Genomic DNA, 57671 nt, shown 5'->3' with positions numbered 1-57671 from the left:
AACGGCGTACCAAAGGATGCATTTCAGGAGTTAAAAAAATTAACATATAGCGAATTATTTCAAAATAACGAGCTTCTCGAACTCGCTCTCCCCAGTCCGTGCCTGCAGGCCAGCGCCTAGTGCCCGTACCTTCACCTTGTACAGGTAGACGCCCCGGGCAAGTTGGTCGCCGAAGTCGTCCCGGCCGTCCCACTCAATGCAATCGTCCTGCCGCAGGGCCCCATCGGTGACCATCGTTTGTTGCAGGGTTTTTACCAGGCGGCCCGATACGGTATAAATCTGTATGAGCACATCCACTTCCTGATTGGCCAGGTTGTAGTCAAACTGAAAGCAGGTCCGGTCGGTGAAGGGGTTGGGATAGTTGAGTACGTGCTGCAGGGCCACTTCTCCGGATCCGGCGACTACAAATTCGGTATAGCCGGTTGCTGAGTTGTTGGCAACATCCCAGGCTTTTACTTCTATCCGGTGGCGGCCTTCGGGCAGTTCATTTAGGGGGTAGCGTACCGTCCCTTTGGTGTAGTCGTCCAGCTCTGACTCGTAGAAGTCGTTGAGCAACAGGGCGTTTTGGGTGTCCTCGTTGAGCACGCCTTCCAGATCGTGGCCGATGCTGTTGCCTACCACGTTGATCCCGTTGTCATCGCTGAGCTTCACCAGGAGGGTGGGCTTGGGGTCGACCACACTGCCAAAAACGAAGTCTTCGGTATTCATAAAGACCTCCACCTGCGGCCCCTGATCATCAGCGATAGCATTGGGGTCAGTGCCGCCGATCTGAATGGCTTCGTAAGACCCAGCGGCATCGAGCATCCGGCTTTCGTCGGCTGCGTAGTAGCTGATTTTGCCACTGCCCAGCTCGTAATTGATGTCTTTAGGCACCACAAAGGTGAATTCAAATTGCCCGTTAGTGACCGATGCCCGGCCCCGGAAAATCACATTATTCTGAATGCGGTAATTGAATACGTTGTTCTCGCCTTGCCCCAGCGTACTGACCATCTGTGCTTTGTCGAACAAGGTAGGATAGACGATGCCGTTGAACTCCGTATCGATGTTGCCGCTGTTGTCGAGCACCACCCCTTCGATGGTTACTTTTTGCAACGCCCGGAGGGTATCACTACGCAGTGAATCCAGCGATGCAATAGCTGCGCCGTTGATGGCGGTGGTAGCGACGTTGTACTGTGGCAGCGCCAGTGGCATAGCCGGGTCACCGATGAGGGTGAATTTCCGGGTATTGTCGGTATCGTCAGTCTGGTTTTTCCCAAGCAGATAGGCTTCTCCAACGGTAAGCGGCCGCCCATCAGCTGACTTGGACAGGATGTACTCCAGAGCATTAGCGGTCAGCCGTTTGTTGCCTCCGGTAAATACAGGGCGTACCGTAGTCATCAGTGCCGGGGCACCGCCTTGTGAGTTCAGGATAACCTCTTCCCCTGCCGAAACAAAACTAGGGTCATCAAAACCGGTAAAAGTACAGGTGGCAGTGATGAAAATAGGCATGTTGTTCTTGTTGTCCCAGCTCAGGATATCCGAAATATTTAGGACCCGCTCCTGCGCCCAGCCTTTCGGGCCACCGTGGCCCAGATAAGCGACGGCAAAGGCACCTTTGAATACCGAGCGGTTGAGTTGCTCCGTAGCCAGCGGGTAGCGCTCCCCCCCGGGGGTGGATTCCTCCGGGAAGGCATCGAGGTAGATTTTCTCCAGGTTCATAAAGGGTACCTGGTTTTGGACCGTTTCGGCTACATCATCCGCATCTCTTTGGTGGGTGTTGCTGTCGCCATCATCAGCCACAAAAACCAGTTGGTTGCGCCAGTCGCCCAGGGTGCTGGCATTTTCGTTATAGTTGACGATTTTGGCGGTTATGTTTTCGAGCTCTTCATTGCTTTTTACGGGCAGGCGGCCGATGGAGATGTTCAGGTCTCCCCGCAGAGGGTCATTGGGGCTGCTGCCATAAAGGACACCGTAGAGGTCATCGGTAGGGTAAGCGAAGACCGGGTGCAGGCTGTCATCCTGATAAGAAGGGATAAAGTTGCCACCCAGCCCATAGATATCACGGTTGTCGAAAGAGGCATCCCCGATCAGGAGCAGGTAGTTGAACTTGTCAGAGCGGTCATAAAGCATGCGGCAGAAATCGCGGATAGCGGTTGGTTCTGCCCGGCCTCCGCCAAATTCATTAAAAATCTGTTCCGGAGTCACTAGCTCTACAGAAATATTATTGAACCCCGCCCGGTGTTCTGCCAGCCGCAGTGCTCCCGTTTCAAAGTCGGGATGATAGATGATGACCATATCAGCATCCGTAATGCCGTGCACGTTTTGGTTGGGAACAGCACCAACGGCTTCAGGCGTTAGCAGGTTGCCGTTGGGGTCGAATGCTACGAACTCACGCAGGCTGTTGGTCTCGGCACCAAACCGCAGGGTGTTGCCCGAAAGGCTGTACTGTTGGGCGCGGGGCTGAAGGGGCGCGGTGACGTCCCAAATTTGCAGGTTTTCATTGGCATTTTGAAGCTCAAAGGTGGCGCTGCCATAATTCAGGGTTTCGATATCCCGGAACGCTGTTTGAGCACCGGTAAAACTATAGATGAGATTGCAGCGCACATTAAACTGCACCCAGTCTACCCAGCCTTCACTGTCATCTCCGCTGCCTTGTGGGAACGGGTAGCGGAGCCTGACATTACTGCTGTTGGTGCTGACAAAAACAGAGTCTGAGACCTTGGCATATCGTGCATACTGGGCCGTATTATCCGAAGCGGTATTGATCGCGGGTGTGGAATCTGCATCATTGCTTTCGAGGGTTTGCCCGGCTACATCCATAAAAAAGGAGGAGCGGATGCGGGCACGCAAGGCCAGGCGGGCTTCCACATACACAGGCTCAGACTGGATAAGGTTGTCAAATTGGAAAAGATCAGTATAGGTGTACTCCCGGGCCACCTTGAAATGATCACCAAACCATTGTTTGCCGGCCCCCTGCGTCTTGGACCACTCGTGCAGGATATTGATTTCTTCCGGCTCGAAGCGGCTGTAGTTGTTGTAGGAGGTAGTGGTATATTCGGTGCTGCTGAGTGAGGATTGCGCTGTAATGCGCTGCCCGTTGTTGCCGCTCACCTTTATAAAGTAGTAATTGGCCACGTCGTAAGGGTTTTGCTGCCAGAAGAACTGCCGTTCGGTTTCGTCATAAGCCCAGATGCTTGCCCCCTGCCCGTAGAACAGCAGGTAGTCCCCGTTGTCGAAGCTGCCATCATTGCCGCCTTCTATCCGGATCGGGAGCTCCGCCAGGTCATCGGTGCGGGGGTCTTCTGAGTAATAAGGCAGTTTACCGCCAGGGATGCCCAGTAGTTGAATCCGTGCGGGGTCGATATTATCGATATCCATGCCCAGCTCGTCTTTAAGAAAGCTATAGGTCAGTTTGTGCATGCCCGTTTCCGAAACGGCAATTTTGTAGATAGCCCCATCGCTGAGCTTGGAAGTTTCGGTATTGTTGGGCCCTCTGAAGGCAATGCTGTTGCCCGCATCCGGCCGCAAGGTGATGCGTATTTTAAAACTTTTCAGGCGCTCGTACCGATTGCCTTGCCTGATGATCGGCACAAAGGCCACCCGGCCGTAGTAGCCCTCCCGGTGGCGGGTCATAGTGGTTTCGAATCGCAACTGTTCTTCGAGCTGCTCGGCAGCGTCGGGCGTTTTCTCCCAGCCGAAAGCTTCGTATTCGGCTTCCAGTACTTCCACCCGGAGCTGACCGGCCCCTTCCACTTCAAACCGCCGGGAAAACAAGGGGAGTACCTTATCGCTCTGGGTGGCTCCTTCAAAAGCCCAGTAGTGGTTTACCCGGCCATCGGCCAAGACTTCTTGTGGCGCTGCCGCCCAGTCGAGCGATTGAGTGAACTCCAAAGGGAGTTGTGCCAGCAAAGGCGTGGTCAGGGCAAGCAATAAACAAAGGGTGTTAAAACTTTTCATAGTATACTTCTTTGAGGAGTTGGGCAGTTCTTTGAACAGATCTGAAAATGACAATTCCGGTCATTGCAACTTATTTTTAGCCCTGTTCTTTTGTCAACCAATTGGCTAAGGTTCAAAATTAACAGTCCCGGACCGAACCAGTTTCGAAAAAATTGGTATGTTGCTCAAGTCTTTTAGACAAGTTATGGATAAAAGTATAACGTTTGAAGACAAAACGGCGGACCCTAAGGCGTATTGCTTGTTAAGAAAGGCCGAAATGTCGCCTCCACATGATTTCTCCTGTCTGGGAGCCCATTGATCCAATTGCAGCCTAATGAGAATACTACTCACAATACTTTTTTGTTCAATGCTGATGGCCCAATCCCTGCAAGCGCAAGACCCGGTGTTCAGCCAGTTTTTTGCTGCGCCTATGCAGATCAACCCGGCTTTTGCTGGTACTACTTTTGCGCCGAGGGTGACGGTCAACTACCGCAATCAGTGGGCGGATTACGAGGGCGGTTACGAAACCTACTCTGTGGCTTACGAGCAATCGCTGGAGGAATTGAACAGTGGCTTTGGCGTGGTGGTCCTCGGAGATGATGCCGGCAACGGCATTTACAATACGACCCGCTTCCATGGCGTGTACAGTTACCGGGTGAAAATCAACCGTACCTCTGCCGTGCGTATCGGGGTGGAGGCAGGGATGATCCAAACGAGCCTGGACTGGGATCAGTTGATCTTCCTGGATCAGATTGACCCCGTCACCGGCCCCATCGGCGGGGGCGGTGTGGCCAACCCGACGGAAGAGCAGCGCCCGGTCAACCTAAACAATACTGCGGTCGATATAGGGGCGGGCATCCTGTTTAACAGCGAGAACGCCTACGCCGGGTTATCGCTCAAGCACCTGAACAGCCCCGACGAAAGCCTTTTGGATATCAACGAAAACCTTGGTGCGGGGCTGCCCCTTCGCATCACCCTGCACGGCGGTTGGCAAATCCCTTTGATTGCAGGCAATAATCGGGAAAACAGTGCGTTTGTATCTCCGAACTTTCTTATGGTAAAGCAAGGAGAGTTTGCACAAATCAACGGAGGTGCGTATTTTGGGGTCGGAAGTTTTTTTGGAGGTGCCTGGTACAGGCATACCATTAATAATGCTGATGCTGCGATTGCCCTTTTTGGCGTCCGTTACGGCGTCTTCCGCTTCGGTTATAGCTTTGATCTCACGCTGAACAGCCTGACGCTTGGCAATACCGGAGGCACCCACGAGCTTTCCCTCACTATTAATTTTGAGGACAGTAAGGAAGCTCAGCGGCGGCGCAAAACGTCCCGCTACAACAATTGTTTTAAGATGTTCAACTAGCCTCAGGCAGTTGGATAAGAAGGAAAACAGTGGCTCGCCACTATTTAAAAATTTTCGACATCCGGCAGCGCCAAATTTGGCGTAGCGGCATACAAATGGCGTTAATTTGTAGCGTGCATTTCCCTATGCCATCATAAATTGCTAATTTCCCGCCTTCAAAGGAAAATGTGGTGGTCGGATTTTAGTAATGAACTACGCTCCAATGCCTGAGTGCCCGCCGCCTTATGCTTAAAAGAGTAGCTTGAGAGAGCTATCTTAATGTTTAATGTATTTGTTGGTCGATTCTCAAAAACAAATTTTCTACTAATGAAAAATCTGCTGAAGTTTAGCGCTTTTCTTTTTGGTGCAGCGCTCGTGCTCAGCTCCTGCGGCGGTGGGGAACGCTCTGCCACAACAGGCTGGAAGTACAACGACACTAAATGGGGAGGCTATGAAAAACTCGATTACGAAGGGCAGGCCGCCGGGCCCAACCTCGTACTGATCGAAGGGGGCACCTTTACTATGGGGCTCACCGAACAGGATGTGACATACGACTGGAACAATATTCCACGACGGGTTACGGTCTCTTCTTTCTATATGGACGAAACGGAGGTATCTAACACCGACTACCGGGAGTACCTCTATTGGATCAACCGCGTATTCGGGGAGTCTTACCCTGAAGTTTACCGGAATGCTCTGCCTGACACCCTGGTTTGGCGCGAAGAACTGGCGTTCAACGAGCCTTTCGTGGAAACCTACTTCCGCCACCCTTCTTACGATTCGTACCCGGTAGTGGGCGTTAGCTGGGAACAGGCTACAGAATACTGTAAGTGGCGTACGGACCGTGTGAACGAGATGATCCTCGTTGAAAAAGGCGTGCTCAATTTGAACACGGAGCAAAAAGATGAAGACAACTTTGTAACGGAGTCTTATCTGGTTGGACAGTATCAGGGAGAGGTTCGCAAGAACCTCAAAGACCTGCGTACCGGCGGTGAGCGCGCGGTCCGATTCGAAGATGGCCTTATGCTGCCAGACTACCGCCTGCCTACAGAAGCAGAGTGGGAATATGCAGCTTTGGCTCTGCAGGGCAACCAAACCTCCGAAAAGGACGAGCGGATTTCTGACCGCCGTTTCTACCCCTGGGATGGTAACACTATACGTTATCAGAAGCGTGATAAGTATCAGGGTGAAATGCTGGCTAACTTCAAGCGTGGTAAAGGTGACTATATGGGTATGGCTGGCAACCTGAACGATGATGCGCACATCACCGCGCCGGTTCGTTCCTTTATACCAAATGATTTTGGCTTGTACAACATGGCAGGCAATGTGAACGAGTGGGTCCTTGATCTGTACCGCCCGCTGACAAGTGCCACCCTTTCTGATACGGAAAACCATGACTTGAACTCTTACCGTGGTGGCGAATTCCAGCAAATGGAGCTGGACGAAGATGGCCGCCCGGTTGAAAAAGATAGCCTCGGGCGTCTGCGTTACCGCTACGTGACGGACGAGGAAGCCGCTACCCGCGATAACTACAAAACGGGTAAGGTGTACAACTACCTGGACGGCGATAAGCAGTCGCAGGCTTACTATGCAACCGGCGAGCATACCCTGGTCAGTGATGAGACCCGCGTATACAAAGGTGGTTCCTGGGCTGACCGGGCATTCTGGCTCTCTCCGGGCGCACGTCGCTATCTGGACCAGAAAAAATCCTCGCGTACCATCGGTTTCCGTTGTGCGATGACCCGTACCGGTTCACCTAGTGGCAATGAAGATGTTGGAGGGCACCAATTCAACACTAAGCGCAAACGCGGCAGCAGAAGATATTAAACAGGCTACTAGTGCTTGTGTCAATACACGATTAGCTAAGGTATAATAAAAGCCTTCATCCCGGTCAGTTAACCGGGGTGGAGGCTTTTCAATAGACTTGATGCGTCGGGTCAGTGCAGTGGGAAAAATGAGCTATTTTAACCCTGTAATGATCCCCGACGTATCAAGTCTAATACGTCTGGATTAACATGAATTCAATCGAGCAACTTTATCAGGTTTTTAGTGCGTGCAGTGGAGTGACGACAGACTCCCGGAAAATCAAAAGGGGCGAGCTCTTTATCGCGCTGAAAGGAGACCGTTTTGACGGCAACCGGTACGCGGCGCAGGCCCTGGAGCAGGGTGCCTCCTACGCTGTGGTAGACGACCCGGCTGTAGCAGACGGACCACAGTACCTTTTGGTTGAGGATACGCTCAAGGCTCTGCAGGGCCTCGGGCGGCATCACCGGCGGCAGTTTGATATCCCCGTCCTGGGTGTTACCGGCAGCAATGGCAAGACCACAACCAAGGAGTTGGTGGCTGCCGTGCTGGCCCAAAAATACAAGCTCCACTTCACGCAGGGCAACTTCAACAACCATATCGGGGTACCCCTGACCTTACTGGCGATGCCCGCCGATACTCAATTCGCGGTCATAGAGATGGGCGCTAATCATCAGGGCGAAATTGATGAACTGAGCCGCATCGCCGAGCCTTCGTGTGGTCTGATCACCAATATTGGCAAAGCTCACCTGGAGGGCTTTGGAGGTATAGAGGGCGTGAAAAAAGGCAAGTCAGAGTTGTACCGTTTTCTGGCGGAGGTCAACGGCCTGGTGTTTATCAATCAGGACGAGCGCTTTTTGGAAGACCTGGCAGCCCCCTGCGAGTGGCAGACTGGCTACGGGAGCGGGGCGTGGGACGCTACAGGGTACATTCCGGTCGAACTGACCGCCGAACAACCCTTTCTGACTTTTGCATTCCGGGACCCGGTCTCCGGTAAAAGGGTGGAATCGGGCAGTAAGCTGATCGGGCGCTACAACTTCAACAATATCATGACAGCGGTAGCAATGGGTGTCCACTTTGAGGTGCCGGGCCGTAAAATCAAAACGGCGGTAGAAGCCTACCTCCCTGAGAATATGCGTACTCAGATTTTGGAGCGGGGTGGCAATACCTACTTTATGGATGCCTACAACGCTAATCCCACTAGTATGCAAAACGCAATGCTGGCTTTCGCACAAATGGACGCTAACCGTCGCATTGCTATTCTGGGAGAAATGCTGGAATTGGGCGCCGATAGCGAAATGGAGCACGAAGCGATTATTCAGCTAGCCCTGGAGCAGCCCTTTGAGGCTACCTTGCTGGTTGGAAAGGCTTTTGAAGCGCCCGCTAAAGCAGCTGGTCTTCCACATTTCTCCAACGTGGAAGCACTGCGCGCCTGGTTCGACGATCAGCAACTGCAGGGGGTGCACATCATGATCAAAGGCTCCCGGAGCAATAAACTGGAAGGGCTGCTTAATTAAAACGCTCCAAAGCCTTTAGAAGGCGCTCGGGCAGCTTACCCTGGCAAGCCTCCAGGTAGTCGTTGTAGGAGCAAGGCACGAGCCGGTGCCGCTGAAGTTGGTGATGGGTTTTGACCGGCACCTGCATCCACCACCGGTTGCTCCGTTCGCTGCGCCAAAAGGTGATCTGGTAGTCGTGGTCTTTGAAGTCGACGATATATTCAGCCAGGCCTTCCATCGTTGCCGGAAAATCGCCCTTGCGGTGGCAGTACCCATCAATAAAGTACCAGATCATTTGCGCAACGAGCTGTGCAGTCTGCTCCATAAAGTCCATTTTCGGCTCGAATCCATAGATCCCGAAAGACTTCAGCTTGTCGCTCATGCCGGCATAGCGGGCAATCTGGCAAGCTTCGTCACTACTGAACCCATTGGGCGAAGGGCGGGCCTGCCCCAGGGCTTCTATTCCCTTAATCGCAGAAAGGTTAAAGCTGAGCAGATCGCCGTCCCGGATGATCGGTTCGAGGTCAGGCAAGTCTGCGCGGGCTTTTCCCAGGCGCACATAGTCGAAGTGCCGTTTTTGCAAGGCCTGCAGGGTGGCGGGGGAGAGGTAGTGTGCCTGCCCGCCGATGAAACTCAGGTGGAAAAGGCTGGACCGCGGGCTATCGATGATTTCCTGAAGGTAGTAAGCGGCTTTGTTGCGCACTTCCGTATCGTAGGGCACCTGCTCATCCACTACAACCAGGTTTACAAGATACTGCAGCTCCTGATAAGCTTTGTACTGCGCCAGGGCTTGTGCCGGCTGACTACCAATGAGGATGGGCATGACCTCGCTTTCCAGCAGTTCTTTGATCAGGGGGATGAGGAAAATGCTTTCCTGCTTGCGGGCATTGCCAAGATCCGTAATGGTCACCCCTTCAAACGGGGATTTAAGGGCGTACAGCGTTTGCCGTATGACATCCGCCTGTTCGCCACCAAGGCCGAGAATGGCAATTGTGCCTTTGCTCAGTGCTGGGAAAGTACCTTCGTACCTTCGGATCGTGCTGCCCAGGCAATCGTCAGGGTAGGCTTCTGTCAGCGGGCTAAGGGGTTGCAACCAATTGTGGAGCATAAGAAAAAATAGGTTTTAGTCGTACGTTGGGCAAAGATAGGGCGTGGTTTCTATATTTGCGCATGCTAACGGAAAAGGAGCCACTTTACACTACACAATTTTGGTTGTTGTGCCTGAGCCACGCTTTGTTTGCCGGGAGTTTCAATATGATTATTCCGGAGCTGCCGGCCTACCTGGAAAGCATGGGTGGCGAAGACTACAAAGGGCTGATCATTGCTTTATTTACGCTCATGGCGGGGCTGTCCCGCCCTTTTAGTGGCCGGCTCACGGATACCGTAGGGCGTGTGCCGGTCATGGTATTCGGTTCCCTGGTCTGTGTAATCTGCAGCCTGCTTTATCCGCTGGTTACGGGAGTTGCAGGTTTTCTTTGGCTGCGCTTTTTTCATGGTTTTTCCACCGGCTTTAAGCCTACCGCTTCCTCTGCCTTTGTTGCCGATATCGCGCCCCATTACCGGCGCGGAGAAGCCATGGGCATTCTGGGGGTCAGTATGAACCTGGGCTCTTCCATCTTTCCTCCGGTTGGTAGCTGGCTGGTGATGGCGTACTCCATTGATATCATGTTTTATGTATCCTCGGGCCTTGCGCTGCTTTCGATTGTCATCTTAATGGGGATGAAGGAAACCTTACCCGACCGGCAGGCCTTCCGCCCTGGTCTGCTGAAGGTAGGGTGGAAGGACTTTTTGGAGCCCACAGCGGTGCCGCCGGCCATCATTATCGGGCTTTCCTACGCCTGCTTTGGTGTGCTTCTGACTATCGTGCCGGATCAGGCCGATTACCTCGGTATGGCCAACAAGGGGTTGTTCTTTACCAGCTTTACCGCTATGGGCCTGTTGTCCCGCCTGATTGCCGGGCGCTCTTCCGACCGGTTTGGGCGGGAGCCTGTGCTGGAGGTTTCGCTCGTGCTGACGGCCGGGGCTTTGATCCTGCTGGGCTATGCCAATAGCCCGTTGATGCTGATGGTAGGTGCTGGTGCACTCGGCTTTTGTACCGGCGTGCTGGGGCCAACGGCTTTTGCCTGGGTGGTAGACCGCAGCGACAGCCGCTACCGGGGGCGGGCTATGGCTACTGCCTATATCGCACTGGAAATTGGGATTGGAGGAGGCGCGTTATACGCTGCATGGGTCTATGACAACACACCTGCCAACTTCGCAGAAGTCTTCATAGCTTCAGCCTTGTTATGCCTGCTGGCACTGGGGTATCTGGAATGGAGAAGAAGGGTGAAACCAGATAGTTAGTATACGAACTATTTTGTAGTTTTGCACCGCCACGTTAACCGAGAAAACCAAAGTTCATGCAAAATCTACTCGAACAGTATAAAGGGAAGCAACCGGAAATTGTCTTTGAATGGAAAGACGCGGAAACAGAAGCAGAAGGCTGGATTGTCATTAACTCATTGCGCAATGGCGCTGCCGGCGGGGGCACCCGCATGCGCAAAGGGCTGACGAAGGAAGAGGTGGTTTCGCTCGCCAAAGTCATGGAAGTCAAGTTTTCCGTTTGCGGCCCGGCGATTGGCGGTGCAAAATCCGGCATCAATTTTGACCCGGCTGACCCACGGCGGGACGAAGTCCTGCAACGCTGGTACGCTGCTGCCCTGCCTATACTTAAGGCTTACTATGGTACCGGTGGCGACCTCAACGTAGATGAACTCAAGGATGTCATTCCCATTACCGAGCGTTTGGGGCTGTGGCACCCGCAGGAAGGCATCGTTAACGGGCACCTCAACTCCACCCGTGGCGATAAGGTGAAAATTATTGGGCAGCTGCGGTACGGCTGTGCAAAGATTGTGGAGGACCCGCGCTTCGTGCCCGATGGGCATCAATACGCTGTTGCTGACCTGATTACCGGCTTTGGGGTAGCCGAATCTGTGCGTCATTTTTACGAGGTTTATCACGGTACCTCTTTAGAGGGCAAAACCGCAATTATTCAAGGCTGGGGCAATGTGGCTTCCGCCGCTGCAAGTTACCTTTCGCTCTCAGGGGTACGTATTCTGGGCGTTATTGACCGGGACGGTGGCGTGATCAGTTCAGAGGGTATGGGAATGGAAGAAGTCAAAGAACTCTTTGTCCGCAAACAGGGCAATAGGCTGGTAGCGGACGATTTGCTGCCCTTTGAAGAAGTAAACAAACGGATTTGGTCGCTGGGAGCGGATATCTTTATTCCCGGAGCAGCCTCCAAACTGGTTACCCGCGCCCAAGTCGAGCAATTGGTTGCCGAAGGGGCGGAAGTGATCTCCTGCGGTGCAAATGTCCCCTTTGTAGATGATGGGGTTTTCTTCGGCCCAACGGCGGTTTGGGCAGACGAGCAGCTGAGCCTGATCCCTGACTTCATTGCGAATTGTGGTATGGCACGGGTATTTGCCTACTTCATGAAAGCAGAAGCAGAAATGACAGACGAAGCGATCTTTAGTGACGTATCGGCTACCATCCGTGGTGCGCTGGAAAACTTACGGGCGGAAAACCCATCCAAAAACTTTATTGCTTCCAATGCTTTAAACGATGCACTGAAGCGGTTGATAGAAAGTAAGGAAGCGGTAGCAGTTTGACGGATAAGGCAGGGCAGCCTCTGAACGGGACAGGACGCTGTGGATTTTACAAGTCTGTAACCCTTGCTGATACAGAGTTTGCAAGGGGCAGGCACCTATAGGCCGCACGGAATAGAGTGGCGTATGTCCGGCTTTTATGCTCCGGATTTGCTGGGCTTTTACGTTCATGTATTTCCTGGATAACTCAGTAGGTGCAGCAAAAAGTGCAGGAAACCAGAATTATTACTATTTTTAAGGTGATTTTAAGCAAAGAGATGCAACCCCAAGGTTTGGACTGCGTAGAAAAATGCAGTAAGTTTGCATTTCGATCTTTCAAGGCGGCAGGTATGCGCATGCACTTCGGTCATCACACCCTGGCGGCAGTTATTGATCACTTGCTACCGATTTAAGTAATAAAACGAAAAGAAAAAGATGTACAATTGCCCCCCAAATGGCGGCAACGTTAAAGGTTTGACAGGTTTTGCCTATCAGGCCTTTTCTGTTATCTCATCTGAAATTAAACATTAATCCCTATGACTATGACAAAGAGAAGTACCCTTCTACTAGCTCTTTCCCTCTTTATTGGAGTTGCCGCCCTCCATGCTCAGGAAGAAGAAGACAGCAGTACCGATTATGGCACACCAAGAGACATGATTGAGTTCGGTGTACACGGTGGCTATTTTTTCGTTGGCGGAGACGTGCCCCAGCAGCCAGGATACGGCGTGGGCCTGCACGTTAGAAAATCGCTGGACTATGTGTTTTCGCTGCGGCTTGATGGCTTTTATGGCTCAGCCCGTGGCGAAGAAGGTGATCCTGTTGATGATGATTTCTTCAAGCACGAAACGACTTATATCTCCGGGACCGCTTTCGGCATCATTTCTGCCAATAACCTGCGATGGAACCGGTCAACCCGCAAAACTAACCTCTATGCCCTTGTGGGGGTAGGTGCTGCAGCTTTCCAGCCCCGCGTCAATGTTGACCAGCGGAGTGGTGATTTGACCGACCCTGCTTTTTCTGTCGCGCCTCACGTGGCAACGGGTGCTGGTATCGCTTTCCGTTTGGGAGACCGTATGAACATTGGCCTGGAGCATCAGATCTTCTTCCCGATGGGGTCACTGGGTGACAACATTGATGGGCAAACGATTCAGGGTGGTGGGAGCCGTACCCTTTCCCGGGATATGCTCAACTACACTAGCGTGCGCCTAAACTTCAATATTGGCAATAAAACCAAAGCTTCCATGCCGCTCTATTGGGTCAATCCAATGGAAAACGTGATGAACGAGCTGGATAACATCAAGCAGAACCAGGGCAAAGCATTGCAAGACTCCGATAATGATGGTGTCATTGATGCCATTGATCAGGAGCCTAATACACCACCTGATGTACCGGTGGATACCAAAGGGCGCACACTGGATAGCGACCGCGATGGCGTAGCGGATTACAAGGACCGCGAGCCTTACTTCCCACCACGCCCGGGCGAGCGTGTCAATGAGGAAGGCGTAGTTGTCAACCCTACATCTGTTCCAGGTGGTGGGGTAAGTGAAGACCGGGTTCGGGAGCTGATTTCAGAAGAGCTGCAAAATTATCAGCTGCGTCAGGGCGAAGGCGGCGGTGGCGGTGGTGCTACTCAAATGACCGAGTGGTTCCTGCCCATGATCCACTTCGGTACAGATAGCGACCGCATCAAGTACGCTGACTACGGCACACTGGCTTCTATCGCACGTATGATGAAAGGCAACCCTCAGTTGAGAATCGTTGTGACTGGCTTTGCTGATGCTTCTGCTCCTGAGTCTTATAATGACGAATTGTCTTACCTGCGGACTAAAGCCGTGGTAGACCACCTGGTGAATAATCACGGTATCGGCCGTGGTCGCTTTGTCATTCAGTGGAAAGGAGAGAGCGAGCTATTGGTACCCAGTGGCAACAGCTACATGAACCGCCGCGTCGAGTTCCGCGTCGCACAGCCTGATGATGTGGAAATGGATCCGCCAGCCGGTATCAAAAAAGATGGTGAGGATGGTGGGTTTTAAATAACCTGTTTTCTAGTACCAAAGCACGCTTTAAAGTGCTTTTTCAAAAGAAGAGCCCTTTCGCAAAACAGATGCGAAAGGGCTTTTTACGTCAGAGAGGAAGGGGAGTGTGAGCCCTAAATAGCGAGGATTCTATGGAGAAATAAGGGGGAATCCTTTATGATCAAATAAGCTTCCTTCACTGCTTTGGTCAAACACTCCCCCGAATTCTACAGTGAACTTACTCTGAACAGGAGCAAATATAGAGGCGACCGGGCGATAACTTTGTAACACTTTTTCAAAAAAAAGACAGGTCAGATTTGAATAGAAAAAAGTATATTTTTTGCATAAATGTTTGATAATGAGTAAAAAGGATACGCTGAATTATAACTCATCAAGATCGTCGATAACGATCGTGCTCTCATAATATTCCTGCTCGTACTCCTGGATTAGCGAGGGGGTAGCTTCCTGAGCGTTTGAAATGATCCCGATGGCGATAAGAAAGGCAATAATTGCAGTCATAGTTTTGAATTTATTGATTTGGTATTCAAAACTATGGGTAGCCGCTTACAGTATTGGTAACACTTTTTCAAAAAAAAGACAGGGCAGATTTTATCGATTATTTGAATCTTTCAGGAATAACAATCTAAAAAACAGTAACTTGAAGGGTCTGAAATCTGTATGTGAATGAGGTTCGCTGAGTTAATAAGTTTGGCTAAAGTGGTCTCCAGGAATAAAATCAAGCAAGTTGATGTCTTGGGGAAGACCCCTGTCGAGCACTCAAACATCGAGCAACTGTACCGTGAACTGCAGCAGGATAAATACAAAACGGAAGAAGCAGCGTCCTCCGCATTCTTTGGCAAGTCGAGATACCGCAGGCACTATTTTAACCGTCTTAAGCGCAAGCTTAGGGAAAAGCTGGTCAACGCCCTTTTTTTGATCGACCTCAGCCAGCCCGGCTTTTCGGAATACCAGCGTGCTTACTACAGTTGTTACCGGTATGCGGCAGCCGTACAAATACTGATTACAGGGTATAGCCGCAAAGTAGCGATATCGCTGGCGAATATGACCTTGCGCAAAGCCGTCAAATATGAGTTTACCGATATCATATTGCAAATGGCTAAAATTCTGCGCTACCACTACGGTGCAATGGAAGGCGAAACCAAGCGGTTTGCTGAGTTCGATAACTTAATCACCGTACATCAGCCCATCTATCAGGCAGAGCTGGAGCTTGAAGGGAAATATACCGAGCTGGTCATGTACTTCAATGCCCCCAAGTCTGATAAGGTCGACTTTTATACCAAAGCCCGGGCATATGCCGAAATGGCTGAGCAGCGCTTAAGTACTCATGATTCCTACAAAATATTTCTCTATGGCTTCTCTATTATTACCATTCAGCACCAGATTATATACGACCACGAGCAACTGGTAAAAAGTTGTGACCGTGCAGTTGCTTATTTCAGGAAGAAGCAATCTCGGTCGGCATCAGTGGCGTTGTCTACTTTTTCATTCAAAAAGATCCCCAGCCTCATCGCCTTGAAAGCATTCGATGAAGCAGAGGCGGTCATCCAATACTGCCTGGGGCTGACCAAAAAAGGGCGCAACAATTACTTTAAGGTGTTGGAGTATGCCATCATGCTGTACTTTCATTCGCAGCAGTACGAACGGGCTCTGGCCACCCTGGAAACGGCTTATAATACAGAGCAGTTTGACTGGCTGCCCGAGCAAAGCCTGGAAGCCTGGCGTATTTATGATGCTTACCTGCATTTGTTCTATGAAATTGGCCTTGTGAGCAACCGGCCTTCTCTAAAGAAAAGTTTCAGGCTGAACCGGCTACTGAATAACGTGCCTAAGTACTCCAAAGACAAGCGTGGGGCCAATGTGACTATCCTGACCATTCACGTCCTTTTCTTACTGCAACAGGGCAAGCATGCCGAAATCATAGACCGGATGGAAGCCCTCAAAACCTACACCCACCGCTACCTGAGAAAGGACGCGCACTTCCGCAGCAACTGCTTCCTGAATATGCTGCATAAAATACCGGCTTGCAGCTTTAACCGGAAGGCGGTGCTCCGCCGGACTGCACACCTGCGCAAGCGGATGAATGAAGTGTCTTTTTCGGAAACCCGCCAAAACCTGGAATCGGAAATCGTCCCCTACGAACACCTCTGGGACATCGCCGTACGCCTGCTTCACTAAACTTGACAGGTGTGAGCATCCCTGTGCAGGTTCAAAAGGGCACTTTCCTTCCCCTCCCGAGAGCCTGTGGGGGGCTTTTTTGTCAGGCTAAACTCCTGCAAAAAGTCTAAGTGTGGTTGGAAATAGGTCATTTTCCCACCACACTGCCCCAACGCATCAAGTCTATCGGGTCTGTCTGGGCAGCTGAATGGTGAATGTCGTGCCTTTACCTTCTTCTGACCGCTTTACGAAGATTTTACCGTTGTGGTACTCTTCGATGATCCGCTTGGCCAAAGACAAGCCGAGGCCCCAGCCCCGCTTTTTGGTGGTGTAGCCCGGGCTGAATACGGTCTTGAATTTTCCGTCCGGAATACCTTTGCCTGTATCGGTGATATCCGCGTATACGAAATCCTGGTCCTCGTATATTTCAGCACTGATAGAGCCTTTGCCATCCATAGCATCGAGGGCATTGCGCAGCAGGTTTTCCACCACCCAGTCAAACAAGTGCGGATTGATGTGCACGGTTTTGGGAGCAGTATCAGGTGAGGGGAAGTGGAATTCGACTTTGCGCGAGGCCCGCCGTTGCATATACGCCCGGCATTGCTCCAGCTCTTCATAGATATTGATGGGCTCGAGCTTGGGGGCAGAGCCGATCTTTGAGAAACGGTCAGCAATGAGTTCGAGCCGGCTGACATCGTTGCGCAGTTCTCCTACAACTTCCTGTATTTCTTCATCCTCTTCCCGGATGAGCTTCAGGTGCTCAATCCAGGCCACGATTGCTGATATAGGCGTGCCCAGCTGATGCGCGGTCTCTTTGGCCATCCCTACCCACACCCGGTTTTGTTCGGCACGGCGGGCAGAACTGAAGCCCATATAACCAAAGGCTACAAAAGCAGCGATCAGGATAAACTGCACAAAGGGGAAGTACCGAAGTTGGCGCAGCAGCGTAGACTCCTTGTAGTAAATCTGGTGTGCTGTGCTCTGAATCGGCTCAAAGCCATCGGCCTGCATACGGGCGATTTCCTTTTGGAGATAGGCCTGGGAAGTGTCCCGGGTATTTACACTAAAGTCAACCCGTCCCCTGTCATTGATCGCAATTACCGGAATCGTATTATTGGCCTGCAGAATATTAAGGTGCAGGGTGAGATCGGGCTGCGGGCAGCTATCGTTGATCACCGCTGCGATCTCGTCCATGTTGTTGAGCCGCTCCTGTGCCATCACATAAAGAGCCGCTTTGTGGCGTTCTTCTTCCGCCAGCTTGTTGGAAAGATAGGAGGTGTAGGCCATGGAGATGGCCACAATAATGGCGCCGGCAGCGCCCAGGTATATTTTCCAGCGGGATTTTCGGTTGTAGATATCCATATGGGGTATCGGTCCTTTTTGACTTGTTTGCGGGGGCAAATTAGCAATAATCTGCCCGGTGACCGCTTTTTAGGAGATTAGCTTTGGACTTCGTTCTTTAACGATCGCACTTCTTGTTCTGGTTTGCAAGAGGTTAGAGCATGTTTGGAGCTCGTTGCTATTGCAAATCAACGCTTTATGAACCCCGCAGAAATGCGGGGCAGGCTCTGACTTCCTCACTAAATTTTCATTTAGAGCGTGTTGGGACTTTTGTCTTCTAGTCGAAAACTAACAATTTTTTGGTTATACGAGGCACGAAAACCGGAGTTTAGCCTTAGCTAAATGAGGATTTTCGGGACGAAGCGTAAGCAAAAAAGTGTAGTTTGCAGACCGATTACTAAAGTCCCAACACGCTCTTAGCCCGCTAAACTCAAATTTAGTGACTTTGCCATAACCACAACGCTTTGATTATCAACACTCGTTTGCTCTAAACATACACTAAGAAATCCAACGCAATAGGGTGCGGCTTTTTAGAAATCCCTACTTTCGAGCATCAAAATGACTGAAAATGAAATATTACGCCTTGTTTTTTCTGATGGCCCTCGTGCCCTTTTGGCTCACCGCCCAAAACAGCCAGGAATGGCAGGCTGTGCAGCAGCCCATTCAACAGCTCTTTGATGGCATGCGGGCGGGGGACAGCAGTGCGGTGCGCAACGCTTTTCTGCCCGATGCAGGCCTGTACACGGCGGTCAGGGGCAAAGATGGCCAGCCGGTCTTGAGCAAAGGCAGCCTCGACCGCTTCGTGGACTATGTGGGACAGGTCGAAGCCGGGGCGATGGATGAACAAATCTGGAGCTACGATATCCGGGTAGACGGGCTGCTGGCAACAGCCTGGACCACGTACACCTTTTTTCGAAACGGCACCCTTTCTCACTGCGGCACTAACGCCTTTGAGCTCTTTAAAACAGGGGCGGGCTGGAAAATCTCCCACATCACAGACACCCGCAATACTGATGGCTGCCTGACCGAAGCACCTAACGACCCGGCCCTGATTGATACCCTCCTGAATGCCTGGCACAAGGCCGCAGCAACGGCAGATGCAGAGGGCTTTTTCAGCAAAATGACGCCGGATGGTATTTACCTGGGCACCGACGCGGCTGAGCGCTGGCTGAGAGATGAACTCAGGGCATGGTCTGAAAAAGCTTTTGACCGGGAAGTGGCCTGGCTTTTCCGGCCCTACGACCGCGAGGTTTATTTTTCCAGGGATGGTCAAACAGCCTGGTTTGAAGAAATGCTGGATACCCCCCACATGGGTATTTGCCGGGGCTCCGGCGTGCTCAGTAAAACGGCTGAAGGCTGGCAAATCCGACACTACGACCTGGCGCTGATGGTGCCTAATGAGAAAATGGAGGCTGTTCAACAGGCGCTCGGGAAGTAAGCAGTGTGGAAAACTATTTGCCTCAAACTGGATTTCAATGAAATTTATCTTTACCTTGCCATTAGTGGTCCTTGTTTCCATTCACGGAAGTAAAGTCTAATGGATAAATACATTAACTACCTGCTCGCTGATATCGCAGCAGCTACTGTCAACCTTCCTGTTCATGTGCTTTCTTTTGACGATGAGGAAGATATTCCTTTTATCACAGCTGAAGAGGAAGCCAAAACGGCTTCCCGGAAAGCGCTTGCTAGTGTTGTCGGTCTTAAAACAGAGTGGTTTCCACCAGTTGAACGTCTTTCTGAGACCCAGATCCAGCAAGTAACGGAGGCGTTGACAGATTGCCTGGATGCTCATTCCTTTATCGTCAATTTTCCGGCAGGGCTTCCTGCGCCTATCCGGTACCGTGTACTGCTGGCGGAGCTGAAAAAGGAGGTCCCCGTGCTGCAGTACAATATCTGGCAACTAGACTTTTGTGACTATAAACCCAAGGGCTGCCCCTTTGGCGAGGCTTTCTGTCAGTGCCAGATTTACGAACGCTGGCTGGACCAGCTAAAGAGTGACGAGCCTGATGCAGAATCTGCAGCGAGCCTGCCCGCATTCCTGTTCGAGCCTCAGGAAGATGATTACTCCCTGGAGCGCTACCGTGCAGAGTGGGAAGAAATGGAAGAAGATACCTGGGAAATGGAAGAGGACAGTGAATCCGAAGATGATCTTTTTCGCCGGTTAGACGACTTCGATTTCTTTTTCGATGATGATGAAGATGAGGTCCGTTGGAATTAAGAGCGTGTTGGGACTTTAGTAATCGGTCTGTCCCGGTGCACCCGGGACACTTTCCTGCCTGCCTGGCAAACCCGTTTGGCAGGCAGGTCGTCTAACCAAAAAATGGTTAGTTTTCGACTAGAAGACAAAAGTCCCAACACGCTCTAAACCTTCCTCCCCGCCCAACATACTCTTACTCCAACCGCTCCTTTAACTCTTTCCAATCCTCTTTGAGGCCTTTGGCCGCATCGTCGAGCAAAGCATCAGGGTCTTCAAGAATAGCTGCTGCTTCCTCCTGAATTTTGCGAAGGGTGCTTTTGTCTTTTCCTTTGAGCTCCTTCACAAGCCCATCGCCATAGCGCTGATAATAGTACCGAAGCGACTGCCTCCAAAACCGCCGCTTTTCCCTTCCTGTCATTTCCGGCTCGTGCAGGTCATAGCATTCTTCAACATAGCTGCGGAAGGCCGCATCGTATTGGGACCACCCGGGGTCAGAAGCAGGCAAATCAGCCGACCTGGCCTCTTCCAGTAACTCGTAGTATCGGTCCAGAAAAGCGGCTTTATCTGCCCCGCACGTACTACGGGTGCAGGCGCTAAACAGGAGTGCCGTCAGCCCGGCAATACAAAGGTATCGGCATGTTTGTGCCAGCATAGGAACTTTTTTATTTGGTAATGTCGACTCGAAAATAACGGGCTGCCGATTTAAAAATTACGCTAAAAACAGTATTTTGAGGCTTCATTGTTATTTGAGGCGCTATTAAACCCCTGAAAGCCCGCTTTCTGTTCCGCATAAATAAAAAAGCTGTTACCAGATAAGCATGCCAGTAAGGTGACCGCGCTGCTCTTTGAAGTTGAATTATGAAAAACAAAGCTCTTTTTACCCTTAGCTTTTTGGGGCTCTTTGTCGCCATCCGTATTTCTGCACAGTCCGAAGTCCGATTTGGGCAAATATCACCGGAAGTATTAGCCATGAAGGCCTTTCCAGATGACTCATCGGCTGCGGCAGTGGTTTTGCACTCGAAAGCGAACTACGAGATATTCCGTTCCGCAATGTATGGGAGTGAACTCGAGATGCAGGTCTACGAGCGCACAAAAATCCTGAAAGAATCTGCTTTTGATGTGGCAGACTTAAGTGTTTATCGATACAGTCATAAGGAAAGGCCTGATCATCTTGTCTCTCTGAAAGGACGGATTACACTTCCAAACGGGCAATTCTTTGAAATCAGTAAAGCGGATTTCTTTGAAGAGGAATACAGTGAATATTACACGATTCATAAAGCCCCACTACCTAATGTAGAAGTTGGAGCAGTGGTCGAGTTAGAATACGAGATTTTGTCCCACCGTATGTTCCGGCTGCCCGCCTGGTATTTCCAGGGCGAATATCCGGTAGTCCACAGTGAATTGTCGATCGATAATCAGTCGACGTATTCCTATGCGACACTGCTGGAAACAGGTACGGAAATGAATAGGTACGAATTAGACGACGGCCGGAAGCTCTATAAGTTGGGCGATATGGAGCTGTTTGCCGGCAACGGCCACTTCGAAATGAAAAATGCACCCGCTATTCAGGAGGAAGAGTACCTGACCACCATTAATGATTACCGCGCTCGTATCCGGTTTCAGCTGAGCGAGCAGCGTGACGGCGTAATCGTAAGAGAAGTTTTTACAAGCTGGGGTGAAGCTGCCAGGGCTCTTGAGGACAGGGAGGAGTTTGGCAGAAGGTATCTCAAGAGGCGTCATTACAAGAAATTGTATGAAGCATTACAGCCGGAAATAGCTGGAATAAATGATCCGCTTGAAAAAGCAGAAGCTATTTACCGGTTTTTAGGCAGCAAGGTCGCCTGGGATGATGAGTTGAGATATTTCCCGGGACAATCGCCGGACGAACTGCTGGAAAAGGGTAGTGGAACAAGCGCTGATTTAGGTGTTGCTTTGACCGCATTGCTGAAAGCAGAAGGCTATGAGGCCTATCCGGTCCTGCTCTCTACCCGCGGTCATGGGAAAATGACACAACAGTATCCGATAATGGATCAGTTTAACCATATGTTGGTCTATCTGGAAGTTGCTGACCGCGTACTGTTACTGGAAACGCCTGTGGATTATCAGCCCTTTGGAAGCCTGAGGGGATACTCGCTTAATGGTTACGGATGGATTGTCAATGAGGAGCAGCCAGTATGGATCAATATCACACCTGGCAATGATGAGTTCAAGCTTTTCTGTAGTCTCGACCTGAGTGGTGAGGGAGCGCTGCAAGGGGATATGGTAGCTACCTATCACGGAATCAGTGCACCGGGAGAGCGTTCTTTGGCCCGGCAGTTTCCTGAAGGGAAGTACTGGAACAGCCGTCTGCCCGAAGGTGCGGAGTTTCAAAACCTTCGCCGAAAGGACCCCAATAATGCTTCCCTGTCCTACGCCGAGCAGATCGAAGTGCGCCACGAAACGGCTGGCAATGTGGTGAACGAATACCTCTATTTTCAGCCAGTGCTGTATTCCCGGTTTATTGAAAATCCATTTAAGCTGGCAAAACGGCACTATCCTATTGACTTTAGCCGCCCGATCAGGGAAGTCACGATGAACACCATCAATCTACCCGAGGGCTGGGAGGTGGACTTCATCCCCGAATCCCAGCATCAGGTGTTGGAAGGAGAGGGTGTGGTCTTTGAATATCATGCCGAGGTCAGTGGGCATCAACTTAAAGTAGAGTCACGAATAGAAATCAATCAACTCACTTTCCAGCCAGAGAGATATGCTGAAATGAAAGCCCTCTTTGATGCCTTTTCAGAAAAGCTAACTGCGCAGGTCGTTCTGCGCAAGCCATAATTTTTTCTTTTCATTAAACCCTGGATGATGAACCATCTACGTTTCGCGCTAGTGTTACTAGGTATAACCGTTTTAACCACCTTAAATGCTCAGAAGCCCCCAATGAAGTGGGGGCAAGTGGACCTGGAAGAGCTGAACATGACCACTTGCCCGGAAGACACCACTGCCGCTGCTGTAATTCTTGGGGATTATGCCACGCTGAAGTTTGACTTTGGGCAGGGCACCCGCTATATTTTTGAACACCACCGCCGCATCAAAATTCTGGACAAGTCGGCCTTTGACTATGGTGATGTGCAACTTTACCTCTATGGCGATGACCAGATCAGCGGGCTCAAAGCACAAACCATTTCACGGGGGTCCGGGCAGACTTTCCGGCTCAAAGGCCGGGATTTTTATGAAGAGGAGGTTGCGGATGAGGTGAAAGCCCTAAAGTTTACTTTTCCGAACCTGGAGGAAGGAGCGGTCATTGAGTACACCTACACCATCACCTCTGACCGGATCGTACAATTGCGCCCCTGGTACTATCAGCACGATATCCCGGTCCGCCGGAGTGAACTACATGTGGATATTCCGGTCTGGTTTGAATATTTGTTCCTGACCAATGGCCGCAGCCCGGATATTAACGAGCAGGAGCGGCTTACGCAAAACTTCCGTGTGGTACAGTATAAAACGAAACAGGCGGGTATGTCGGGCACTGTAAAGCAAGCTTCAGGTACGACTACGATGTCCGGAGAAGTGATCCGTTACCGCTTAGTTATGGAAAATATCCCTGCACTAAAGGAAGAAGCCTTTATTACAACAATAGATGACTATCGGGCCAGCCTGCGTTTTCAGTTGCAGGCTGTGCGATTTCCGGACCAGCCCGTGGATCAGATTCTTTCTTCCTGGCCGGATTTGGCTAAGCGTCTGCTTACCTCTACTTCTTTTGGGCTCCAATTCGACAAAAAGCGTAATCAAAAACAATTGCTGGAAGCGCTCGCTCCCTACCTCCCTGAACCGGGGACGACCTCAGAAAAAGCTCTTGCCGCCTATTATTACCTGCAGGATGCGTTGGAGTGGGACGGATCGTATTGGTACGATGCAGAGGAGAGTGTCCTCGAATGCTTTGACCGGAAACGAGGCTCCAGCGGAGAGCTGAACCTTATTTTGATAACCGTACTGAAAGCGCTGGATGTGGAGTGTTATCCAGTGCTGCTAAGCACCCGCAGTCATGGTAAAATGATACAGCTGTATCCCATCGTCCGGCAATTCAACCACATGGTCACGGTGGCGAGGATCAATGATCAGCTGCTTATTCTGGATCTCAGCAATGATGAGCGCCCGGCAGGTGTGCCCCGCAAAGCCTCCCTCAACAAAGTGGGCTGGCTGGTCAGCGAAACGAACCCACAGTGGATAAATATCGTTCCTCCCGGGGCAAGTACGGCTAGGATGTTCCAGATGAGCCTTTCTGAAAACGGTGACCTGTCGTATCAGCTACAGACGAAATCTGAGGGCTACCACGCTGTAGACATCCGGGCCCTGGTCTCCGGAGCAGAAGGGGAGCAGGCGTTAGCAAAAGAACTACAAAAGCGCTTCCCGGAAAGTCAGGCGGAGGGAATGCAGGTTGCACTGCCTGATAACCCTGTGGATGCAGTGAAGTGGGGCTACACTGCACAGGTGCCGGGTGCGGCCCAGGCCTTCAATGATTTTATTTATTTCTCGCCCTGTATCTTGCCTTATTTTGAAGACAACCCTTTCCAGAAAGCCGAACGTAGCTATCCGGTAGACTTGGCCTACCCCTTCGACGTGCGGGATGTATTCATTGTTGAAATCCCGGAAGGTTATGTGCTGGAAGAGATGCCGGAATCTGCTAGTTTTGCGCTCCCCGGCAAGGCGGGCAGTTTTGAGTTCACTCCGACCGAGACTACAGGGAAAGTCAACCTGGTGTACAGCCTGCGCCTCGATAAGACACATTTCGAACCCGAAGAATACGTGGCGTTAAAGCGGTTCCTGGATATTGTCATCGAAAAGCAGGGCGAGCAATTCGTATTCCGAAAAAAGACCTAGAACCATGAGAGGATTGATACTGGCAATAACCCTGGCTTTTGCGCTGCCTGCTGCTGCACAGCACTATGCCGCCTTCACTATTCCCGACAGCCTGACAGAGGGTGCTAATGTGGTAGTGCGGGACTATAACGTTGACCTGGATATCCGGTCTGAGAAAAAAGGCTACCTGAAAGTGGAAAAAACGGTGACCCTGCTCAATGAACAAAGCAGTGCCAATGAGCTGGTCATTTACTATGATGAGGGGACCCGGGTCTGTAAAATTGAAATTGTGCTGTACGATGCATTGGGCCGGGAACTGCGGGCAGTGGATAAGGACGAAGTAAAGGACTACTCCGCCGTTTCGGGAGGTACCCTTTATGGTGACCGCCGTATAAAGCATGTGGAGGTCAGGCATAGCACTTACCCCTATACGATTAGCTACCGCTACGAGCGTGAGCTGGAAGGCATTGACTTTGCTGCAGGGGAAGAGTGGTACCCGCAGCACTTTGGTTACAGCGTAGAGGCTGCCCGTTTTTCCTTCCGTGCACCGAAGGATTTCCCAGTCAATTATAAGGGGTATCGGCTTCCGGTTGAACCAACGCTGTCCAGCACCAGTAATGAATGGTCTGGTAGCTGGCAGGTACACCACCTCAAAGCCCTGCATCATGAAGCGTATGCCCCACAAGCTGAAGAGCTCCTGCCCAAGGCCGTCTGTGTGCCGGGCCGGGTCAGCATAGAGGGTTACGAAGGGGAATTTTCGAGTTGGGCAGCCCTCAGTAAATACATACACTCTCTTTGGGAAGGGCGGGGCGTATTACCAGAAACGGTAAAATCAGAAATCCAACAGCTGACTGCCGGGGCCATTTCGGATGAAGAGAAGATTGCCCGCCTTTACCGCTACCTTCAGCAAAACATGCGCTATGTCAGTGTACAGTTGGGCATTGGGGGGTGGCAGCCCTTTGATGCTGAATACGTAGCAAAAAACAAATACGGTGACTGTAAAGCCCTGACCAATTACATGTGGGCCATGCTCAGGGAAGTGGGCATTGAAGCACACCCGGCACTCATCAGGACGGGGGGGGCACCGGCCAAGTTGGATACCGCCCTGGTCAAGAGCCAGTTTAATCATGTTTTATTGTACCTGCCCGGGCAGGACAGCTGGCTGGAATGTACGGTCCCGGTTGGGCCGCCACAGTACATCTATTTCGGCAACCACGACCGGAAGGTACTGCTTGTGAAAGAAGAAGGTGGAGGTTTGTACCATACGCCCCATCTGGGGTATCTGGACAACATCCGGAGTGGAAAGACCACCGTGCAGCTCAGTGAAGCCGGAGATGCCCGCTTAAGCCAGCACATTCAGATGGTCTCCAGGGATGCAGAACGCTGGCGGGCTATGGATTCCTACTATTCTGAAGCAGAACTAAAGGATGCTGCCCGTGAAAAATTGCTGGCTGCCCCCGGGCTGCTCATAGAAAAAGTGGAGGTACTGCCGGAACCAGACAACGCGGCCTGCCAGGTATTTTTGGAGGGAAAATCCGAAAGGTTCGCCTCCAAAGGAGGAAAGCGTTTGTTCCTACCGCTGCTACCAGTGGTTCCTGTTGGCGCTGCACCGCCTCCCTGTGAAAACCGCCGCTGGCCGGTAGCTTTGAGGGAAGGTTTTACCTACCGCGATACAGTGAGCTACCAGCTACCTGAGGGTTATGAAGTGGAGAGCATCATGGAAGAAGCGGCTACCCTTGAGCATCCTACAGGCTACTATCAGCTAAAAATTGACCATCAGCCGGGTACTATAACCGTGGTAAGAGTGCTGCAGCGCAAGATGGCAGAACTGCCCCCTGCTGCCTGCGAAGAATTCCGGGCCTTCTGGCTGGAAGTCGGAAAGCTGGAGCGTTCGATGGCGGTGCTGGTCCAAAAACGGACTTGAGCGGAGTAGGGAAGACGGACTGTAAAATTATTTTATCTTAGCAGCCTAAGCCGCAATGAAAACATGTCTAAGCCGAACTCTATTTATCAGCAAATATGCCAGGCAAAGTCGGAAGGCCGAAAGTGCTTTGCCTTGCTCATTGACCCCGATGAGGTAAGTATTGACGGATTGCCTGCCTTGGCAGAACTGGGAGAACAGACGAATGTAGACTTCCTGTTTGTAGGGGGCAGTTTATTGGTGCACAATACTCTTTCGGCATGTTTGCAGCAATTACGGGCTTCCTGTAGCTTACCACTTGTCCTTTTTCCGGGCAGCCCGTTGCAAATCGATGATAATGCAGATGCACTGCTTTTCCTGTCCCTCATCTCCGGTCGCAACCCTGAATTGCTCATCGGGCAGCAGGTTATTAGCGCCCCCTATCTGCACCACGCCAACCTCGAAGTGATTGGCACGGGCTATATGCTGGTGAACGGCGGCGGCGCCACCACCGTATCTTACATGAGTAATACGACTCCCATTCCTGCAGATAAGCCTGATATTGCCATGGCAACAGCTCTGGCGGGCGAAATGCTGGGGCTAAAGTTATTGTACATGGATGCCGGAAGCGGCGCCCGCTATCCCATTTCTGAAACTATGATACGTAGGGTAGCCACCAATACAAAAACCCCCCTGATTGTAGGCGGTGGCATCCGTACCCCGGAAAGAGCCTTTGAGACCGCAAGTGCCGGCGCAGACGTGATCGTAGTGGGCAATGCTATCGAGAAGGACCGCCGGCTGCTCCGCGCTATGGCCGAAGCTGTGCATGCCGGGACTAGCTAAGCTGGTCTTTCGGGAACCTTCTCCCGTTGCGCTTGGTTCCACTACTGAAATTCAAAACCAAACAGATTTGGAACAAGGAATCGTTGTAAAGTCTACAGGGAGCTGGTATCAGGTTCGAATGGAAGATGGCAGTGTGCTCGATTGCCGTATTACAGGGAAATTCCGCCTGGAAGGCAAAAAAATTACCAACCCGGTTGCGGTAGGAGATAAGGTGGAAGTGGAACGCAGTGAAAAAGAAGACAACGGCACCATCCGAACCATCCTGCACCGCCGCAACTACGTGATCCGGCAGTCGCCCCGGCGGCGGCATGACTTGCATTTACTGGCAAGTAATGTCGATCAGGCTGTTGTGATCATGACGATCACGCAGCCCGATCTTAAACAAGGTTTCATTGACCGGTTTTTGTTAATGACAGAACCTTATGAAATACCCGCAATCATTGTATTCAATAAAGCGGACCTCTACGATGCCGGCCACATTGGGGTGTTTGAGTACCTGCGCGAGACCTATGAGCATATCGGCTACAAAGCCATCTTGGTCTCTGCCCTCGATGGTCAGGGAATCCCAGAGTTGAAAGCGCTGCTCAAAGACAAAACGACACTCGTCACCGGGCAGTCCGGAGTTGGGAAGTCCACGCTGGTCAATGCGGTAGAGCCCGAGTTGGAATTGCGCACACAGGAGCTGAGCGATTACTCCGGCAAGGGGCAGCATACCACGACTTTCGCCGAAATGCACACCCTGAGCGACGGTGGGGCCATCATTGACACACCGGGCATCAAGTCTTTGTCTTTTATCCACCTGGAGCCCATGGATGTGGCGCACAATTTCAAAGAGTTTTTTAAGTATTCCGAAAACTGCAAGTTTGGTGCCAACTGCCTGCACCGTTCTGAGCCCGGCTGCGCCATACGGGATGCGGTGGAATCAGAAGAGCTGAGCGTACTGCGGTACGAAAACTACCTGACGATCCTGGAAGAGGTGGAAGACCAAAACTACTGGGAGCGGCATAAGGGCATTTAAAGCGCCGGGCAGGAGTAATCAGAACGGAAAAAACCGCACCTTTGCGGGAAAAAGAAATGGGATATCAAAGCCGTAAACGAAACTTCAGGAGCCGGCGGGAACGCTTCGAGGATACCATGCGCAAAACGAGGCTTTTCTTTTTGTTCCTGTTCCTCGCCATTCTGGTGTACCTTTTCATGAACCGCTACGAATTCTGGGCCTACCTGAAAACTTATTTGTATTAATAAACGCTAATCAGGCTCCTATCAGCAGGGGGGATTAGCAGGAAAGAAAGGCTTTGGAAGAAGACTCGTTAGGCAGGCGCTACAGAGAGGAAGCGAGAAAGCTGCTGATAAAAAAACGGGGGCAACATCTTGTGCTGCCCCCGTTTTCTGTTTATGCATGTTGCGATTTACTCCGGCTCGAAGCCCAGGATGATATTGAAGTTGCCCAGTCCCTGAAGCGTTTGTTCTTTATTCGGATTATCAAACCCGATACCGTAGTCGAAACCAAGGGTACCGAACATCGGCAGGAATACCCGCAGGCCAAGACCGGCAGAGCGGCGAAGGTCAAAGGGATTGTATTCCCGGGTAGAGTTCCAGGCATTACCACCCTGCGCAAAGGCCAGGACAAAGATGGTGGAGCTGGGGTTGAGCGAAAGCGGATAACGCAGTTCTACGGTAAACTTGCTGTATACCGGTGTTGCGACCGAGCCTCCGGCACTACTGACGTTAGCAGGCAGGTCTTCCACCTCATAGCCCCGCAGTGAGATGATGTCTACACCAGCGAAGCCAAACTGCTGGTTGTTGATACCGTCACCACCCAGCTGGAACCGCTCAAAGGGAGAGGTGCCGATCTCTGAGTTGTAGGACCCCAGAAGACCAATTTTAGCTTGAGCTTTAAAGACAAGGTTGCCAACGATTGGCGTATACCAGTCAGCGTCAAAACGCCACTTGTGGTATTCTACAAAGCGGTAGCGGTCTTCAACTGATTCGGAAGCATAGTCCCGGTCTGGATTGAAGAGTGAGTAAGGTGGCGTCAGTTGAACGGAAAGGGAGATCCGTGACCCGTCCTTCGGGAAAATAGGATCACTGACGGTAGAGCGGACCAGAGACTGCGTAATGCTAAAGTTGTTGAAGTTACCGTTGTCTACGCGTTCATTTTGGTCAGTGGTAAAGTTCTGTGCCCAATCATCCAGTGAAAGGGTTTGCAGGTTGAGGGAGGTACTGGTGACAAAGTTGTCATCGGGCCACTTCAGGCGGGTACCGAGACTAACCGTAGCCTGCCGGATGCTCAGGCTGCGATAGGATTCCGTATTACGCTGACCAAATGCGAAGCGGTTGAAGAACCCGGCTACAGTCAGGGAGTTTGGCTTTCTACCGCCCAGCCAGGGCTCTGTGAAGGATGCATTGTACGACTGGAAGAAGTCTCCGTTAGTCTGTGCGCGCAGCGATAGGCGCTGTCCATCACCCTGCGGCAGTGGCCGCCAGGCCTCTTTGTTGAAGATATTCCGCAGGGAGAAGTTGTTGAACGAAACCCCCAGTGTGCCAATTACGCCCTGAATACCACCCCAGCCAGCTGAAAGCTCCAGCTGATCAGAAGGCTTTTCCTCCAGGGCATACTCGATATCCACCGTACCGCGCTGCGGATTGACCGGCGTGTTGATGCCCAGGGTCTCCGGGTTGAAGTAGTTGAGGTTCATCAACTCCCGCTGCGAACGGATAATGTCGGAACGGCTGAACTTCTTGCCTGGCAGCGTTCGGAGCTGACGGCGGACCACGTGCTCGTGCGTACGGTCGTTGCCCTTGATGACTACCTTATCGATAGTGGCCTGTGGCCCTTCAAAAATACGGATTTCAAGGTCAATCGAATCTCCTTCTACCGCCACTTCGATGGGGTCTACCTGGAAGAAAAGGTAACCGTTGTCCATATAGAGCGTACTTACGTCCCGGCCGTCCTGACTAAAGCTCAGGCGGGTCTGCAGTAATTCCTGGTTATAAATGTCCCCTCTGGAAATGCTGAGGATGTTGGCAAGTGTCTGTTCATCGTATATCGAGTTGCCCTTCCAGCTGATGTTACGGAAGTAGTACTGATTGCCCTCATCAATATTTACCTGAATATTGAGCAACCCATCCTCATCCCGGTAGAGGCTGTCACTTTCAATTTTGGCATCACGGTACCCCAGAGTGTTGTAAAAGGCAACAATCACCTCTTTATCCGCTTCATATTCATCTTTGATGAACTTAGAAGAGGCGAAGAGGCGGCGTCGTTCTTTAGTATCTTCCATCTGCTTACGCAGTTTTTTGCTTTTGACATTATCGTTGCCCACGAAAGTGATGTTGCGGATTTTCACCTTGTCCTTCCGGTCGATATTGAAGACCAGGCGCACAGAGTTCGGGCGGATGGAATCGGGGATTTCAGTGACGGTGGCCACGGCATCAAGATAGCCTTTACCGATGAAGTAGTCTTCGATGGCTTCCCGGGCATTGGTTTTGACGTTTTCGGTCACGATCCCGCCTTTGAGGAGGTATTTGTTGACATCATCGTTGAGGTCATCGTGTACGGACTTTTTCACGCCCTGATAGGAGTGGCGGGTCAGGCGTGGCCGTTCCTGAACGTAGATTTCGAGGAAGACGATGTCGCCAATTGTTTTTTCCTTAACGATTTTGACATCAGTAAAGAGGCGCAGTTTCCAAAGGGCCTTGATGGCTTTTTGGATGGCCGGGCCCGGAATACGGATTTTATCCCCCACACGGAAGCCCGCGATACTGATGACGGCGTTATCGTCACTATAATCCGCTCCGATGACTTTGATGCCACCGATTTCATATTCGATCGGTTCTGTGTATTCAAGTACAGGGATGGTGTCTTGTACTTCTTGTGCAAAGAGCGGGAAGCTCAACGCAAAGAAAGTCAGGCTCAACAAGGACTTGAGAAAAAAGGCTTTGGTATTCATCTGCATAGAATCGCTTTGCAGGTATGTCAATTGTTTCATGTGCTTCTGTTGCAAGTTGCTGTGCGTTGGTCGCGCTCCAAAAAATGGGCACAGCTGGCGCCAGGAATTTTCTGAAGGGAGGCTTTTTGCTGACCTTCAGCAGATTCGCCCGCAAAAATAAGTGTTGTGATTAGCAAAACCGCATATTCTCGGGGCGGATTAGAAAAAACTACCCTAAGGGGACATTAAGGCAGGGACTGAGGTTGTATGAGGATGCGGGAAATCTCCTCAAATGCAGGTTATTTACACTAATTGTTCACTGGTCTTCCCAAACCGCCGCTCCCGCTGCTGATAGTCTATAATGGCCTGGTAGAAGTGTGCTTTCCGGAAATCCGGCCAGAAGGTAGGCGTGAAGTAGAGCTCAGCGTAGGCAATTTGCCATAGCAGAAAGTTGCTGATCCGCGTCTCGCCACTGGTACGGATGAGCAGTTCAGGGTCGGGTATACCTTGTGTGCTGAGGTGTTCGCCGAGCATACTTTGGTTGATGTCTTCCGGCGACAAGGCACCGGACCGGACCTTTTCGCAGAGGTTTCTGGCGGCCTCTGTTATTTCCCAGCGCCCACTGTAGTTAAGGGCCAGTACCAGGGTCATGCGTTGGTTGTTCTGGGTCTTGGCGATACCGTCCAGCAGTGCCTTGTGCGTGATATCCGGGAGTTTGGAAAGGTCACCGACTGCCTTGAGGCGGATATCGTTTTTGTTGAGGGTTTGAATTTCCTTGGATAGCGTTTCGACGAGTAAGCGCATGAGCGCGCCCACTTCCAGCTTCGGGCGTTTCCAGTTTTCGGTGGAAAAAGCGTAGAGTGTCACGTATTCCACGCCCAGCTCAGCTGCCGCCTCTGTCACTTCCCGTACAGAAGTCACCCCATTTTTGTGACCAAAAACCCGGGGTTTGCCATGTTGCTTGGCCCAGCGGCCGTTGCCGTCCATGATGACCGCAATATGGCGGGGAAGCTTGTTGAGATCTATCTGTGATTTTAAGTCTTGCTGTTCCACATCATCGCTTTTGTTCCGGCCGGCTGCCACTTAAACTTTTCATATTGCTGCCTGTTAAAAAGCAGCTGTGCAAAAGTAATCAAGGCAGAGCCAAGATTGGGGAAACAGCCACAAATGTACATACTTTCCACCCAAGTAAAGGGAAGTTAGCCTGTAAATTGTCTTATCTTTACTGTCCTTTAGCGACGGACAAAAAATTAGCAGAAAAACTTTTGGGGCTTCAAAATTTGACCAGCTATGGACTGGAAAAGCGTTGGTGCAAAATTTGTAAGACGCTCTGAAAGAATGTTTTATAGGTTATTTCCGTCCAGCTACTTATAAACCTTATCCTCTTGTTTTTTCCCTTCTTTGGAAAAGTACGCTCTAAAAAGAGCCTTAATAGAGTTTATGAACGTAAATTTTGTATGTCCCTGAATCATCTTTTCTGCCAGTTCTACATCACGCCTGTCTGTGTCTCGTCGCCTGTGGGCTCTGACCACCGGAGACCGAAGTATCGACACGCAGGCAGGTCCTCACCTTGGTAGCTGCACGAAGAAAGGGAATTAAAGGGTCTCTTTCTGAAGTCTGGGTTCCGGGCGCTCTTGGATCTGACAAAAAACCTTGATCTATGACCTACACAAAACCTACATTCATAAACTCTAATTTGTACCCGTCTCATTTGCACAGATCTTTAAATTTGCAAGAGAATCGTTTTTTTACATTGAAAAGCAACCGCTATGCAGACCTTAGCCGTAAACAAAACCTTTGATCAGTTTGAATACAAGCGCCCGGATTTACAGCGCTTTGAAGAAGATTTCCTGACTGCGCTTGATGCCTTTGAGCACGCCCACAACGCGGAGGAGCAACACGAGGCCCTGCGCCATATCAACGAGCTGCGGAACACCTTCTCCACCATGTACAACCTTTGTATGATCCGCCATACGATGGACACAAGGGATGAATTCTACGAAAAAGAAAACGAGTACTTTGATCAGCAGACCCCGGCTTATCAGGGCCTGGTGAATAAATTCTACGATCAGCTGCTGAAGGCGAAGTACCGCGAAGCACTGGAAGCCCGATGGGGCAAGCAGTTGTTTGCCATCGCTGAGCTGAGCTTAAAGACGTTCGACGATTCCGTCCTGGAGCTGCTGCAGGAAGAAAATAAGCTAAGCAGTCAGTATACCAAAATCAAGGCGGGCGCGAAGATCGAGTTTCGTGGAAAAGAGGAGAACTTGTCTTCTATCTTCAGGCATGAGACCGATAAAGACCGGGAGACCCGTCGGGAGGCACAGCTCGCGAAGTGGGGCTTTTTCGAGGCCAATACCGATGCCATAGAGGGCGTGTTTGACCAATTGGTGAAAGTGCGCCATCAAATTGCCAAAAAGCTGGGGTACGAGAATTTCATAGGACTGGCCTACGACCGGATGCTGCGCGCCGACTATACCCCGGAGATGGTCGCCAACTTCCGGCAGCAGGTCAAAACGCATATCGTCCCGATTGCCCAGCAGTTGTACGAGCGGCAGCGCAACCGGCTGGGGCTGGATAAGCTCCGTTTTTATGACGAGGATCTCCGCTTTGCTTCCGGCAACCCTAACCCTAAGGGCGAGCCAGGCTGGATCGTAGAGCAGGCGGAACAAATGTACCGCGAACTGTCGACAGAAACGGATCAGTTCTTCCAGTTTATGCAGGACGCCAAACTCATGGACCTGGAGACGCGCCCCGGCAAAGCGACGGGTGGGTACTGTACTTTTATTGATGGCTATAAAGCGCCTTTCATTTTCTCCAATTTCAACGGTACGAGCGGTGATATTGATGTGCTGACGCATGAAGCTGGCCACGCCTTCCAGGTCTACAGCAGCCGTGATCAGGGCATAGGAGAGTACGCCTGGCCAACCACGGAGGCCTGCGAAATCCACTCCATGAGCATGGAGTTCTTCACCTGGCCCTGGATGAAGTCCTTCTTCAAAGAAGATACCCAAAAGTACAAATTTGGCCACCTCGCGGGGGCTATCCTCTTTCTGCCCTACGGAGTAGCGGTAGACGAGTTCCAGCACTTTGTGTACGAAAACCCGGGCATCACACGGGAGGAGCGTAATGCCGGCTGGCGCCGGATTGAGCAAAAATACCTGCCCCAGCGTGACTACGACGGGTATGACTTCCTCGAAGCGGGCCGTTTCTGGCAGAAGCAAAGCCATATTTTTAATGTCCCCTTCTATTATATCGACTACACGCTGGCACAAATCTGCGCTTTCCAGTTCTGGAAGAAAGACCAGGAGGGGCACGAAAGCGCCTGGAGCGACTACCTGCGCCTGTGCAAAGCCGGCGGCAGTCAGTCTTTCCTGGAGCTGGTACAACTGGCGAACCTGCGTTCCCCCTTTGAAGACGGGTGCGTAGCTTCGGTGGTGGATGTGATCAAAGACTGGCTGGAGCAGGTGGACGACCGCTCGTTTTAATTGTTATTGATCCGGTCCCGGACGGAAGGGGGGAGGTTTTCCAGATTGCGCAGGGAGTCCACGGCGGTGCTGTCTACGGTCGTTGTTATAGCCGTCAGTTCGGGCGTGGTACGGGGCGGTTGGCGCTGCTGCCGGGCTTGCTGCTGTAGTTGGTTGAGGATTACCACAGACTCGAGGTCCCAATTGGCACGGAGTTGTTCCAGATCCCGGCTGTACATCAGTTCCGGTTGCAGGGCAGCGTCATAGTTGCCCGTATCCCAGCGGCCATTACTATTCCAGTCCTCAGTGACTCTAACGGTAAAGGTAGCCGGGCGGAGGTACCTGAGTTCCTGCTTAAAGGTGGTTTGGCCGGCCACTTTGTAGGTTTTAACCACTTTCTCCCCATCCATCAGTTCAATCACATAAGCCGAATCCGCAGAAAGGCTGTCGACGGTAAGGAACAGGTTACCGTAGTTTTTGAGCAAATCCACACTGATATCCTGAATGATAGTGTCAGACTTCAGGCTGTAAATATCGGTGATGGCCTCAGGCATCAGTTCGAGGGCATACGGCTTGCCGGACTTCCATTTGTAGTCCAGAAGTAAGGTACGCTGCCCGTTTGTGTCCAGGCTATAGACCGGTTGCACGAGGGTGCGGGAAGTATCTTCATACAGTCGGATGAGCGCCGTATCGTAAGCCAGAATGGGGTGGTTGAAGTTGAGGGGCAAAGGCTCCTTCGGATGCTGTTTACTGGCGCCGCCCCGCCCTTCAAATTCCAGGCTGGCTGTTGCCAAAAAAGCTTCCCGGTCACGCGGCCGTACATCAATGGTATCGTAGAAAACGGTATCCTGCTGAATATAAATCTGCCAGGGTTGGCTGGTCGTGATTTCGTACCAAATCTTGGCCGTATCCGGCTGGTATTCGTAGATCAATTTGCGTTGGCTGATGTTCTCGTGGGTGATGGAAACGTCCTCCGGCCTTGGCTGATTGAAAGCGATGCGAACTTTCCCATACTGACTGTCGTCCCCTGTGGTAAGGCGAAGGGGGAGCGCCTCGTTAAACATTCGGATAGCAACCGAAGGCTGCAGGCTGTCGCTGACTACAAGCAGGCTATCGGGGAATCCAATTGCTTCCTGAGCCTGGTCAAAAAGATAGTTCAGGTTGTTGTCCAGCAGCGCAAAGCCCTTAAAGGTGGCTGCCTTTACATTGCGGATGATAAACTGCCCGTCTTTATCCGTCCGCCCGAAGTAGAAGGGGCGCTCGGTCCGCACTACCGAGTCCGCGATATTTTCATACAAGAGAAACAAAGCCCCTTCAATCGGCTTAGTGGTCCTGGCATCCACCACGATACCCCGTACATTAAGGGAGTCGATGTAATCACCGGTAGAGAAAACATAGCGTACATCCTGAGCTGGGTTACGCTCGGTAATATCCTGAATGGCTTCTCCAAAATTAATGGTATAGGTAGCGTTTTCCCGCAGTTCTTCCCGCTCATCAAATTCAAAGATGATGGATTTACCTTTGATGGAAAGCTCATATTTGTACTGCAACGGAGGGGAAATAATCACCTGGTTAAAGGCATCCCGGATTTCGACCCATTCGCTGAAGCTAAGCTCAATGGGGGACTTTTCGTAGTTGATTTGATAGTTGCGGGACGACTTCTCCGGCACGAGCTGTGGAGGTATCTCGTCTTTAGGGCCCCCTTCAGGCCGTCCCGGATTGGCACATTGCCATAGCAGGAAACAGATTGCGGACAGCAGCAAGAGCCGCATCAGTACAGTGATTTGCATAAAACAGGCAGGCTTTTAGCGGTCTTCTTCCACCCGGGTCACATCGGTAAGGGCGTAGATCAGGCGGTTGATGTCATCGGCGTTCAGTTCCAGCTTACCGCGGATAGTGATTGGCTCAGCCGTGTATTCGATAGACTCATTCGCAAAAACCTCCATGACCGTCTCCGGGCCGGCACCACCACAGAAAAAGCACATATTGTAAGGATAGGCAGAGAAGATAAACTCTTTATGGCCTTTGTAGCCCTCTACGGGTATGATGTAGCCGCGTACATCTACAATTTTGCCTTCCATCGCTAATACATCTTCACTGAAGACGGGCACATCTACTTTGAAGCCCATCATCTCGTTGTATTCCTTCTTGAAGGTGATTTTGGCGAGGGTCTTCCAGGTCGTGCCCTGCGCATGTGCCTGAATGGCGGCGCTGCTCAGCAGCACAGTAGCTATGGCGATAAGCAAGTTCTTCATAACGGGTATTGGCAGATTAGTACGGGCCCGACGATATTGCCGGGCTACAAAAGTAACGTTTTGGCGGGGCAAATGTGTTTAAACATAAAGTTAATAATACGAACAGACACTAAAATGGCAGCTTGTCTAAATCAACATTGCCTCCCGTCAGGATCACACCGACCCGCTGCCCCCGGAAAACGTCAGGCTGCTTGAGGATGGCAGCCAGCGGTACGGCACAGCTGGGCTCGATGATGATTTTCATGCGGGTCCAGATGAGCCGCATAGCCTCCAGGATTTCAGCCTCCGAGACGAGGAAAATATCGTCCAGTTCGCGTTGCAAAATATCGAAGGTCTTTTCGCCCAGATTGGTCCGTAGCCCATCAGCGATAGTGTCTATGCTCGTATTTGATAGCAGCTGCCCGTGTTTCAGAGATCGGTAGGCGTCGTCAACAGCCTCTGGTTCGGCACCAAATGCCTTAACGCCGGGCGCAAAATAGCGGGCGCTCAGGGTGGTGCCACTCATTAGCCCTCCGCCACCAACGGGGGCAATCAGGATATCCAGGCCTTCTACGTCCTCCAGCAATTCTTTGGCGCAGGTGGCTTGCCCGGCGATGACGTCATAGTCGTTGTAGGGGTGGATGAAGGTCGCTCCGGTTTCTGCAACGACCTGTTGGAGCGTGCTTTCCCGGGCGGCAAGGGTGTTTTCGCAGGACGTGATGCGGGCACCGTATCCTTCAGTGGCTGCCCGTTTGGCTGCCGGGGCATTTTCAGGCATCACGATATAGGCCGGTACGCCCAAAAGCTTTGCGCTTAGGGCTACGGCTTGAGCATGGTTGCCCGAAGAGTGAGTGGCCAGCCCTTTTTTGCGGTCGGACTCATCGAGCCGGACCGCAGCATTACTGGCACCCCGCATTTTGAAGGCCCCTACTTTCTGGAAGTTCTCACACTTAAAGAACAGCTCGGCCCGGGCCATCTCGTTAATAGCCGTACAGGTAAGTACGGGCGTACGGTGGATGAGTGGTTGGATGGCCAGGTGCGTCGCTTCAATGTCGGTCCGTGTCGGGAGGGAAGTTAGTGGTTGCATAGGTTATTTTGGTCCGTTTTTTTGTGATAACCGGTAGGTGCGAATGATCACCAGCAGGGCGAGCACGAAAATAATGACAAAGGGCAGCCAACTGCCAATTTGGTAGCCAATCTGGTACGCTGCGGAAGTGGTGTCCGGCGCTTCCTCCTGACCGAATACCGGGAGGGTGCATACCGTCAGTAATAAAAGCGGAAGGGCCAGGCGGGAGAAAATAGGTATCATTAAAGAGTACAGGTTTGTTTTGGAGTGTAAATATAAGTTTATAGTCTGCCAACCCAAGATTTATGAGTTCTGACTTGGCAGGCACGATCTTTCGGGCAGAAAATTACCCCAGCTTGATGAGTAACGTTAAAGAAAAGCCAAAATAGCTGTATCTTTCTACCATCGTAATCCTTTAAACCGTTTAATGCTCAAAATACAACCATGAAAAACCTCAAGATTACCTTATCTCTTTTCTTCGCTGTTTTGGGCCTGCACACCGCTTTTGCACAGGGGCCTCTGGAATACTGCAACAATCGCTTTGGCTTTTGTGTGGAATACCCGGGCGAGCTTCACCTGGCACAGGACCGCCCGATCAACGGTGACGGTATCCTGCTTGAAGCAGAAGATGGCGACATTCAGGTGGTCATCGCCGGCTCTCATAACGTTATGGACTGGGCACCGGAAAAAATCTACAGCTTCGAAAAAGAAGCTTTCCAGGAGTCACATCAGGGCATCGCCAAAGAGTTGAAATATGAAGCGGATGCCAGTGGTTTTCAGGCCATCCTATCGGCAGGTGCAGATATGGAGGCCATTCGGATGTGGGGCCGCAACGGGGTCTATGTACTGATCAGCATCACCGGCCCACAGGCGAAGACGAAGCATATCGAAGCACTCTGGAACAAAATTAACGTGAAGTTCAACAGCTAAACTTTTATGGACTTTCTGGTTACGGGAGACCGCAGCATCTTTTTTTACTTATTGCTTTTTTTTCTGTTGGTCGGAGTCGTACAGGCGCTTTTTATAGGCGGGCTGTTCTTCTTCAAGCGCTCCGGTGACCGGAGGTCTAACTGTTTTTTTGGGGTATTGCTCATTACTTTTGGGCTTACCCTTATTCATAATATTTTCAATTTTATAGAGCTGTACGAAGTCTGGCCGGAAGGGAAGTTCCTGCCACTCTACTTCACGTTGTCTTTTCCGGTCCTGCTGTTCTTCCACGCCAAGTTATCACTTTATCCTTCCTATCAAATCCGGTGGACGGACGCCAAGCATTTTGTTCTGCCGGTTGGGCAGTTGCTGTTCTTTGTGGTGGTGTTTTTGCAGCCAGTTGCCGTGAAAGCCGCCCTGGGCCGGGTCTATTACAATCCCTTCTATGGAGCCTTTGAGCAGGGGCTTTACCTGACTTCTTTTTTTGCCTATCTCTACTTTGCTTACCGCTATATCCGGCAGCGCCGGCTGGAAGTACGGCGGGAGCGCAATCCACATGAATGGCGGAAAGTACTCTACCTGCGCACCCTCGTCCGGGTATTGCTGATACTGTACATCATCCACGCGGTGTTTGTAGTGACTGATTTTGTCTATTACGAGTTTCTGGAGATCAACCTGCGTTCCGTGAAAACCTATGTAGCCCTGGGGATGCTGTCCTTCGCTGCATTGGGTTACTGGCTGGGCACCTATGGTTTTCAGGTCCTGATATGGGGGCGGAAAGTATTTGGCAGGAATGCCTAGCGACCTGTCGGAAACAGGTTGTCAGGCTCTAAACATAAAAGTACAGCAAAACCAAAGCTTCCAGGCGTGAAACACGCCCAACTGATTCGCACTATTGGTCGCCGTCTTTCTTTTTGAAGTCGCCGGCTTTCCAGGAGTCAAAGAACCGCTTCCAGGCAATGGGGTTGAAGATATTCATGGGCGGCTGCTGGCCAATATGATAAAAGTCGCGTGACTGCTGGCGCAGATAGAAATCTGCATTTTCCCGGCCATCCGGAATGACCTCATTCCGCATGCGGCGAAGGGCATCGTTGGCAAGGTTTTCCTGTGCCCGCGCCTGCAGCTCCGGCGTGACATCCATCGCCAGAAACTCCAGTTTGAAGTGCTCCCGGCTAGGCCAGGGGAAAACGACCGTTTCGGGAAGGTTGATGGCATCTTGTGTCATGAGCTGCACAATAGAGTAGCGGTTGTCATCCAAATCCACGGGAATCTGGTACTCCACCGTCTTGTACCCAATAGCAGAGAATATAATCACATCTCCTTTTTCAACTACAATAGAAAAGAAACCGCGCAGGTCGGAATAAGTACCCCTGCCTTTGTCTTTGACGAGAATATTGGTGTAAGGCACGGGGAAAAGCTGGTCGTCGGTCCCATCAAGGATCATCCCGGAGAATTGTACCAGGTTCTCTTTTTGCTGAGCGCTCAGGCTCAAAACACCTAGTAGAAAAAGGGTAACTATGGAAAATCGGATCTTCATATTTTGCTCGGCTTTGTCTTTGAGCGCAACCGTGCGCTCTGCTGCATCTCACTATATAAGACTACTTAGGGCTATTAAAGGTTTGTTAAGCCTTTCATAATCCCAAACGAATGTAGAAAATATTTGGCAGTTGGAGGGCAGAAGCCGGTGCGACTTCGTATAAAGCTCCGTTGGCTAGAAGAAGGGATAGGTTGGAAAAATTCCGAATTCCCGCTGCTCATTTCTGATTTAAAACCATCCTTTCTTACCTTTGTTTAGATTTCAAACGAAGATACATGAAGATAGCGATCGCACAACTCAACTTCCACATTGGCAACTTTGAAGGCAACCTGCAAAAAATGCTGCAGGCGGTCGCGGAAGCTAAAGCTCAACAAGCCGACCTCATCTGCTTCAGCGAACTGGCAACCGTGGGTTATCCGCCCCGGGACTTCCTGGAATTTGAGGACTTCATTGAATTGGCGGAAGCCACGGTGGCGCAACTGGCGAAAGCGGCACAGGGCATCGCTATTGTGGTGGGCTCACCAACCAGAAACCCGGTGATTGAGGGCAAAGACCATTACAACTCCGCCTTTTTTCTGGCTGATGGCAAAGTACAGCAGGTGCAGCACAAAACCCTCCTGCCAACCTACGATATCTTCGACGAGTACCGTTACTTCGAACCGGCTTCGGAGTGGAAGGTGGTGGAGTTCAAAGGCAAGCGCATTGCCCTCACGGTTTGTGAGGACATCTGGAACATCGCCAATGAGAACCCGCTCTACACCATCTCGCCCATGGATCAGCTGATGCCGCAACAGCCGGACTTTATCCTCAACCTTTCCGCTTCGCCCTTCAGTTACGTGCAGGCCGCGTCGCGCACGAAAGTCGTCCGGGCTAATGTGGAGCGCTACGGCATTCCAATGTTCTACGTCAACCACAGCGGTGCGCAGACGGAAATCCTTTTTGACGGCGGCTCTATGGTCGCCTCCCCAGATGGCAAAATCTTTGATGAACTGCCTTACTTCACAGAGGCGGTGCGGGTGTACGATCTGGACGAGGTAACCAAAGGCGGGCGGGAGCAGCTGCAGGTCCGCGAGAAGATGACCCTCATCCACGATGCGCTGGTGATGGGCATTCGCGATTACTTCCGGAAACTGGGTTTCAAGCGGGCCATCCTGGGGCTTTCCGGTGGGATAGACTCGGCTTTGGTGGCCGTACTGGCGGTGCGGGCGCTGGGAGCGAAAAATGTCCGCCTGGTCCTGATGCCCTCACAGTTTTCCTCCGACCACTCGGTTGTAGATGCCCGGAAGCTGGCGGAAAACCTGGGTGCGCCCTACGACATCATCCCCATCGAGCCCATCTACAACAGTTTTATGGAAGCGCTCAAGCCCCACTTTTGGGCCACCGAATTCAATATCGCCGAGGAAAACCTGCAGTCCCGCTCCCGGGGCAACCTGCTCATGGCCTTGTCTAATAAGTTCGGTAACATCCTGCTCAACACGTCCAACAAAAGCGAGGTGGCCGTCGGGTATGGCACCCTTTACGGCGACATGTGCGGCGGCTTGTCCGTCATCGGCGACCTTTACAAAACGGAGGTCTTTGAGCTTTGCCGCTATATCAACCGGGAAGAGGAAATCATTCCCGACAACATCATCACCAAGCCCCCTTCCGCTGAGCTCAAGCCCGACCAAAAGGATACCGACAGCCTGCCCGAATATGAGGACCTGGATGAAATCCTGTTCCAATACATCGAGCGCCGCCTCAGCCCGCAGGACATCATTGAGAAAGGCTACGATGAAAAGCTGGTCCGCCGGGTGCTCCGCCTGGTCAACATCAACGAGTTTAAGCGCCACCAAATGGCTCCGGTACTGCGGGTATCCGAAAAGGCATTTGGCATGGGGCGGCGAATGCCGATTGTGGGGAAGTATTTGGCGTAGAGGTTTTTCAGCATTGATTTTTTATGTCATCAGAGTAATTTAGCTAGCTTATAGACAAGAAAAATTCGTTTTTTTGAAAAATCATGAATACCTCTTAGATTCACAATATCGTTAAACGCTCTAAGACATAAAATTATGCTACGCTCTACGCTTGCCCTACAAGCTTAACTGGATATTTTCTCAAATTTTGATTTTTGGATTTCAGAGATGATAAGCTAACCAACTTGGAAACTTAGCAGCTAAATTTATCTTTATGCGCAAAGTGTTGATCCTAATTTTAATACTAATGGTAAACCTGGGCTGGGCGCAAACCCAGGTCCTCCCTGTGAGCTCTGATAACCCAATCTGGCAAGTGCGCCAAACGCCAGCTTTAGAAACCGAACAACTGCTCTATAAGTACGGTTCGGAAATCCAAATTTGCGGAATGCTCTGGCAGATGATCGAAGAATATACTGCCAGTAAACAGCACCGGATTGCAGGCTATTTTAGAGCAGAAGGTGAGAAAGGGTACTTCCGGCGCAGTTTGGACTGTGCCGCACCGGAGTATTTGATTTATGACTACGCGCTTGAGATCGGGGATACGATGAAACTACATTTTGGGCTACTTGAGGCCTTTCAGAATGTATCTCCTGCCACTTCATTTGATTATGTAGTTTATAACACAGATAGTGTGGAAATTGCAGGGACGTACCATAAAACTATATTTTTAGGCAGTACCGATCTACAGGCAACGGTTCTTGATTTTACGATATGGACAGCTGGTTACGGAGACTATCGCCACCCCTTTTATTTACTTTATCCAGCAAGTGGTGATCTCTTTAGTTTTTTGCTGGGCTGCGTCTGGACTAATGAAGGGCTTGAGTATGATGTCAATTGTGACTGGGAACGCCCCACTGCCTCGATATGGTATGTTGATACAGATGTACAAGGTGGGCTAAAGAATGGTTCAAGCTGGTCTAATGCTTTTGACAACTTACAGGAGGGGCTGTTTTATGCTAATCCGGGGGACACTATCTGGGTGGCAAATGGCACCTACCTGCCCACTGATTTTACTTTTTTTAATAGTACTGACCGCTATTCTTCGTTCTTGTTGCAGCCTGGCGTTACCGTACTCGGGGGATTTCAGGGGATCGAGCTTACCTCAGAGGAGCGTCAGCCTTATCTCTTTCCTGCTATTCTTTCCGGTGATATTGGTATACAAGGAGATAGTACAGACAATGTATATCATGTCGTTCAGGCTATTGGAACGGATAGCCTCTCCCGGTTGGATGGTTTTACGATAGAAGGAGGACAGGGCTTGGACTCTACTCAACTGCTTGGCCCCAATAGTTCGGGTGGGGGGCTACTGGTATGGAGTAATGAAGCTATGCCTGCCAATATGCCCATGATTTCACACTGCGTTTTTCAAAATAACCGTGCCCGATTCGGTGGTGCAGTGCATGGAGAAATCCGAAATGAGGCTATCGGCTGGCCACGCTTACAGGATTGCAGATTTGAACAAAACCAAGCTTTCTTTCAAGGAGGAGGGCTAAATCTAAATTCGGTGAATACGGATATCTTTCCTGATTACGGGCTGTTGCGTGATACCTTTGTGAATAATCACGCGCTTAGCGGAGGCGGATTGTCAGTGACAGGTACCGGTCAGTTTAGGGTTCAGGATGTCATATTTGGTGATAATTATGCCCGGGAAGGCGCCGGAGCCATAATTAATAATTCAAATGGTACAGGGCAAATCACTTTTCAGGATTGTGTATTTCAACGTAATGCAGTTGCTACTAACGGAGGAGGTATCTTGTTGTATAGTACCAGTGTTATGGCAGATGCGGGGGATAGTTTAGGGTTTGCTATTCGAAATTGTTTGTTTCAGGAAAATATCTCTGATACCCAAAAAGGGAGCGCTCTTCATCTGGGCACCGGGAGCAGTGTCTTTTCAGGTCGGGTAGAAAACTCAACATTCGACAACAACATTGGACAGGCTGTTTCTCTTACTTATCAAGGCAGCAATCTTTCTGATGTTATTGATGACTTTACTTTCGAATCTTGTCAGTTTTTAGAGAATAAGGCACCCACAAAAAAATCCGGAGCTGCAATTTGGGCGTTTGTCTCTGGCTCCTCTGTGGGGGTGGATATAGGCAATCTCAATATCCGCAATAGTATTTTCGATCGAAACGAAGGCGCATTAGGGCTTTATATCCAGCAAAATGCTGAATTGTACACTACTGTCAACCATTGTACATTTTTCAATAACGGATTAAATCCCGTCATTAAAAACTGGAAGGCGGAACCGGGACCGGACACCTGGATTAACAGGCTTCAGGTACGGAATAGTATTTTCTGGGAAGAGCAAACGGCTATTGAAGAGCCAAAAGGTATTTTTTACAACAGTCTTGTAAATAATGTCGGCTTGGAAAATTACTATGACTTTGACATCGACTATACACTCATTAGCTCCCCGCCCTGCGTTGGGTTATTAGGCTGCCCGGAAGCCTTTGGAGATCAGGTTATCCATGAGGTCTACCCCCATTTTCTGGACACTTTATCAGGAGACTTGAGACTGTCGGCTTGCTCACCTGCACTCAATACAGGGCAAAATGAGGTCGTGACTTCTGACACCGACCTGGAAGACAACAATCGGATACTGGAGGGTATCGTAGACTTAGGCGCTTATGAACGCCTGAGCTTTGAACTTTCGGTAGATTCTGTTGCTGCGCCTCTATGTGCCGAAGGAGAGGATGGGGTAGTTTTCTTTGCTCCTACCGGAGAGGCTCCGCTCACCTACTCCTGGTCAGGGAATGGAGTTTCAGGAATACGGCCTGACAGCCTGCCTGCCGGAAGTTATCAATTCACCATTACCGATGCCAGCAATTGCCGGGATACACTAACCGTTACGGTCCCTGAACAAATGCCTATTCATGTGGAATCTATAGTGACTCCTGCCAATGAAACAGTGGGAGGCAGTATTTTTCTGCAAAGTGTTTCCGGAGGTACGCCTCCGTATAATTACAACTGGAGCACGGGCAGCAACATGCCTTCCCTCAGTGGTTTGCCTCCTGGCATTTATCAACTCACCATCACCGATGCCAATAATTGTGAAGAGACCTGGCCTTTTGAAGTAGAATTTGTTAGTGCTGATATCACGGAGGAACGGCCTCCCGGAGTACTAAAGCTTTTTCCAAATCCGGTAGCATCCGGTGCTCTGGTGCATTGGTCTTTGGCTGGCTTGGACCAGGAAAACGTGCAGGTGTTGGTCATGCATGCTACAGGGTCAATTGTCAGGAAGACGCCCTTGCATAGTGGCGCACCCTTGCCTACTGAGCATCTACCCGCCGGACTGTACGAAGTTCAAGTGCTTGATGCTGATGGGCAGGTAGCAGGGCGTGGGCGGCTTGTGATTTCGAGGCAGTAAGGGCCTAAAGCCCCTCACTTTCCCACGCCACCACCGCTCGTTCTTCCGAAGAAAAATTCATCCCTACTGCGATACGCTGTTTGGGCGAATCGGCATAGGGCTGCAGGTAGCCTTTGTCAAAAACCTGCTGCAGGGCTTCCGTTGCGCTTTTGTCAAGTTTGAACTCCAAGGCGTAGATGCGATCGGCCGTTTCCACAAGGGCATCGCAGCGCCCGTTAGCGGTATGCACCTCCGAACGGATGTAAGTCCCCAACAGGTCAAAAGTGAGGTGGATAATGGCGTGGAAGAAACGCTCGGTTTGCTGCTGCGGCCAAAGATCATAGGGCATGGAGGCAAACAGCGCATTGATGATGCGGACCATGCCTTCGATATCGCCTTCCCGCAGTGCATTGCGCAGCCCGGCCACCCTTGCCAGGGGGTCTTGTATCGGGCCTTCGAGGTATTCGTGCAGCAGGCTTTGCTCCATTGATTGGCGGACTTCCATATTCGGGTAATCCAACGTGTACAGATGGTCTTCTGGCTCGTACTTCAGGATGGTCAGGTAGCCGGTCTGGAAAAGTACGGAAATGGGGTCCAGGCGCGTAAGATCAAAGGCATTGATCTTGTTTTGCGAGACCTCGATGCGCTCCGGGAAATAGTAAGCCCGTTTTTTCATTTCCCGGATCAGGAAAGTAGGCGTGCCGGTTTCAAACCAGAAATTGCTGTACTCTCCCCCACCCTGGAAAAAGCTGAGTATAGAAAACGGGTTGTAGACTTTCTCCGTACCACCCCAGGAATAGCCGTTGTACCATTGCCGGACTTTTGCCTTATCGACACGCGCCAGAGGCTCCGCAAAGTAATGCTCCAGCTCATCCTGCGTGATGCCAAGCAAGGTGCGGGCAGCGGCTACCAGGGAAAGATTGTAGAGGTTGTTGAGATCAGAAAAAATACTGACTTTGCTGAAAGCAGAAACGCCGGTGATGAAAACGAGCTCCAGGTAAGGGTCGCTGTCTTTTAGGATGGAGTACAGCCACTTAAGGATATCCCGGTTGGCCTCAGCCTGTCCGGGCTCATCCAGATAGTCAATAATGGGCTTATCGTATTCATCAATGAGCAGGACCACTTTTTGACCGTACTGATTATGCGCTTTTTGGATGAGGTCTTGCAAGGGGTTGACAAACGCACCGTGATCAAGCGCAATATTCAGACCTGCTGCAACTTCTTCTATTCCTTCCTGTATCGCTTTTTTCAGGTCGTTGCCTTTATACTTGAACGAGCTGAACTTCAGCCAAATCACCGGCCGTTGCATCCCTTCCCAGTCCCAATGATTGTCGATCCATAAGCCTTCGAACAGCTCCCGGTTGCCACGGTATAGCTCATTCATGGTGGATAGCAGCAGGCTTTTGCCAAAACGGCGGGGGCGGGACAGGAAGAAATAATCCGCTCCTTGCAAAATACGGTAAATGTGTTCCGTCTTGTCTACATAGACATAGCCACCTTCACGAATCTTGCGGAAATCCTGTATGCCAATCGGATACTTCATGACTGGAAAGATAAGCAAAAAAAGCCGCTATTCCTGCACCTTCTCCCCGTAGCTGAGGTCGCCGGCATCGCCCAGCCCGGGCACGATGTAGGACTTTGCAGTCAGCTCTTCGTCCACCGCGCCAACCCAAAGGTGGGCTTCCGGCATCACCCGCTGCAGGTGCTCCACACCGGCGGTGGCTGCCACTGCGGTGATCACGTGGATTGCGGCAGGCTGTCCGTGCTCGAGCAGGGACTCAATTGCCAGGGACATGGAAGCGCCGGTCGCCAGCATGGGATCGGCAATGATGAGCGTCTTATCTGTAAGGTCAGGGCAGGAGATGTACTCCACGTGCACGTCAAAGGAGCCATCCTTGTGGTGTTTGCGGTAAGCAGATACAAAGGCGCTCTCTGCATGATCGAAGTAATGCAGCATGCCCTGATGCATCGGCAGGCCCGCCCGCAGGATGGTCGCCAGCACCACTTTCTGGTCGCTAAGGGCTACTTCGGCTTCGCCCAGTGGTGTCGCGACGTTATTTGGTGTATAATGAAGCGTTTTACTGACCTCATAGGCCAGTATTTCGCCCAGGCGTTCCAGGTTGCGGCGGAAGCGCATGCGGTCGGCCTGTACATTGACATCCCGTAGCTCGGCGATGAAGTGATTAGCGATGGAAGGCGTTTGGCTTAGATTGAACATGTGGGTCGTTTTTGCTGCGGCGTCCAAAATAGGGGTTATCTGCCATAATTTAGCATATCCGTAACTGGAAAATCTCAGCTTTCGGCTTTCCCGTACTGCAAAAGCGTCTCATGCACTTTGTCCCAGCCTGCCCAGCCGTGGTGCTTAGCAAAAGAACTGTTATGCCAAAGGGGGATAAATAGCCCTCCGGTAGCTTTGATCTGGCTTACAAGAGCCCGAATTTCTGCTATCGCTCCTTCAGATGACAAATGAAGGTATTGTTTCAGTGTTACGTCCATCAGTACGAATGGGTAGAGGGTAAGAGGCTGTTCAGATTCTGCTTCCAGGTCGTACCAGGGGTAAGGCACCGCAAGGCCCGCCCGGAAGCCAGTGGCATCAGCGTAGCCCATGGTGTAGTCTTCCTGTATCCCGGCCTGTATCAACTGCCTGTAGGTAGCCGGAAAGCTTAGCTTGAGAAAATGCTGACGGCTGCGCAGGGGAGGCTGACCGGTGAGGCGGGCAAAGTGCTGTACTTCGGCCTGCAGGGCTTCAGGATGCTCATTGGAACGGTAAGAGGGGTGGAGCCCGGTATCAGCCTGACGGGCTAAATCTGCAATCAGTGCCTGCATCGGTTGTCCTTCGGGCGGCAGGTTTTTGTCGTAAGGGCCGTGCATGCCCAAGAGGACGAAAAATATCGGGTGGAGATCATATTCTCTATGCAGGCGCTCCAATTCGGCGAAGGTGTAAAAGGGGTCATTTGTTTTGCTTCTCAGTACACCAATCCGCTCGCGGATAAGCCGGGTGTTGCCGGTCAGGGTGTCTCTGGCAAGCCCCGCAAGCTGTCGCCATAACGGCCGGTACCGATAAGCCCAGGCCATATCTACATCGTAAGTAGGCCGGAACTGATACCGGGGGCGATGGTCAGGCAGGGTAGGGTAGTGGGCCTTGAGCCGCTTCCAAAGCTCTGCCCCCCATTCCTGCAAAACCGGGCGGTGGAGGAAGCCGTATCGGTGGGCAAGGCTGGCAGTTGCCGGAAAACGCCCGTGCTGATCGCTCTGAAAGGGAAGGTATTCTTCGTAGCGGGTGACCAGCAGGAACGTGAAGGCAAGCAGGTCAAATGGCAACAGGGCAGATGCGCTGTCGGGCACGAAGCAGGCAGCCGGGCGTTGGTCGAAGTCTCGTACGGTGTAGGGAATAGGGTGGACACCTGTTTCGCGCAGTAGCGGTACACAGGGGAGCCAGGGCAGGCCGGATCGGGCAGGTGGGCGCCCGTATATCATCCTGAGGGTATCCGCTGACAAAAAGCGGCTCCAATTATTGGTCATTTCCACCGGCATGCCCAGGATGCACTCAAAGAGGACCCTACAGGCATAAGAGGCCCGTTTGGTGGGCTGAGCGGTATAGACCAGTAGTTTCATAGGGCAAAAATAGAGGAAACTGTATGAAAATCGGACAAAGGTTGTTTTTATAAATATGGATTGGCTACCTTTAGAGCGTGTTGGGACTTTTGTCTTCTAGTCGAAAACTAACCATTTTTTGGTTAGGCGAGGCACAGAAACCGGAGTTTAGCCTTAGCTAAATAACCTGTCCCGCAGTTTGCGGGAAGGATTTTCGGGACGAAGCAAAAGCAAAAAGGTGTCCCGGTGCACCGGGACAGGCCGATTACTAAAGTCTCAACACGTTCTTAAAGGCGAATTTTGTATGATGGTCACCCACAAATAAACAGCCAAAAACAATGCCCCCTTCCACCATCATTAACTAGTATGCCTATACTGCTGCTTGTGCAGTGGCAAAAAACAAATCCTAATGGCTGAAACAAAAACACCGACTTTCGGAGAGATCAACACCATCCGGGACATCCTGATGGGCGAGCAAATGACCGAGTACAACGCCCGGTTTAAAGACCTTCAGGCTGCACTGGATGCCCTGGAGCAACGGCTGGAGCAACGTATCGATGACTGGGTTGCCAGGCAGGAAAGTGCTCAGGCTGCCCTCGAACAGCGCATGAACGGCCGCCTTCAGGCCCTGGAGCAACAACTGCAGCAGCAAGGTGCAACGCTGGGCGAGAAGATTGAAACGGTAAGCAGTGCAGACCGCGTACGCCTGGGCCATATGCTCAGCGAGCTGGGCCAGCAGATCAGTCAGTTATCCGAAGAAGCCTGATGCCCGTGAGTCAGCAGCCTGAACATCAATCGGACCCCCTGCAGCAGCTGCGCACGATCTTGCTCCGCCCGGAGCAGGAGCGGATTACGCATATCCACAACATACTCGAAGAGAAAGCGCCTCTGGCCGAGCGGGTTGTCCCTATCATCGAAGAGCAGCTCACCGAATTTGAAGCACACTTCCCCAAAACCTATCAGCTGGTGGTAGACCGGATGGTGGAGCGGAAGATCAAAGAGTCGCAGGAAGAAATGATTGATATGCTGTACCCGGTTATGGGCACGATGATCCGAAAGTACATCGCTCAGCAGCTTCAGGAACTAAGAGCGAGTGTGGAGCAGCAGCTACAGCGCAGCTTCCTGGCGCGTTTGCGTGACCGTTTTTTCAGGGCAGCGGGCGTTCAGGAGGCAGATTTGGTGCTGCGCAACGCGGCTTTGCCCAAGGTTAGGGAGGCTTATATAATTGAACAGCACTCCGGGCTACTGCTCGGCAGCGCCTCCACACAGCAGGTCGTGGACAAAGAGCTGATTGCGGGCATGCTTACGGCTATTAAGTCCTTTGTAGTGGATGCCTTCCGGCGAGGTGCCACACAGCTTGAACTCATTGAATATGCAGGGTATCAAATCCTGATCCAGGATTTCCACACTTATTACGTTGCATTGGCGGTAGAAGGCAAGATGACGACAAAAGAGCAGGAAGAGTTATCTAATCAGATTACTACCTTCGTTCAAAACGAACTCGCCCGGAAGATCAGGGTGGATGACGCCTCTTTGCATCTTCATTTGGGCAATGCCCTGAAGGAATACTTCATGAAAACAACGCCCCTGAGTGCCTAGCCGTGCCTGAATGGGTTTTTGCAATAGCAGCTGGGGGATAAAATGTATGTTAGATGGTCAGCAGGAAAATCCTGGTTACGGGGAGTTTTGCAGTGGGGAAAACATCTTTATTTCATCGTTTTGTCTACAATACGTTTAGTGAGCAGTACCTGACCACGATAGGCGTCAAGGTAGACAAGCGGGTGGTGGATGTCAATGGGGAACCGCTGTCATTAATTCTTTGGGATATTGCCGGGGAAGTATCCCAAAAGAAAGTGCCCCGCACGTACTTTCTGGGCGCAAGCGCTGTGATTTACGTCTTCGACTTGTCGAGGAAACAAACCGCCGATAATTTGAAAAGTGACCTGAAGCTGATCCAGAAAATATTACCAGGCTGCCTGATTAAAGTAGTGGGCAACAAAAAGGACCTCATTTCTGACGAGGACCTCGGAATTCTGGAGCGTACCTTCAAACCCGATTTTTTAACCAGTGCAAAAACCGGAGAAAACGTAGAAGCCCTTTTTATGGACATTGCAAAAGAGTTGGTGACGTATTGACAAACCCCACCGGCACAGACGCCCAAAAACGATTATATGTCACAGCAACAAATCCTAATCCTGTCCCGTCAAGGGTATTCCCTGCAGGCAGATGGCGCGCTTTTTCCGCGTCATTGGCTCCTGCATCACTCTATGCGCGACGACTTCCCTTTATTGGACAGCATCTGGGACGCTTTGATAGATTTGCCCCCGGATCAGTTCCCGGTGTCCTTTCGCTTTGTCGATAGCCCCCATCCGGTTTTGATCGGCTATTACCACCTTACCGTACATCTTGTGCCACAGTCGCCCTTTCGGCTCCGGCTTACGATTGAGCGTTGCACCTTTGAAGCCCTCAGGTTGCGAAAAAAGCTGCAACTCGAAAATACAGCCGCCCTCTATCAGCAACAAAGAGAATTTGCCTTCTTGCACTGATGCAACTGGCATTATTTGGCATTTTTGTATAAATTGAGACAAATTAAGCGAGAGGGGCAGGTTTTGCCGACCCTCCTTCTGCTTTATAGTCCTTTGACCAATGCAGCATCGGTGTAAATGAGGCCATTAGGAGCAATGCGGCCCAATAGCGCCTGCTTCCACCTCGTTTGTTTCCCATTGCATTTGCCAACGCAGACTGTACTCATCGGTTTTGCCCATAAAGGGCATTGAACCTTTGGGGCAAAATAATGTAGTATTTATACCGTTTTCACCTCCAATGCCGTTGGGCGAGCGTACTATTGCCTGCTACCTTTCGGACCAAGGACTACTACAACTGATATGCTGAAGTTACGATCTGTTACCTTTCTGTTTTTTCTGCTAAGTTTTGTGCCACTCTTCGCACAGCAGACCTTCGAGACCAATCAAAATATTTATGATGAGTCTGAAGGGATCGTATACAACCGTGAGGTTACGGCTGACCTGAAGCTCCTGCAAACGAATGGGTTTGCTTTTGGCGTCAATTTTGCCCGGTTGAAGACCTATTACCTCACCCGGTACATCAATATTGAGTTTGGAGAACTCAAACACCCTAAAGAGTACCGCCAAAGCTTCGACTTTCAGCGGCAGTCGGCCCGGGTCTCCCGTGCTTTTGTCTTTGGGAAGCAAAACAACTTCTTCGTCCTGCGTGCAGGTTTTGGTGAGAAGCGGTATTTCTCCGAAAAAGCCAAACGGCGTGGTGTTGCGGTAGGTATCACCTACGAGGGGGGGGCATCTCTCGGCCTGCTTAAGCCTTACTATCTGGAACTTATCAGGTCGGCGGAGCCAGGAAGTCCTGACAACTTCGTGGTGCGGAGTGAAAAATTTGAGGAAGCCAACGCTAATACTTTTTTGGAAATCAGCCGTATCTATGGCTCTTCAGGCTTTGCGCAGGGACTCGCTGAGCTTAGTGCGATTCCTGGCCTGCATGGCAAATTTGCGCTACATTTCGACTGGGGCGCTTTCGATGAGTTTGTTAAAGCCATTGAAGCCGGTGTTATGGTCGATGTCTTTACCCGCACCGTGCCTATTATGATTGAATCTCCTCAGGTGGCGAATACAGAGAACCGCCCTTTCTTTATCAATCTTTACGTAAATTTGCAACTCGGAAAACGCTGGTAGGGAACCGATCTTTTGCTGAACGGTCAAGCTTGAATACTTAGCAGGCAATCCATCAGGGCAGTGAAATGATCCGGCTCCACCTGAAAACTATCAGCCGGTTTCGGCTGTTGACTGAGCGAAAATACATTACCGCAAAAGCCTGTATTCAGATTTTGCGAAAGCCATAAAAACGATTCCCCAATGCTGGAATTACCTGTAGTAGAAAGCAAAGAACAGCGCCGGAAAAAGCCGGATTGGCTACGTGTAAAACTACCCATCGGACCGAGCTATAAAAAAGTCCGCAACCTGGTGGATGATTACAACCTGAACACCATTTGCCAAAGCGGCAACTGCCCGAATATGGGTGAATGCTGGGGTGCAGGTACTGCTACCTTTATGATATTAGGCAATACTTGTACCCGGTCCTGCTCCTTTTGCGCAGTGAAGACCGGTCGGCCGCCGGAGTACGACGAGGATGAGCCCCGCCGTGTAGCCGAGGCTATCGACCTGATGCAGGTCAAGCATGCTGTAATCACTTCTGTCAACCGGGATGAGCGCAAAGACCGTGGAGCGGAGGTTTGGCATCAAACCGTACGTGCGGTCAAAGCGCGTACGCCTGAGGTGACTATCGAAACCCTGATCCCTGATGTAAGAGCCACTTGGTGGGCATTGGAGCGCATGATCAGCGCCGGACAGGAAGTCGTTTCACACAATATGGAGACCGTGGAAGCCCTTTACCGAAAGGTACGGCCGCAAGCGAAGTACCACCGTAGCCTTGAACAGATCAAGCGTACCAAGGACTTTGGCAAGCGCACCAAATCAGGCATTATGGTGGGCCTGGGCGAAACCGATGAGCAGGTTTACCAAACGATGGATGACCTGCTTGAACACGGTTGTGATGTGATGACGATTGGTCAGTACCTGCAGCCGACCAAGATGCACCTTGATGTAGTGGAATTTGTCCATCCGGATAAATTTGCAGAATACAAGGAAGTCGGCCTGTCTAAAGGCTTTGACTTTGTGGAAAGCGCGCCTTTGGTACGCTCAAGCTACCACGCGGAGCGGCACCTGTAAAGGAAAGCGCCAGGAAAAACACGATAACCGGAGGCTTGCAAAATGCAGGTTTCCGGTTTTTTTATGGGCGTTTACAGGACTCCACCTTCTCAGGTCGACGTAGCGAAGCGTAGCTGTCAACCTTGCCTGGGCTCAGCAGCTTATCCGTTGTTTCAATCTTGACAAAGCACCTAATGCCTCCATGGCCAAAGCCCACAGGTGCTCGTAGGGCATATTCTCCACCTCATGTGGCGTATCCGCAAACTGCAGCGAGTGCTGCCCCATTTCCCGGAGCAGGTCCGCTGCGGCTTGCTGTGCCGCCTCCGGGTTATAGTCAGAATCCGGGATTTTAGAGAGCGCTTTGATGAAACAATAGGACCGGAAGTTGTCATCAGTCGCTTTGAGGTGCCGGCCAGCGTATTTTTCCAGCGCCTGCATACGGTCGTATGCCTCCTCGTACCGGCGCAGGTGGAGCAGGTAAATGGCGTGTACGATCAGAATAGGAATATTCAGCCCCCGCTTGTCTTTAGAAAACAGCGGCACCTGATTAAGCAACCGGGCCGGGCGGAGTTTCAAACGCTTTTCCTCCGCCTCTGACCGCTTAATCTTACCCATCGCAATCAGCAGATGGACATAAGCTTCAAAGAGGTACCATTGCTCCTGATTGGCTGCCGAAAGATGAGAGAACCGCTTGTGGTTCCGCGCTTGTTTGAAGACCCGGTAAGCTTCCTGATAGTTTTGCTGGTGCAGGCGGAAGAAGACGAGCACCTCCATGCCTTTGTACCAGTTGTGAGAGCCGGGTAAATTCAAGCCTTCGAGTTGGGCAGCGGCAGCTTCTGCTTTTTCGTATTGGCCGAGCATAGTGGCGGCGACAATCAGGGGCTGCAGGAATGTGGCAATGGCTGGAGGCGTTGCAGCTTTTCTTTTTTTCAGGTCAGCAATCGCTTCCTTACAAACCTTCATGGAGCCCCGGTAGTCGTGACGGGTAGTGCAGGCTAGCTTGGCAATGACATAATAGAGGTACCTAAAAAAGTAGGCATCGGATTTCGGAAGATCAGCTTTGAGCTCCTCAAGGTAGTTGCCTGCTTTGGCAGCGATCTCTGGTTTGCTACTTTTGGAGAGGGTGTAGGGACTAAGTAATTCATAATATATGCGTTCGGCTTTGAGTATTAATTCTAAGTCCAGAAGTGTTTTTGAAATCAAGGCTTCATACTCTAGTTGTTTTTCTATATCAGGTTTATAAAATACATATTTTGTCCGGATGATTCTGGCAAGATCTAATATTTCGTAGAAAGACTCGTACATAATTGCGTGCTTTATTGTCTTTTCAGCTACTTCAAATGCTGCCCATTTAGCACCTTTTAATGCTAGTATTCTTGCTGCTGCTGTGCTTTTCTTGCAATTATACATAGCAGTTTGCACCTCACTAAACATCGGCTTCTTGACATCCAGCAAAAAGACAGCATTGACCAGCCTCCGGAAGAATTTATTCCGGAAGTTGCGGTATTGGGTAAAGGAAGCGGACTTGTCTTGCCCAAAGAAATACTGAGCCGCATCTTGGTCTGTGGGTAGTTGCTCAGTAACGAGCAGATCATAGAATTCATCGTAGCGGTTCGGGCTGTCTTTGTCCAGTCCGATCACTTCCATTTGCTTTTTCTTGTGCTTAGTAACAATGTCAATGAGTTCACGTAGCGCTTTCATATTGGCGTTAGTTGGGGCACACGGGGCACCGGGTTTAGCATATTGAGAGTTATGGAGTTTTGCGCAATTGTCATTAAGATAGGCATAAATCTCAAAAAGCGGAAGGCATGAAGTGTTTTTTATTTTGAAAATGAGGTGTTAGGAAATGGAAAGTTTGTCCTTGAGCGGGAAGGTCAATGGTGATAGTTTTGTTCTGTCCAATTAACCATACAAACATTTTGAACCATGATACCCGCAATTATCGCGCTCCTTCTGTCGCTCAATCTGATGGCCTCCGCTGCTGAATGGGATATGCTTTCTGATGCGGAGCAAGAAGACTTAATTGAAGTAGTTGAGACAGATGTAGATATGTCTTAGCTGAAATGGGGTGTTAGGAATGGGAGGTTTTGTCTTTGACTGGGAGGGGCAAAACCGGTAAATTTGGAAAGTGTACAAATTGTACTGAGCATTAGCCACAGGCGCCTTGCTTTTCTGCTGTAGCTAAACTTAAAAAAACCTGGAATATGAAGTTGTTGCCACTATTTATGATCCTGATGGGCGTGCTCCTGTTTGCTGCTTGCGAGAAAGACTGCCTTGACCCTGCCAACCCGGAATGCGCCAACTATGACCCCTGTTTAGCCTACGAACCGGCAAATGCAAGTTTTAAAATGCTGATTATTCCAATATCGACGTACGACTGGGATTGTGATGGGGGTGAGCCCAGAGATCTTGAGTTTGAAGTCGACACGGTTTTCGCTACCGGTGGGGATATCTACTTCCGGGCCGATCAGTCCGAGCTGGAAGCGAGTAATGTCTCTTACGAATGGAGGGTAGGTGCAGACCCTCAGGTATGGACCACGCGACAGTTCAATCTGGGCTTTTTAGAGAATGCAGTCGGGGATGTACCCGTCACGCTGATCGTAGAGAAGATCAATCCTGATTTATGTGGTGGCACTGCCTATACCCGCGATACGGTCACAAAGATACTTCACGTAAGGGAACCGCTGGACAACACATACACAGATGGCAGTTGGTCGGCCGTATTTGGCAAATGGGAGGGTTATAATACAGATGATGAATCCAGGACTTTTCAAATTGAGTTCAAACCGGGCTGGCGTCTGGAAGGGCTGTTTGAAGGGTGCATTGTTAAGTCCCCAGACCTTTCTATTGGCCTGAAACAATTTTACATCGCTGCCCTGGGCAAGCCTGACTGTAACCGGGTATGTGGAGTAGGAGCCCTGTCTCCAGACCGGCGGGAGCTCTCAATGGACTACAGTTATGATAGTGCCAACGGGGAGCGTGTGTCCAGGACCTTCAAGGGGGTGAAGGTGGAGTGAGAGATGTTAGAAGTTGGTACGATCAAAATCCTGCCCATCCTTATTTTGCTTAGCAGGCTAGCATTTAAGCATTGATGAGGGGTAAAGCTTTTTCTACATCTCATCGAAATGGATACACGTTTGAAAGACCTGTAGCAAGAGAACACCCGGCTTTGCAGGTTTATAGAGAAGAAAAAAGGAGCAAATAACCTCAAAAAAAGATAATACCATGCAAAAAGCAATCCATCCTGCCTTAATCCTGGCACTGGCCCTACTGCTGGCAAGCGGCTGCAGGAAGGAAGACGAAGAATGCTATGACCCTACAGATTCATCTTGTGCCAACTACGACCCCTGTTGGGAGAAAGAAGCGGTTTCTGCTGCCTTTGCTATGG

44 protein-coding genes are annotated in these 57671 nt (G+C 51.0%); 28 read left to right on the top strand and 16 right to left on the bottom strand.

Annotated elements, in window-relative coordinates; genetic code table 11:
• Positions 1-54: 54 nt before the first annotated feature.
• Entirely contained in the window at positions 55-3936 is a 3882-nt protein-coding gene (porU, locus tag RIC19_RS02495) for a type IX secretion system sortase PorU (RefSeq protein ID WP_350176498.1), read from the bottom strand.
• Between the two features lie 313 nt (positions 3937-4249).
• On the opposite strand from porU, the gene RIC19_RS02490 reads away from it, so the two are divergent.
• The 3 genes from RIC19_RS02490 (at position 4250) to RIC19_RS02480 (ending at position 8574) form a co-directional block, all read left to right on the top strand.
• On the top strand, positions 4250-5275 hold the full coding sequence (locus RIC19_RS02490; protein WP_350176496.1) for a PorP/SprF family type IX secretion system membrane protein: 1026 nt from the start codon (positions 4250-4252) through the stop codon (positions 5273-5275).
• Positions 5276-5581: 306 nt separating this feature from the next.
• Positions 5582-7081 carry an SUMF1/EgtB/PvdO family nonheme iron enzyme gene (locus RIC19_RS02485; RefSeq protein ID WP_350176494.1) on the top strand — a complete coding sequence of 500 codons (1500 nt, stop codon included), beginning with the start codon at positions 5582-5584 and terminating at the stop codon, positions 7079-7081.
• 188 nt (positions 7082-7269) lie between these two features.
• The gene (locus RIC19_RS02480) at positions 7270-8574 is read left to right on the top strand and encodes a UDP-N-acetylmuramoyl-tripeptide--D-alanyl-D-alanine ligase (protein WP_350176492.1); all 1305 of its coding nucleotides are present in this window, start codon (positions 7270-7272) and stop codon (positions 8572-8574) included.
• Here RIC19_RS02480 and RIC19_RS02475 read toward each other — a convergent pair.
• Entirely contained in the window at positions 8567-9661 is a 1095-nt protein-coding gene (locus tag RIC19_RS02475) for an arginase family protein (protein WP_350176490.1), read from the bottom strand. The genes RIC19_RS02480 and RIC19_RS02475 overlap by 8 nt on opposite strands.
• A 62-nt stretch (positions 9662-9723) precedes the next feature.
• On the opposite strand from RIC19_RS02475, the gene RIC19_RS02470 reads away from it, so the two are divergent.
• The 3 genes from RIC19_RS02470 (at position 9724) to RIC19_RS02460 (ending at position 14212) form a co-directional block, all read left to right on the top strand.
• A complete protein-coding gene (locus tag RIC19_RS02470; RefSeq protein WP_350176488.1) occupies positions 9724-10896 on the top strand; it encodes an MFS transporter in 1173 nt (390 codons plus the stop codon).
• Positions 10897-10952: 56 nt separating this feature from the next.
• Positions 10953-12203 carry a Glu/Leu/Phe/Val dehydrogenase dimerization domain-containing protein gene (locus RIC19_RS02465; RefSeq protein WP_350176486.1) on the top strand — a complete coding sequence of 417 codons (1251 nt, stop codon included), beginning with the start codon at positions 10953-10955 and terminating at the stop codon, positions 12201-12203.
• Between the two features lie 518 nt (positions 12204-12721).
• The gene (locus RIC19_RS02460; protein WP_350176484.1) at positions 12722-14212 is read left to right on the top strand and encodes an OmpA family protein; all 1491 of its coding nucleotides are present in this window, start codon (positions 12722-12724) and stop codon (positions 14210-14212) included.
• Positions 14213-14575: 363 nt separating this feature from the next.
• Here RIC19_RS02460 and RIC19_RS02455 read toward each other — a convergent pair whose 3' ends face one another.
• Positions 14576-14713 (bottom strand): hypothetical protein, encoded by a 138-nt coding sequence (locus RIC19_RS02455; protein WP_350176482.1) that lies wholly within the window; start codon positions 14711-14713, stop codon positions 14576-14578.
• A 165-nt stretch (positions 14714-14878) separates the two neighbouring features.
• Here RIC19_RS02455 and RIC19_RS02450 point away from each other — a divergent pair, with 165 nt between their 5' ends.
• Positions 14879-16390: a hypothetical protein gene (locus RIC19_RS02450; protein ID WP_350176480.1), complete on the top strand. Its 1512-nt coding sequence runs from the start codon at positions 14879-14881 to the stop codon at positions 16388-16390.
• A gap of 162 nt (positions 16391-16552) precedes the next feature.
• Here the strand turns inward: RIC19_RS02450 and RIC19_RS02445 are convergent, their stop codons facing one another.
• Positions 16553-17731, bottom strand: coding sequence for a sensor histidine kinase (locus RIC19_RS02445; protein WP_350176478.1), 1179 nt, complete (start codon positions 17729-17731; stop codon positions 16553-16555).
• Between the two features lie 547 nt (positions 17732-18278).
• On the opposite strand from RIC19_RS02445, the gene RIC19_RS02440 reads away from it, so the two are divergent.
• Together RIC19_RS02440 and RIC19_RS02435 are read left to right on the top strand one after the other, a co-directional pair.
• Positions 18279-19148: a nuclear transport factor 2 family protein gene (locus tag RIC19_RS02440; protein WP_350176476.1), complete on the top strand. Its 870-nt coding sequence runs from the start codon at positions 18279-18281 to the stop codon at positions 19146-19148.
• 99 nt (positions 19149-19247) lie between these two features.
• A complete protein-coding gene (locus tag RIC19_RS02435) occupies positions 19248-19928 on the top strand; it encodes a hypothetical protein (RefSeq protein ID WP_350176474.1) in 681 nt (226 codons plus the stop codon).
• A 172-nt stretch (positions 19929-20100) separates the two neighbouring features.
• Here the strand turns inward: RIC19_RS02435 and RIC19_RS02430 are convergent, their stop codons facing one another.
• Positions 20101-20559: a DUF6565 domain-containing protein gene (locus RIC19_RS02430; RefSeq protein ID WP_350176472.1), complete on the bottom strand. Its 459-nt coding sequence runs from the start codon at positions 20557-20559 to the stop codon at positions 20101-20103.
• Positions 20560-20765: 206 nt separating this feature from the next.
• Between RIC19_RS02430 and RIC19_RS02425 the strand changes: the two genes are divergently transcribed.
• From RIC19_RS02425 to RIC19_RS02400, 6 genes are all read left to right on the top strand, one after another.
• Entirely contained in the window at positions 20766-22727 is a 1962-nt protein-coding gene (locus tag RIC19_RS02425; RefSeq protein ID WP_350176470.1) for a transglutaminase family protein, read from the top strand.
• 102 nt (positions 22728-22829) lie between these two features.
• Positions 22830-24773 carry a DUF3858 domain-containing protein gene (locus tag RIC19_RS02420; RefSeq protein ID WP_350176468.1) on the top strand — a complete coding sequence of 648 codons (1944 nt, stop codon included), beginning with the start codon at positions 22830-22832 and terminating at the stop codon, positions 24771-24773.
• Between the two features lie 4 nt (positions 24774-24777).
• Positions 24778-26676, top strand: coding sequence for a DUF3857 domain-containing protein (locus RIC19_RS02415; protein WP_350176466.1), 1899 nt, complete (start codon positions 24778-24780; stop codon positions 26674-26676).
• A gap of 63 nt (positions 26677-26739) precedes the next feature.
• Positions 26740-27495, top strand: coding sequence for a phosphoglycerol geranylgeranyltransferase (locus tag RIC19_RS02410; protein ID WP_350176464.1), 756 nt, complete (start codon positions 26740-26742; stop codon positions 27493-27495).
• Between the two features lie 67 nt (positions 27496-27562).
• Positions 27563-28513, top strand: a complete 951-nt coding sequence (rsgA, locus tag RIC19_RS02405) for a ribosome small subunit-dependent GTPase A (RefSeq protein WP_350176462.1) — start codon at positions 27563-27565, stop codon at positions 28511-28513.
• A 41-nt stretch (positions 28514-28554) separates the two neighbouring features.
• Entirely contained in the window at positions 28555-28737 is a 183-nt protein-coding gene (locus tag RIC19_RS02400) for a hypothetical protein (protein ID WP_350176460.1), read from the top strand.
• Between the two features lie 167 nt (positions 28738-28904).
• On the opposite strand, the gene bamA is transcribed toward RIC19_RS02400, so the two are convergent.
• On the bottom strand, positions 28905-31487 hold the full coding sequence (bamA, locus tag RIC19_RS02395; RefSeq protein WP_350176458.1) for an outer membrane protein assembly factor BamA: 2583 nt from the start codon (positions 31485-31487) through the stop codon (positions 28905-28907).
• 243 nt (positions 31488-31730) lie between these two features.
• Complete coding sequence (gene uppS / locus RIC19_RS02390; protein WP_350176456.1) at positions 31731-32480, bottom strand: undecaprenyl pyrophosphate synthase; 750 nt, start codon at positions 32478-32480, stop codon at positions 31731-31733.
• Positions 32481-33196: 716 nt separating this feature from the next.
• Between uppS and RIC19_RS02385 the strand changes: the two genes are divergently transcribed.
• Positions 33197-34912 carry a M3 family oligoendopeptidase gene (locus RIC19_RS02385; RefSeq protein WP_350176454.1) on the top strand — a complete coding sequence of 572 codons (1716 nt, stop codon included), beginning with the start codon at positions 33197-33199 and terminating at the stop codon, positions 34910-34912.
• Here RIC19_RS02385 and RIC19_RS02380 read toward each other — a convergent pair.
• The 4 genes from RIC19_RS02380 to RIC19_RS02365 all read right to left on the bottom strand — a co-directional run bounded on the left by RIC19_RS02380 (position 34909) and on the right by RIC19_RS02365 (position 38434).
• The gene (locus tag RIC19_RS02380; protein ID WP_350176452.1) at positions 34909-36681 is read right to left on the bottom strand and encodes an Ig-like domain-containing domain; all 1773 of its coding nucleotides are present in this window, start codon (positions 36679-36681) and stop codon (positions 34909-34911) included. The two genes, RIC19_RS02385 and RIC19_RS02380, sit on opposite strands and share 4 nt — an antisense overlap.
• A 15-nt stretch (positions 36682-36696) precedes the next feature.
• A complete protein-coding gene (locus tag RIC19_RS02375; protein WP_350176450.1) occupies positions 36697-37146 on the bottom strand; it encodes a hypothetical protein in 450 nt (149 codons plus the stop codon).
• Positions 37147-37255: 109 nt separating this feature from the next.
• Positions 37256-38212, bottom strand: a complete 957-nt coding sequence (locus RIC19_RS02370; RefSeq protein ID WP_350176448.1) for a threonine ammonia-lyase — start codon at positions 38210-38212, stop codon at positions 37256-37258.
• 3 nt (positions 38213-38215) lie between these two features.
• A complete protein-coding gene (locus RIC19_RS02365; RefSeq protein WP_350176446.1) occupies positions 38216-38434 on the bottom strand; it encodes a hypothetical protein in 219 nt (72 codons plus the stop codon).
• A 201-nt stretch (positions 38435-38635) separates the two neighbouring features.
• On the opposite strand from RIC19_RS02365, the gene RIC19_RS02360 reads away from it, so the two are divergent.
• Both RIC19_RS02360 and RIC19_RS02355 read left to right on the top strand, forming a co-directional pair.
• Positions 38636-39121, top strand: coding sequence for a hypothetical protein (locus tag RIC19_RS02360; RefSeq protein ID WP_350176444.1), 486 nt, complete (start codon positions 38636-38638; stop codon positions 39119-39121).
• Between the two features lie 6 nt (positions 39122-39127).
• A complete protein-coding gene (locus RIC19_RS02355) occupies positions 39128-39919 on the top strand; it encodes a hypothetical protein (protein WP_350176442.1) in 792 nt (263 codons plus the stop codon).
• A 91-nt stretch (positions 39920-40010) separates the two neighbouring features.
• Here the strand turns inward: RIC19_RS02355 and RIC19_RS02350 are convergent, their stop codons facing one another.
• Positions 40011-40655 (bottom strand): carboxypeptidase-like regulatory domain-containing protein, encoded by a 645-nt coding sequence (locus tag RIC19_RS02350; RefSeq protein ID WP_350176440.1) that lies wholly within the window; start codon positions 40653-40655, stop codon positions 40011-40013.
• Between the two features lie 275 nt (positions 40656-40930).
• Here RIC19_RS02350 and RIC19_RS02345 point away from each other — a divergent pair, with 275 nt between their 5' ends.
• Positions 40931-42568 (top strand): NAD+ synthase, encoded by a 1638-nt coding sequence (locus RIC19_RS02345; RefSeq protein WP_350176438.1) that lies wholly within the window; start codon positions 40931-40933, stop codon positions 42566-42568.
• A 325-nt stretch (positions 42569-42893) separates the two neighbouring features.
• On the top strand, positions 42894-45974 hold the full coding sequence (locus tag RIC19_RS02340; RefSeq protein WP_350176436.1) for a right-handed parallel beta-helix repeat-containing protein: 3081 nt from the start codon (positions 42894-42896) through the stop codon (positions 45972-45974).
• Positions 45975-45978: 4 nt separating this feature from the next.
• Here the strand turns inward: RIC19_RS02340 and RIC19_RS02335 are convergent, their stop codons facing one another.
• The 3 genes from RIC19_RS02335 to RIC19_RS02325 all read right to left on the bottom strand — a co-directional run bounded on the left by RIC19_RS02335 (position 45979) and on the right by RIC19_RS02325 (position 49568).
• A complete protein-coding gene (locus RIC19_RS02335) occupies positions 45979-47496 on the bottom strand; it encodes a PD-(D/E)XK nuclease domain-containing ATP-binding protein (protein ID WP_350176434.1) in 1518 nt (505 codons plus the stop codon).
• Positions 47497-47523: 27 nt separating this feature from the next.
• Entirely contained in the window at positions 47524-48171 is a 648-nt protein-coding gene (gene upp, locus RIC19_RS02330; RefSeq protein ID WP_350176432.1) for a uracil phosphoribosyltransferase, read from the bottom strand.
• 74 nt (positions 48172-48245) lie between these two features.
• Complete coding sequence (locus RIC19_RS02325) at positions 48246-49568, bottom strand: polysaccharide deacetylase family protein (RefSeq protein ID WP_350176430.1); 1323 nt, start codon at positions 49566-49568, stop codon at positions 48246-48248.
• 388 nt (positions 49569-49956) lie between these two features.
• On the opposite strand from RIC19_RS02325, the gene RIC19_RS02320 reads away from it, so the two are divergent.
• From RIC19_RS02320 to lipA, 6 genes are all read left to right on the top strand, one after another.
• Positions 49957-50313 (top strand): hypothetical protein, encoded by a 357-nt coding sequence (locus RIC19_RS02320; protein WP_350176428.1) that lies wholly within the window; start codon positions 49957-49959, stop codon positions 50311-50313.
• Positions 50314-50318: 5 nt separating this feature from the next.
• Complete coding sequence (locus tag RIC19_RS02315; RefSeq protein WP_350176426.1) at positions 50319-51146, top strand: hypothetical protein; 828 nt, start codon at positions 50319-50321, stop codon at positions 51144-51146.
• A gap of 53 nt (positions 51147-51199) precedes the next feature.
• Complete coding sequence (locus RIC19_RS02310) at positions 51200-51682, top strand: Rab family GTPase (protein ID WP_350176424.1); 483 nt, start codon at positions 51200-51202, stop codon at positions 51680-51682.
• Positions 51683-51718: 36 nt separating this feature from the next.
• Entirely contained in the window at positions 51719-52093 is a 375-nt protein-coding gene (locus RIC19_RS02305) for a hypothetical protein (RefSeq protein ID WP_350176422.1), read from the top strand.
• A gap of 339 nt (positions 52094-52432) precedes the next feature.
• The gene (locus tag RIC19_RS02300) at positions 52433-53251 is read left to right on the top strand and encodes a hypothetical protein (protein ID WP_350176420.1); all 819 of its coding nucleotides are present in this window, start codon (positions 52433-52435) and stop codon (positions 53249-53251) included.
• A 180-nt stretch (positions 53252-53431) separates the two neighbouring features.
• A complete protein-coding gene (gene lipA, locus RIC19_RS02295; RefSeq protein ID WP_350176418.1) occupies positions 53432-54304 on the top strand; it encodes a lipoyl synthase in 873 nt (290 codons plus the stop codon).
• Positions 54305-54436: 132 nt separating this feature from the next.
• Here lipA and RIC19_RS02290 read toward each other — a convergent pair whose 3' ends face one another.
• Positions 54437-55984: a hypothetical protein gene (locus RIC19_RS02290; RefSeq protein ID WP_350176416.1), complete on the bottom strand. Its 1548-nt coding sequence runs from the start codon at positions 55982-55984 to the stop codon at positions 54437-54439.
• Positions 55985-56209: 225 nt separating this feature from the next.
• Here RIC19_RS02290 and RIC19_RS02285 point away from each other — a divergent pair, with 225 nt between their 5' ends.
• Positions 56210-56341: a hypothetical protein gene (locus tag RIC19_RS02285; protein ID WP_350176414.1), complete on the top strand. Its 132-nt coding sequence runs from the start codon at positions 56210-56212 to the stop codon at positions 56339-56341.
• Positions 56342-56487: 146 nt separating this feature from the next.
• The gene (locus tag RIC19_RS02280) at positions 56488-57300 is read left to right on the top strand and encodes a hypothetical protein (protein WP_350176412.1); all 813 of its coding nucleotides are present in this window, start codon (positions 56488-56490) and stop codon (positions 57298-57300) included.
• Positions 57301-57671: the final 371 nt, after the last annotated feature.

Origin of the sequence: Phaeodactylibacter sp. (assembly GCF_040219495.1) — a bacterium.
Classification (GTDB): domain Bacteria; phylum Bacteroidota; class Bacteroidia; order Chitinophagales; family Saprospiraceae; genus Phaeodactylibacter.
The sequence above is the reverse complement of the archived record's forward strand: the minus strand, read 5'-3'. Positions and strand labels throughout refer to the sequence as shown.

What these genes read in the sequence shown, in the direction of transcription:
- porU (WP_350176498.1), bottom strand. Translation starts at nt 3,936, where the DNA reads ATGAAAAGTTTTAACACCCTTTGTTTATTGCTTGCCCTGACCACGCCT.
- RIC19_RS02490 (WP_350176496.1), top strand. Translation starts at nt 4,250, where the DNA reads ATGAGAATACTACTCACAATACTTTTTTGTTCAATGCTGATGGCCCAA.
- RIC19_RS02485 (WP_350176494.1), top strand. Translation starts at nt 5,582, where the DNA reads ATGAAAAATCTGCTGAAGTTTAGCGCTTTTCTTTTTGGTGCAGCGCTC.
- RIC19_RS02480 (WP_350176492.1), top strand. Translation starts at nt 7,270, where the DNA reads ATGAATTCAATCGAGCAACTTTATCAGGTTTTTAGTGCGTGCAGTGGA.
- RIC19_RS02475 (WP_350176490.1), bottom strand. Translation starts at nt 9,661, where the DNA reads ATGCTCCACAATTGGTTGCAACCCCTTAGCCCGCTGACAGAAGCCTAC.
- RIC19_RS02470 (WP_350176488.1), top strand. Translation starts at nt 9,724, where the DNA reads ATGCTAACGGAAAAGGAGCCACTTTACACTACACAATTTTGGTTGTTG.
- RIC19_RS02465 (WP_350176486.1), top strand. Translation starts at nt 10,953, where the DNA reads ATGCAAAATCTACTCGAACAGTATAAAGGGAAGCAACCGGAAATTGTC.
- RIC19_RS02460 (WP_350176484.1), top strand. Translation starts at nt 12,722, where the DNA reads ATGACAAAGAGAAGTACCCTTCTACTAGCTCTTTCCCTCTTTATTGGA.
- RIC19_RS02455 (WP_350176482.1), bottom strand. Translation starts at nt 14,713, where the DNA reads ATGACTGCAATTATTGCCTTTCTTATCGCCATCGGGATCATTTCAAAC.
- RIC19_RS02450 (WP_350176480.1), top strand. Translation starts at nt 14,879, where the DNA reads ATGAGGTTCGCTGAGTTAATAAGTTTGGCTAAAGTGGTCTCCAGGAAT.
- RIC19_RS02445 (WP_350176478.1), bottom strand. Translation starts at nt 17,731, where the DNA reads ATGGATATCTACAACCGAAAATCCCGCTGGAAAATATACCTGGGCGCT.
- RIC19_RS02440 (WP_350176476.1), top strand. Translation starts at nt 18,279, where the DNA reads ATGAAATATTACGCCTTGTTTTTTCTGATGGCCCTCGTGCCCTTTTGG.
- RIC19_RS02435 (WP_350176474.1), top strand. Translation starts at nt 19,248, where the DNA reads ATGGATAAATACATTAACTACCTGCTCGCTGATATCGCAGCAGCTACT.
- RIC19_RS02430 (WP_350176472.1), bottom strand. Translation starts at nt 20,559, where the DNA reads ATGCTGGCACAAACATGCCGATACCTTTGTATTGCCGGGCTGACGGCA.
- RIC19_RS02425 (WP_350176470.1), top strand. Translation starts at nt 20,766, where the DNA reads ATGAAAAACAAAGCTCTTTTTACCCTTAGCTTTTTGGGGCTCTTTGTC.
- RIC19_RS02420 (WP_350176468.1), top strand. Translation starts at nt 22,830, where the DNA reads ATGAAGTGGGGGCAAGTGGACCTGGAAGAGCTGAACATGACCACTTGC.
- RIC19_RS02415 (WP_350176466.1), top strand. Translation starts at nt 24,778, where the DNA reads ATGAGAGGATTGATACTGGCAATAACCCTGGCTTTTGCGCTGCCTGCT.
- RIC19_RS02410 (WP_350176464.1), top strand. Translation starts at nt 26,740, where the DNA reads ATGTCTAAGCCGAACTCTATTTATCAGCAAATATGCCAGGCAAAGTCG.
- bamA (WP_350176458.1), bottom strand. Translation starts at nt 31,487, where the DNA reads ATGAAACAATTGACATACCTGCAAAGCGATTCTATGCAGATGAATACC.
- RIC19_RS02385 (WP_350176454.1), top strand. Translation starts at nt 33,197, where the DNA reads ATGCAGACCTTAGCCGTAAACAAAACCTTTGATCAGTTTGAATACAAG.
- RIC19_RS02380 (WP_350176452.1), bottom strand. Translation starts at nt 36,681, where the DNA reads ATGCAAATCACTGTACTGATGCGGCTCTTGCTGCTGTCCGCAATCTGT.
- RIC19_RS02375 (WP_350176450.1), bottom strand. Translation starts at nt 37,146, where the DNA reads ATGAAGAACTTGCTTATCGCCATAGCTACTGTGCTGCTGAGCAGCGCC.
- RIC19_RS02370 (WP_350176448.1), bottom strand. Translation starts at nt 38,212, where the DNA reads ATGCAACCACTAACTTCCCTCCCGACACGGACCGACATTGAAGCGACG.
- RIC19_RS02365 (WP_350176446.1), bottom strand. Translation starts at nt 38,434, where the DNA reads ATGATACCTATTTTCTCCCGCCTGGCCCTTCCGCTTTTATTACTGACG.
- RIC19_RS02360 (WP_350176444.1), top strand. Translation starts at nt 38,636, where the DNA reads ATGAAAAACCTCAAGATTACCTTATCTCTTTTCTTCGCTGTTTTGGGC.
- RIC19_RS02355 (WP_350176442.1), top strand. Translation starts at nt 39,128, where the DNA reads ATGGACTTTCTGGTTACGGGAGACCGCAGCATCTTTTTTTACTTATTG.
- RIC19_RS02350 (WP_350176440.1), bottom strand. Translation starts at nt 40,655, where the DNA reads ATGAAGATCCGATTTTCCATAGTTACCCTTTTTCTACTAGGTGTTTTG.
- RIC19_RS02345 (WP_350176438.1), top strand. Translation starts at nt 40,931, where the DNA reads ATGAAGATAGCGATCGCACAACTCAACTTCCACATTGGCAACTTTGAA.
- RIC19_RS02335 (WP_350176434.1), bottom strand. Translation starts at nt 47,496, where the DNA reads ATGAAGTATCCGATTGGCATACAGGATTTCCGCAAGATTCGTGAAGGT.
- upp (WP_350176432.1), bottom strand. Translation starts at nt 48,171, where the DNA reads ATGTTCAATCTAAGCCAAACGCCTTCCATCGCTAATCACTTCATCGCC.
- RIC19_RS02325 (WP_350176430.1), bottom strand. Translation starts at nt 49,568, where the DNA reads ATGAAACTACTGGTCTATACCGCTCAGCCCACCAAACGGGCCTCTTAT.
- RIC19_RS02320 (WP_350176428.1), top strand. Translation starts at nt 49,957, where the DNA reads ATGGCTGAAACAAAAACACCGACTTTCGGAGAGATCAACACCATCCGG.
- RIC19_RS02310 (WP_350176424.1), top strand. Translation starts at nt 51,200, where the DNA reads ATGGTCAGCAGGAAAATCCTGGTTACGGGGAGTTTTGCAGTGGGGAAA.
- RIC19_RS02305 (WP_350176422.1), top strand. Translation starts at nt 51,719, where the DNA reads ATGTCACAGCAACAAATCCTAATCCTGTCCCGTCAAGGGTATTCCCTG.
- RIC19_RS02300 (WP_350176420.1), top strand. Translation starts at nt 52,433, where the DNA reads ATGCTGAAGTTACGATCTGTTACCTTTCTGTTTTTTCTGCTAAGTTTT.
- lipA (WP_350176418.1), top strand. Translation starts at nt 53,432, where the DNA reads ATGCTGGAATTACCTGTAGTAGAAAGCAAAGAACAGCGCCGGAAAAAG.
- RIC19_RS02290 (WP_350176416.1), bottom strand. Translation starts at nt 55,984, where the DNA reads ATGAAAGCGCTACGTGAACTCATTGACATTGTTACTAAGCACAAGAAA.
- RIC19_RS02285 (WP_350176414.1), top strand. Translation starts at nt 56,210, where the DNA reads ATGATACCCGCAATTATCGCGCTCCTTCTGTCGCTCAATCTGATGGCC.
- RIC19_RS02280 (WP_350176412.1), top strand. Translation starts at nt 56,488, where the DNA reads ATGAAGTTGTTGCCACTATTTATGATCCTGATGGGCGTGCTCCTGTTT.